The organism is Prevotella corporis DSM 18810 = JCM 8529 (assembly GCF_000430525.1).
Taxonomy (GTDB): Bacteria; Bacteroidota; Bacteroidia; order Bacteroidales; family Bacteroidaceae; genus Prevotella; species Prevotella corporis.
Genome location: NZ_AUME01000008.1, coordinates 1 through 57,671 on the forward strand (window position 1 = coordinate 1; position 57,671 = coordinate 57,671).

Annotated in this window: 46 protein-coding genes and 1 pseudogene; 16 read left to right on the top strand and 31 right to left on the bottom strand. The window is 49.2% G+C overall.

Going from position 1 to position 57,671, the window contains the following annotated elements:
- Positions 1–53 precede the first annotated feature (53 nt).
- The 7 genes from H515_RS0102310 to H515_RS14980 form a co-directional block, all read right to left on the bottom strand.
- Positions 54–470: a hypothetical protein gene (locus H515_RS0102310; protein ID WP_028901527.1), complete on the bottom strand. Its 417-nt coding sequence runs from the start codon at positions 468–470 to the stop codon at positions 54–56.
- 276 nt (positions 471–746) lie between these two features.
- On the bottom strand, positions 747–977 hold the full coding sequence (locus H515_RS0102315; RefSeq protein WP_028901528.1) for a hypothetical protein: 231 nt from the start codon (positions 975–977) through the stop codon (positions 747–749).
- Entirely contained in the window at positions 949–1,185 is a 237-nt protein-coding gene (locus tag H515_RS0102320) for a hypothetical protein (RefSeq protein ID WP_025877982.1), read from the bottom strand. The genes H515_RS0102315 and H515_RS0102320 overlap by 29 nt, the downstream gene beginning before the upstream one ends.
- Complete coding sequence (locus H515_RS0102325; RefSeq protein WP_025877983.1) at positions 1,182–4,403, bottom strand: UvrD-helicase domain-containing protein; 3,222 nt, start codon at positions 4,401–4,403, stop codon at positions 1,182–1,184. Before H515_RS0102325 ends, H515_RS0102320 begins: the two co-directional genes overlap by 4 nt.
- 12 nt (positions 4,404–4,415) lie before the next feature.
- A complete protein-coding gene (locus H515_RS0102330) occupies positions 4,416–7,175 on the bottom strand; it encodes a PD-(D/E)XK nuclease family protein (RefSeq protein WP_025877984.1) in 2,760 nt (919 codons plus the stop codon).
- Positions 7,176–7,252: 77 nt separating this feature from the next.
- A complete protein-coding gene (locus H515_RS12835) occupies positions 7,253–8,050 on the bottom strand; it encodes a helix-turn-helix transcriptional regulator (protein ID WP_051274624.1) in 798 nt (265 codons plus the stop codon).
- On the bottom strand, positions 7,980–8,207 hold the full coding sequence (locus tag H515_RS14980) for a hypothetical protein (RefSeq protein ID WP_238300186.1): 228 nt from the start codon (positions 8,205–8,207) through the stop codon (positions 7,980–7,982). Before H515_RS14980 ends, H515_RS12835 begins: the two co-directional genes overlap by 71 nt.
- Before the next feature lie 191 nt (positions 8,208–8,398).
- Between H515_RS14980 and H515_RS0102340 the strand changes: the two genes are divergently transcribed.
- Positions 8,399–9,136 carry a hypothetical protein gene (locus H515_RS0102340; protein WP_028901529.1) on the top strand — a complete coding sequence of 246 codons (738 nt, stop codon included), beginning with the start codon at positions 8,399–8,401 and terminating at the stop codon, positions 9,134–9,136.
- Between the two features lie 12 nt (positions 9,137–9,148).
- A pseudogene (locus tag H515_RS14985) lies at positions 9,149–9,334 on the top strand (hypothetical protein).
- Positions 9,335–9,884: 550 nt separating this feature from the next.
- Here the strand turns inward: H515_RS14985 and H515_RS0102350 are convergent.
- From H515_RS0102350 to H515_RS0102375, 7 genes are all read right to left on the bottom strand, one after another.
- Positions 9,885–12,032 (bottom strand): M3 family metallopeptidase, encoded by a 2,148-nt coding sequence (locus tag H515_RS0102350; RefSeq protein WP_028901530.1) that lies wholly within the window; start codon positions 12,030–12,032, stop codon positions 9,885–9,887.
- A gap of 327 nt (positions 12,033–12,359) precedes the next feature.
- Positions 12,360–13,040 (bottom strand): hypothetical protein, encoded by a 681-nt coding sequence (locus H515_RS13690; RefSeq protein ID WP_025875355.1) that lies wholly within the window; start codon positions 13,038–13,040, stop codon positions 12,360–12,362.
- Positions 13,041–13,149: 109 nt separating this feature from the next.
- On the bottom strand, positions 13,150–13,575 hold the full coding sequence (locus tag H515_RS0102360; protein ID WP_025875353.1) for a hypothetical protein: 426 nt from the start codon (positions 13,573–13,575) through the stop codon (positions 13,150–13,152).
- A gap of 1 nt (position 13,576) precedes the next feature.
- On the bottom strand, positions 13,577–13,837 hold the full coding sequence (locus H515_RS14715) for a hypothetical protein (protein WP_025875351.1): 261 nt from the start codon (positions 13,835–13,837) through the stop codon (positions 13,577–13,579).
- A gap of 396 nt (positions 13,838–14,233) precedes the next feature.
- Entirely contained in the window at positions 14,234–14,527 is a 294-nt protein-coding gene (locus H515_RS0102365) for a hypothetical protein (protein WP_025875349.1), read from the bottom strand.
- Between the two features lie 91 nt (positions 14,528–14,618).
- The gene (locus H515_RS0102370) at positions 14,619–15,569 is read right to left on the bottom strand and encodes a DMT family transporter (protein ID WP_028901532.1); all 951 of its coding nucleotides are present in this window, start codon (positions 15,567–15,569) and stop codon (positions 14,619–14,621) included.
- Positions 15,570–16,063: 494 nt separating this feature from the next.
- Positions 16,064–16,498 carry a GatB/YqeY domain-containing protein gene (locus H515_RS0102375; RefSeq protein ID WP_025875348.1) on the bottom strand — a complete coding sequence of 145 codons (435 nt, stop codon included), beginning with the start codon at positions 16,496–16,498 and terminating at the stop codon, positions 16,064–16,066.
- Between the two features lie 284 nt (positions 16,499–16,782).
- Here H515_RS0102375 and H515_RS0102385 point away from each other — a divergent pair, with 284 nt between their 5' ends.
- Positions 16,783–17,562, top strand: a complete 780-nt coding sequence (locus tag H515_RS0102385; RefSeq protein ID WP_028901533.1) for a ZIP family metal transporter — start codon at positions 16,783–16,785, stop codon at positions 17,560–17,562.
- 168 nt (positions 17,563–17,730) lie between these two features.
- Here H515_RS0102385 and glmM read toward each other — a convergent pair whose 3' ends face one another.
- From glmM to H515_RS0102415, 5 genes are all read right to left on the bottom strand, one after another.
- Complete coding sequence (gene glmM / locus H515_RS0102390) at positions 17,731–19,122, bottom strand: phosphoglucosamine mutase (RefSeq protein ID WP_028901534.1); 1,392 nt, start codon at positions 19,120–19,122, stop codon at positions 17,731–17,733.
- 257 nt (positions 19,123–19,379) lie between these two features.
- Entirely contained in the window at positions 19,380–20,018 is a 639-nt protein-coding gene (locus H515_RS0102395; RefSeq protein ID WP_025875346.1) for a DUF4827 domain-containing protein, read from the bottom strand.
- Between the two features lie 152 nt (positions 20,019–20,170).
- Positions 20,171–21,208, bottom strand: a complete 1,038-nt coding sequence (locus H515_RS0102400) for a DHH family phosphoesterase (RefSeq protein WP_028901535.1) — start codon at positions 21,206–21,208, stop codon at positions 20,171–20,173.
- A 141-nt stretch (positions 21,209–21,349) separates the two neighbouring features.
- On the bottom strand, positions 21,350–22,261 hold the full coding sequence (locus H515_RS0102405) for a glycosyltransferase family protein (protein ID WP_025875344.1): 912 nt from the start codon (positions 22,259–22,261) through the stop codon (positions 21,350–21,352).
- Between the two features lie 406 nt (positions 22,262–22,667).
- Positions 22,668–24,029: a dipeptidase gene (locus tag H515_RS0102415; protein WP_028901537.1), complete on the bottom strand. Its 1,362-nt coding sequence runs from the start codon at positions 24,027–24,029 to the stop codon at positions 22,668–22,670.
- A gap of 403 nt (positions 24,030–24,432) precedes the next feature.
- Between H515_RS0102415 and H515_RS12850 the strand changes: the two genes are divergently transcribed.
- Positions 24,433–26,229: a choice-of-anchor J domain-containing protein gene (locus tag H515_RS12850; RefSeq protein WP_154653620.1), complete on the top strand. Its 1,797-nt coding sequence runs from the start codon at positions 24,433–24,435 to the stop codon at positions 26,227–26,229.
- A gap of 362 nt (positions 26,230–26,591) precedes the next feature.
- On the opposite strand, the gene aat is transcribed toward H515_RS12850, so the two are convergent.
- The 6 genes from aat to H515_RS0102455 form a co-directional block, all read right to left on the bottom strand.
- Complete coding sequence (gene aat / locus H515_RS0102430) at positions 26,592–27,236, bottom strand: leucyl/phenylalanyl-tRNA--protein transferase (RefSeq protein WP_028901538.1); 645 nt, start codon at positions 27,234–27,236, stop codon at positions 26,592–26,594.
- A 72-nt stretch (positions 27,237–27,308) separates the two neighbouring features.
- A complete protein-coding gene (locus H515_RS0102435; protein ID WP_407635960.1) occupies positions 27,309–29,573 on the bottom strand; it encodes an AAA family ATPase in 2,265 nt (754 codons plus the stop codon).
- Between the two features lie 66 nt (positions 29,574–29,639).
- Entirely contained in the window at positions 29,640–29,942 is a 303-nt protein-coding gene (locus H515_RS0102440) for an ATP-dependent Clp protease adaptor ClpS (protein ID WP_025875332.1), read from the bottom strand.
- Between the two features lie 440 nt (positions 29,943–30,382).
- Positions 30,383–31,696: a pyridoxal phosphate-dependent aminotransferase gene (locus H515_RS0102445; RefSeq protein WP_028901539.1), complete on the bottom strand. Its 1,314-nt coding sequence runs from the start codon at positions 31,694–31,696 to the stop codon at positions 30,383–30,385.
- A complete protein-coding gene (locus H515_RS0102450; protein ID WP_025875331.1) occupies positions 31,693–32,265 on the bottom strand; it encodes an indolepyruvate oxidoreductase subunit beta in 573 nt (190 codons plus the stop codon). The genes H515_RS0102445 and H515_RS0102450 overlap by 4 nt, the downstream gene beginning before the upstream one ends.
- A complete protein-coding gene (locus tag H515_RS0102455) occupies positions 32,262–33,881 on the bottom strand; it encodes a thiamine pyrophosphate-dependent enzyme (RefSeq protein ID WP_025875329.1) in 1,620 nt (539 codons plus the stop codon). The genes H515_RS0102450 and H515_RS0102455 overlap by 4 nt, the downstream gene beginning before the upstream one ends.
- A 233-nt stretch (positions 33,882–34,114) precedes the next feature.
- Here H515_RS0102455 and H515_RS0102460 point away from each other — a divergent pair, with 233 nt between their 5' ends.
- Complete coding sequence (locus tag H515_RS0102460) at positions 34,115–36,175, top strand: acetate--CoA ligase family protein (RefSeq protein WP_025875327.1); 2,061 nt, start codon at positions 34,115–34,117, stop codon at positions 36,173–36,175.
- Positions 36,176–36,405: 230 nt separating this feature from the next.
- Here H515_RS0102460 and H515_RS0102465 read toward each other — a convergent pair whose 3' ends face one another.
- Complete coding sequence (locus H515_RS0102465; RefSeq protein ID WP_028901540.1) at positions 36,406–37,305, bottom strand: helix-turn-helix domain-containing protein; 900 nt, start codon at positions 37,303–37,305, stop codon at positions 36,406–36,408.
- 159 nt (positions 37,306–37,464) lie between these two features.
- On the opposite strand from H515_RS0102465, the gene H515_RS0102470 reads away from it, so the two are divergent.
- The 5 genes from H515_RS0102470 to H515_RS0102490 all read left to right on the top strand — a co-directional run bounded on the left by H515_RS0102470 (position 37,465) and on the right by H515_RS0102490 (position 43,918).
- A complete protein-coding gene (locus H515_RS0102470) occupies positions 37,465–38,739 on the top strand; it encodes a TolC family protein (protein WP_051274628.1) in 1,275 nt (424 codons plus the stop codon).
- A 57-nt stretch (positions 38,740–38,796) separates the two neighbouring features.
- Positions 38,797–39,840, top strand: coding sequence for an HlyD family secretion protein (locus tag H515_RS0102475; RefSeq protein WP_025875323.1), 1,044 nt, complete (start codon positions 38,797–38,799; stop codon positions 39,838–39,840).
- Between the two features lie 175 nt (positions 39,841–40,015).
- Complete coding sequence (locus tag H515_RS0102480; RefSeq protein WP_238300089.1) at positions 40,016–41,458, top strand: ATP-binding cassette domain-containing protein; 1,443 nt, start codon at positions 40,016–40,018, stop codon at positions 41,456–41,458.
- An 80-nt stretch (positions 41,459–41,538) separates the two neighbouring features.
- Positions 41,539–42,693, top strand: a complete 1,155-nt coding sequence (locus H515_RS0102485) for an ABC transporter permease (RefSeq protein WP_081410108.1) — start codon at positions 41,539–41,541, stop codon at positions 42,691–42,693.
- 61 nt (positions 42,694–42,754) lie between these two features.
- Positions 42,755–43,918 (top strand): ABC transporter permease, encoded by a 1,164-nt coding sequence (locus H515_RS0102490; RefSeq protein WP_025875319.1) that lies wholly within the window; start codon positions 42,755–42,757, stop codon positions 43,916–43,918.
- Positions 43,919–44,096: 178 nt separating this feature from the next.
- Here the strand turns inward: H515_RS0102490 and H515_RS0102495 are convergent, their stop codons facing one another.
- From H515_RS0102495 to H515_RS0102510, 4 genes are all read right to left on the bottom strand, one after another.
- Positions 44,097–44,330, bottom strand: coding sequence for a YecH family metal-binding protein (locus tag H515_RS0102495; RefSeq protein WP_025875317.1), 234 nt, complete (start codon positions 44,328–44,330; stop codon positions 44,097–44,099).
- 272 nt (positions 44,331–44,602) lie between these two features.
- Positions 44,603–46,138 carry an MBOAT family O-acyltransferase gene (locus tag H515_RS0102500; protein ID WP_025875315.1) on the bottom strand — a complete coding sequence of 512 codons (1,536 nt, stop codon included), beginning with the start codon at positions 46,136–46,138 and terminating at the stop codon, positions 44,603–44,605.
- Positions 46,139–46,158: 20 nt separating this feature from the next.
- Positions 46,159–47,550, bottom strand: coding sequence for an SGNH/GDSL hydrolase family protein (locus H515_RS0102505; RefSeq protein ID WP_028901544.1), 1,392 nt, complete (start codon positions 47,548–47,550; stop codon positions 46,159–46,161).
- A gap of 82 nt (positions 47,551–47,632) precedes the next feature.
- Positions 47,633–48,250 (bottom strand): TetR/AcrR family transcriptional regulator, encoded by a 618-nt coding sequence (locus tag H515_RS0102510; RefSeq protein WP_025875313.1) that lies wholly within the window; start codon positions 48,248–48,250, stop codon positions 47,633–47,635.
- A 145-nt stretch (positions 48,251–48,395) separates the two neighbouring features.
- Here H515_RS0102510 and H515_RS0102515 point away from each other — a divergent pair, with 145 nt between their 5' ends.
- Entirely contained in the window at positions 48,396–50,684 is a 2,289-nt protein-coding gene (locus H515_RS0102515; protein ID WP_028901545.1) for an NADP-dependent malic enzyme, read from the top strand.
- 618 nt (positions 50,685–51,302) lie between these two features.
- A complete protein-coding gene (locus tag H515_RS0102520) occupies positions 51,303–51,794 on the top strand; it encodes an Lrp/AsnC family transcriptional regulator (RefSeq protein ID WP_025875311.1) in 492 nt (163 codons plus the stop codon).
- 9 nt (positions 51,795–51,803) lie between these two features.
- Here the strand turns inward: H515_RS0102520 and lipA are convergent, their stop codons facing one another.
- Positions 51,804–53,630, bottom strand: a complete 1,827-nt coding sequence (lipA, locus tag H515_RS13870; protein WP_081410109.1) for a lipoyl synthase — start codon at positions 53,628–53,630, stop codon at positions 51,804–51,806.
- Positions 53,631–53,978: 348 nt separating this feature from the next.
- On the opposite strand from lipA, the gene H515_RS0102530 reads away from it, so the two are divergent.
- From H515_RS0102530 to H515_RS0102545, 4 genes are read left to right on the top strand one after another with little or no spacing between them, the layout of a single operon-like run.
- Complete coding sequence (locus H515_RS0102530; protein ID WP_025875309.1) at positions 53,979–54,662, top strand: DUF4230 domain-containing protein; 684 nt, start codon at positions 53,979–53,981, stop codon at positions 54,660–54,662.
- Positions 54,646–55,302, top strand: a complete 657-nt coding sequence (locus H515_RS0102535; RefSeq protein ID WP_028901547.1) for a DUF4230 domain-containing protein — start codon at positions 54,646–54,648, stop codon at positions 55,300–55,302. The genes H515_RS0102530 and H515_RS0102535 overlap by 17 nt, the downstream gene beginning before the upstream one ends.
- A gap of 16 nt (positions 55,303–55,318) precedes the next feature.
- Complete coding sequence (locus tag H515_RS0102540) at positions 55,319–56,674, top strand: MATE family efflux transporter (RefSeq protein ID WP_025875305.1); 1,356 nt, start codon at positions 55,319–55,321, stop codon at positions 56,672–56,674.
- Positions 56,675–56,701: 27 nt separating this feature from the next.
- Positions 56,702–57,214, top strand: coding sequence for a nitroreductase family protein (locus H515_RS0102545; protein WP_025875303.1), 513 nt, complete (start codon positions 56,702–56,704; stop codon positions 57,212–57,214).
- Positions 57,215–57,671: the final 457 nt, after the last annotated feature.

The following is a 57,671-nucleotide window of genomic DNA, read 5'->3' on the forward strand; positions in this document are numbered from 1 at the left end:
CGGTGTTTTCAGGCATAGATTATTAAGCTACACCCGTACTTGGGATTGCAGTTCTATGTTGAACTTGCGGGTACGGCTTTTTCAAGCTCTTCAATACCTATGGGAGATTGCTCATCTCCCGGCACACAGTCATAGCAGTCCATGTCCATGTAATACCTTTGTTTCCCATTCCCAGCCCAGTCTTCACCTGGATATGGGTCACTGGTGAATACGCCACGGAATACAATGCCAGCCTTATCATCACCTGTCCTGAGCATATAATAGTGGTCGCCCTTATGGGCTTCCTCCCACTCATAGACGCTCCAGTTCATGCCACTGAATCCGCCAGGGTATTTTGATAGGACATCACGGTAGTCATACAGCTTGAAGCTAGTGATGGTGGGATTCCAACGTAAAAGATACGTTTTGGGTGAGCGTATAGGCTCTACATCAAATGAATCATAGAAATTTTGCCACACCTTATCCGGCATCTTGTCGATAACGAACTGGGCATAGTCCAGACGTTTGATGTACTTATCGTCCTTTGTGGCGGCAAAGAAATCGCCTATCGGGACTATCTTTGTTTCCTTCTCATTATAGAGAATAACTTTCTGGCATACACACGCAAAGCCCTTGTTGTTTCACAATATGCGGGCAACGAATTCTCCCCCATCCAGGCTACCTACTGTCGCTCGACTGAAGTTCTCATAGTCTTCGTAATTCCACTGAATGTCGATGAAGTCATCAAATGCCTTGTATGTCCATTCTTATGGACTTTCATCTGGCATTTGTGCCTTGATGTATTCTGGGAAGATATGGAACTCATGTACAAGGCCATTTACTCCGATATGGGCATCCTGCTTCTCAATGATATTGGCCATATTATCAAGACGATAATAATAAGTTTCCAATTCGTTTTCTTCTGAAAGGTCTGCAAAAGTCTTATCATCGCCGTCGTAGATGACCAGTTCAGGCCGCAGCTTCCGGGCTTCTCGCATCAAGGTGAAAGCCACATGCAACATTAGTTCTGGAGGCAAGGTATGGAAGGTTGATTATAAACAACCCCGTCTTCAAGAGAATAGTTTCTATACCCTGTGTAGAACCGCCTTTGATATACATAGTCGTTCGCTGTATTTCTTCATCATCGGGATCTATCTCAGCACACATGATAGCCGCATCAATCACTTTGGCGGCATTCTCTATCATCTTTTGATGTCGAAGCTGTCACTGGCATCAAAGCAATAGACATTGGCATACATCGTCATCTCTAGCACTTTCAAAGCCCTGCCGATCTCGCACATCATACCGCTGACGGGATAATAGATGAAGCGTTTAAGCACTTTCTCCCCAGCTTCCTCCAATGCCTCGGTATATGCGTCAAGTTGTCCAGCATACCAACCGGCATAATGGTCTGAGTCTCTATCAAGGATACACTTCTGCCCCAACGGACAAGTCTTGAAATCGATCAGGATGTCACCGTCTGAAGTCTGCCAAACAAGGTCGATGTTGCCAGAATAGACGTTGCCATCCTTTAACAGTGTGAACGGACGTTCATGATAGATATTAATGGCAGCACCAAATTGCTCCGTCAGCCATTTGACAAGCATTTCCCATGATTTTCTAATAGCAGCATAGTCAGTCAAATAGGTCTTCAGACCATAGCTCTCGATAAGATTGGTATAATAGCTCTCAATGTTTATATGCTGTTCAATGCCACAGAAAATCTGGTGGATGCAGTTACCCACATCGGCCATTGTCTTTCCGACAAGCGTTCCCTGTTGCATATGCTCACATATCTGATAGTACGCATCTACCATACCTTTCACATGCAATTTACTTGGTGAGAGACATCTTACACCTTCATCGCATGATTCTTGATGATACGGAATACGCATTGTCTTCATATCCTTATTTTCTGCCAGATAGCGATAGCCCGACAGACTATCAAACTGATCTTGTGTAATGGTGTCATCTTCGAAACGGCAACCCACACCAAAGATATCATGCTGCGCATCAGGCTGGACACAATCCAAACCGACATCTTCCAGCCATTGCAGAGTATGAACATCCTTTTTATGAGGTTCCAAAGCAACTATCAGCACATCTCGTGGGCGGGTCATACCAACATACAGCAGGCGGTTGGCTTCAGCCAATGAATCCTTGATGACCTCCTTATACAGGGAACTTTCTTCTATCTGTTGCTGGATGTCTGCAGGTACTTTGGTATTTCCTGCTCCATATATGAACGGAATGACACGTATGAAGACTTCTGGGTATGGTGTCGATGCAGAAGGCTGTTCCGAATAATTGAAATGGATGCCGTAGATGTCCTGCTTGACACATTTCTTCGGGTCATTCTTCTTCTCATAGAGATGAGTGAGGATGACATATTTCCATTCCAGACCTTTGCTGGAATGATAAGTATGCAGTTGTATGCCATTTGCATTACCTTTGCCGACAGGATCCATCACCGCAAGGTAGTCCACAAATCCCTTCACAGTGGCTGGGAGGCTCATTTGCAAGCAATGCTGCTCATAAGCATATCCAGACTGAACGATGGTGTCGAGGCAGGAAACGGACTCATCGACCTGACCTATTTTCTTTATTTCGTTATACAAGTCAAGTTCAATAACCATCGTCTCAATGAGAGCGCCCACTGACTGCTGTTTTAACATCGGTCGGAGTTCCAATAGCCTCCTAACCAAAGGAACATCATTCAAATAAGACGACTCCTTGATTTCTTCATTAGCATCAACGAGTAGTTTCTCCTCAATGATTTTGTTGGTGCCATAACCTTCCTCAGTCAACACGGCTATTTGGGCCTTGGCCAAAGAATCTTTCTCACTTTCTACAAGAGCAAGTAAGGCTAACACCAATGGCATACATTTTATTTCAGACACTCTGACTTCTTGCCTGTTAGCGGGTATTCCGTATGTTCCCGTTAAAATGCCTGCCAAAGCATCTAACGGAGCATTTGTCCTCCCCAAGACAGCGATATCCGACGGCTTCACTCCTTGCTTCAGCAGATAAGCGATGTGATCGGCAATTCCGACACTCTCTGGGTCTTCCATATCCCAAAGTCGTACAGAACGTATCTTTTCGTCGTTGGTGCGATGCGTCTTCAATACAATGGATCCTTCATCCAATATGCCCTTAAAGGTACGTTTAAAGGTCTCATTACAGACCTCTACTATACCTGGGAGCGAACGGTAAGATGTATCAAGAGTATCGGTATCACAGCCATTCTCCCCCGTCGCAATCCTGTCAACCACCGCCTTTGTCAAGGTAATGTCACTGCCACGGAAACCATAGATGGCTTGCTTATAGTCTCCTACCCAGTAACTGTGCTCCATCAATTCTGAAAGTCGGTCGAATATCTTCACTTGTAAGGGCGAGCAGTCCTGGTATTCGTCAACGAAAAGATAACGATAGCCCATCCGAATCTCCTCTGCCAATTCTTTATTGGCCAAAAGGTCACGAAGATATTTCTCCATGTCATTATAGTCCAGGAGATTCCTCTCTTTCTTGAATGTGCGGAAGCGTTCTTTCCAACGTTCTGCAAGCTGGAACAACAATAGAATGTATCGTTCCTGCTCTTTATACACCAATTCAGAATGCCACAACTCAGCAAGTTCTTCGCGCATCTGGGTACCCCGTGCGCCACATTTCGTCCATGAGTTAAGCACCGATGACAAGCGCTTGTACCATGAGATAGTTGGTGCATTGACACCACGCTTTAATCTGCGGACTTCAGTTAAAACATCTTGTTTCTTCTTGCTCTCACGTTGGGTTGCAGTAAACGACACATACTCATCGAGTATGGCCATAAGTGTTTCCGGAGAATAGTCAAGCTTGACGGAAGGATGCACAAAACCGCGGATAAAATCCAAAGATTCCATCACACTCCTGTCATAACTCTCTATTTCATAGTTGGTGGTAAGAGCGATAACCTTTTCTATGTCGCTTTTCCAGAAATCATAGTTCAGACCATTCTTCCCAGAGAAATATCCATACTGGATTCCAACACTCTCACAGAAAGCATGAAGCTGGTTCAACTCCTCATGTGTTGGAAGTTCTGATAAAGACTGTGAGATGTAGAACTGTGTATCTTCCTCAGCCATTACACCTATATCTGGAGAGAGGCCGAGAAAAAACCAGTATTTCTTGATGAGCGAGTTCGCAACGCTATGGATAGTACCAATCATAGCCTGATCAAGCTGATTGGCAGCCTCGAAGAGACCGTTCTCATAAAGAACTTTCTTGGCCTCTTCCTTCATTTCGTTGGCAGCCTTCACGGTGAACGTGGTCATAATCACCTGTTCTGACCTTACATGACCAGACTTGATAAGTTCTGCCAGTTTATGGGTAAGTGTATAGGTCTTTCCACTACCGGCACTGGCGTTGATATATGTTACATTCTCCATCTTATGCCCTCTTTATTGTTTGAAAAGTTTGTAGTTGCTGAAAATATTCTCCTTTTCGATTCCTTGATCATCTGTAATCAAAGGGAAGAGGTTCCTCTCTTCAGTGTCATTGTAGTAATCGAGCATCTTCACGGGGAAGGCTTCGCCTACCTCCACTCTGCCCTCATCCAGCTGTTTTTTCCGATAGAAGAATGATTGCCTGAGCTGTTCAACTATATTGGCATTGTTCTCTGCCTGAAGCTGTGTACAATGGATTCCATCAAAATGCTCCTTACTATAAAGATGTCCTTCGGGCATCAGGAAATATGCAGTGCGTTCAACACTATCCCGTTTCTCTGCACTGAGCATGGTGCGGTAGAGCTCCAGTTGAATCGAACGATTGGCAGTTAGCAAGTCACGGTAATAGGACTTTGAGGATGTCCACTTGAAGTCAAAGACTACAGGATGATGATTTGCATCTTCAAGTGTCATATCAATATATCCCACCATATCCCAGTCCTTGTCATTCTTCAACAGTCCCATATCTTTCTTGACCATTTGTTCACAGCCGGTAACGGTAAGGTGGTTGTCGCGTATTATTTCCAGGAGTATGCCAAGGCATCTGCGTAACTGCTCTTTCAGCAGTTCGGCATCCAATCTGTTCTCTGGCAGATACAGTATCGCGCCGCAGGATTCTATCTGCTTACGTACCTGCTCTTCAAACTCGTTATTGATACGCTGCTCTATTTCTTCTACCCCGCTGCATGATTTGCCATCACGAGGTGCAAAGAGACTTTCAATCACAGCATGTGCAACGATACCCATCGTAGTTTTTACACCCTTGATGCTGCTGGGACCTGTGCTGACGATGTTGAGCATTCGTTCCATCAGGTAATCAAATGGGTATTCTACAAGCGTACTGATAGTAGTAGGGCTAAGATGCTGTGGCCATTTGAGCAAGTCGGCATGATCGAATGGAATCAGCGACTGGATACTATTGTTCCTTACGAGATTTACCTTTTCTGTTTCTTCTTGGTACAGGTTCGGTTCTGCAACAAATTCGTTCAGGTTTTCAACCTGACTCTCCAGTCTTACCATGATGGGATGCTTGGGAGCAGGTTCACCGCCCACATAATCTGTCACAACTAATATCAGCTGTTCTTCCGTCATAAAGAATGGCAACAGTTGCATCTGATGATGATAGTCCAATTCCTTTCGTTCGTCCCAAAGCATAAGGGAGTCCTTGACCTTGGCTCTCTCTGTAGGATAGAGGAAGGCACAATCGAGCGTTGGCACGTCACCGCCTACAAAATTCATCCAAACTGTACGTCTGCTATCCGCAGCCATTTTAGAAGGGCTGTCGATGAGTTCCCTGCAACCTCTCTGTGCAGCATATTGCATGAAGGACTCTCCTTTATACAACGTGCAGATCCATGATTCCACCTGCTTAAAATCAACATATTCGCCCATGTCTGATGATTCAAGCAGGAGGACAAAGGTGTCGCACATTTGCGCAAGGCTTTCCAGTTGGCTACACCAACCTTCGTTTCCTGGCTTCTCACTCAGGAAGTGTGACCGACTCCTCGCCCAACCAGAAATACTGTTTAGGTATGTTAGCAGTCGAGTACAATCAATCTTATTGCCTGAAGGAACATCGAATGAAGGGAGATAAGTATTGACCAAGAGTTGGCGTTCTTTCTTCTCATTCTCATCCCGTTTGGCTTTCGCTTCTTCTGAGAGTTTCTCCTCCTCTTCCTTGTCATGATAGGTGTATTTACCAGAGATATAGTCTTCTACCACTTTGTGGCATTTTTCATTCCTATAGCCGCCTTCGCCAATAATAGTTTCGGCAAGTATGCCTCCAAAGAATGTGCCAAAGGGCTGCATGGGTGAATAGAGCCAGCTGATTAAGCTTTGGATATTCACCGGTTCTTTCAACATATCAATGCCAAGGACAAAGAGCTGTATCAGCTGTGGGGCAGCTTCGGTCATGCTGCTTCCCATGGTAGGCTTCCCCATCATGCGGAGCCAGTTGTCCATGGTCTTGTTTGAATTGTTAATCCATACATCTGCATTTATCTCATCACCTTTCAAGGCGAGGTATTCAATGGCTGTCTTCTCATCCGCAAACTTGTAAATCTGGAATGAATGGTCATCCTTATTCAAAGTAAGCTTGACATCTGATGAAGAGTTAAGCAGATGGGCAATATGGGAAAGATTATTTCCACGGAAGCCTTGGAAATCTTTGGATGAAATCCTTGCACCGTGGCTTTGCAAGGCAGTAAGCAATTCCTGTATAGCCGGATGGAGCATGGCTAATTCACAAGGCAGCTCAATATCAAATTCATTGAAGAAGCCGTCCTCTACCCTATTTATATATAATAGGACATCCTTCAATCTGTCAGGCATCCCTAGAGAGTTGAAAAACTCTTCCGTACCAGCAAGGACATTAAGACGACCACTGGCATTGTCGTCCTTATTGGCCTGCCACTTGTCAAGCACAAGGTTATCACGCCATCTAAGTGCTTGCTCAGCTGTACCCAAAGAGGACAACCTGAAGGATGCTGCCAAAGCGTTGTCAAGATTCCGTTTCATGTATTCCGACAATGCCTTGTAATAAAGTACTGTGCGGTTGTTACCAGATATGTCATCCACATGGATTCCAAGTCTTAGTTCCAACAGGGCAACCAGTCCCATGGTGTCACAAACCATTGTGTCCATCAGCTCTGGATGCTGCTCGTTCAGACCGATAAAAACATGCCCGCTATACTCAGGCGAAAATAGTATCTTCATATTGATATAATTACATATTCGGATGCAAAACTATCATGACGTTGTCTCATTTCGTGGGACAAGCTTGAAATAAGTACTTATTGAGGGACATTTTCTTCTTCCTCAGGCTCATACATAAACGCAGCCTCCATGTGCATGTCATGGAGTTCATCTGCCAGCCATTGTGGTGACAAGACCTTGATCTGATTACCACGGCTTAAAAGATGGCCACTCAAATCAACTGTCGGGCGCATGAACAGTTCAAAATCGGCGAAGTTCTCACCTTGTCCAATTTCCCGTTGTGTTTTGTGGATGGGTAAATCCCTAATATAATATCTCTCGTAACCGTAGGCTCTGATAACTATTCTCTCTGGCTTTGTACCGTCGCCGACTAGAACACCGTAGCATTCATCAAAGTAGGTCTGAGCATCAAAGTCTGGGTCTATCTGGAACTTAATATCCGTCATAGACATTTTCAGAATCCTGTCGAAAGAAAAGACCCCAAAGTAATTGGACTCCGGCTTCCCATCGCTAGCATCGCGGTGGAAATGGCCGAGAACATACCAGCATTGCTTAAACATCTTGATACAGTATGGTTCAAAATCAAGATGATTGGGCCTGTCAGTTCCATATTTTCTATAATCAACAGCAACACGAACACCTTTCTTCATGGCATCAATGGCCATCTTCAAATATTCGCCCCCGTATGGAACTTCTTGCAAGAGAATCCTGTCTTGAAGAGAAAGGCTTTCACCGATAACATTGTTCACTGAGAGTGTTGACAACATCCAGTTCTGGATGCTATCCTCTCTCAAAACATAGTCATTACCTATATAATACTGGTAAGCATTTTGGCGGTCGCAGTCTATATATGCCGAAGATGTCCTCAATGGCATCTTTGTGGCGATTGAATGTAGAACGAGTAAGTTCCACACCTCCACTCATATCCGTTTCAACCCAGCGTTCGTTGATTTCGGCGAACGTAATCCTTCTTGCTCCGCGAATGGTGTTAACAAGCCAGATATACTCTTTGAATTTTGCCGGTATAGTCATTGAATCTTTTATAATTTATATCATTAGTGTCCCGTTAAACTCGGGACCAGTTAAATATTAACCTTAATTCCGCAACACTATTATAAATTAAACTTTTTAAGTACCTGAGCAACAAAAGTTGCTCAGGATTTTGCCATGTCAGAATTTTCACTTATCTTAGTGCTGCAAAAAAAGAGAATCCGACGATAGACATGGCGAAGATACAAATTAAATCTGATAGACTCACTCCTTTTGGGGGATTATTTTCAATCATGGAGCAATTTGACTCCACATTATCATCTGTAATCGACTCAACCCTCGGTCTAAGGTGTGGATCGTTCGGTTATCAGTACAGCGAAATCATCCGTTCTCTCATGAGTATCTACTTCTGTGGCGGTTCATGTACCCCAGATGTCACTACTCATTTGATGAACCACCTCTCGCTTCATCCGACACTTCGCACTTGTAGCTCTGATACTATCCTCAGAGCGATAAAGGAGCTGACGCAAGAAAACATTTCATACACATCAGATATGGGCAAGACCTACGATTTCAATACGGCTGACACTCTCAATGCTTTATTGCTCAATTGTATATTTGCATCTGGCCAACTGAAAGAGGGTGAGATATATGATGTTGATTTCGACCACCAGTTCATAGAGACAGAGAAGTACGATGCAAAGCCTACATACAAGAAGTTCCTTGGTTATCGTCCTGGCGTGGCGGTTATTGGCGATTTGATAGTCGGTATAATCCGTAACTTTTACAAGGCCATTATTCAAAGATTTGACGTAAAGAAGTACGGACTCAATACAACAAGTCGCATAAAAGCGTTTGTCTTCAGGTTTATCTCTGTACCAGCCAAGTGGATCAGGACATCTAGGTATGTGCTGAATATCTATACCTGTAATAATGCTTACGCAGATGTTTTCCAGACTGATTTTGGATAATGCCTACAACTTATGGGAATGATGTTGTGTATTGCCTCAAGTCACATTGTGGGGTAAGGGGATATTGTAGGCAGAGGTGGGTGCTTCAAGTTCAACTTATCTGCAAATTCAGTAATGAGAGGACGTGTAAACGCAATAAGGACGTTCAAGGGCTTAGTAGCGGATTTGAGGTATAAAAATTGTTTCCAACATTTGTAGTTGTGTATGCCAAATATTTTATCTTGCTACCATGTGATTAATACAAAGATCATAATGGATTTAGACACTTTTATAGGATAGAACCCGCACCGGTCACAAAAATGGTTCTGAAAGGTGACCTTTTGCACTGCGAAAGATGACCTATTGTGCGACAATAGGTGACCTTTCAAACAAGCATTATTACGATGCTGATTACCAAGTGGTTATAGAAACAGGATCGGAATGAGATAATGTGGATAGTGGCGGTGATGTACCGCAGCCGTGGAGTGTGAAAAAGAATCGTCCTCTCTTATCAGAACGGATAAGGAGGACGATTGTTTATTGAACCATAATAGGGCATTAGCCCGAAAGTCCATCATTCAATATTTTGTGACAGTGCTGCTTGTCAGCTCTCATTCGTTTGCCGACGGCTTGTCAGATTTCCCGCTTTGAAGTAGCTCGCTACACACTCGACGGAGCGACTGGCCATATTCCTGACAATCAAACATGATACGTACAGGCGCTGTTGATTGAGATGGACTTTATCCCCGTAAAGGGAAACTGTCGGCAATTACAAGCCTCTTGCCTTGAGCAAGCCAGCTGCGTCAGGGGCTTTCAGACCGGTGAAGTCAGAGAAGATGTCGAGCAAGTCCTTGGTGTTGCCCTTGCTCAGAACCTTTGCACGGAAAGCATCGCCTACACCGCGTGTCAACGCACCGTGTGCTGCGAAGTAATCGGCAATGTTGACTGCGAGAACTTCTGACCAAAGGTAGCTGTAGTAACCTGCTGCATAGCCACCGCCCCATACGTGGTTGAAGTAAGAGGTTGAGTAGCGTGGTGGAATCTGATTGTTGAGCAATCCGATTTCCTTCAGGGCCTTAGTCTCGAAGTCCTTGGCCTTGTCGGCTGTTGGCACCTTGTCAGCTGGAAGCATGTGCCATGCCATATCGAGGCAGGTTGCAGCGAGGTTCTCACCGAGTGCGTATGCTGCCTGGAAGTTGACGGACTTGAGCATCTTGTCGCGCAATTCCGCTGGCATCGGTTGGTTGGTCTTATAGTGCTTTGCGTAGTTGTTGAACACTTCAGGTATGCTTGCGAACGATTCGTTGAACTGAGACGGCATTTCCACGAAGTCGCGTGCCACTGATGTTCCGCTGAGGGTGTTGTAGTAGCAGTTTGAGAGCATTCCATGGAGAGCGTGTCCGAACTCATGGAACATGGTGGTCACCTCATCCCATGTAACGAGAGTTGGCTGTCCTTCCGGAGCTTTCGCATAATTGCAGACATTGTAGATGACTGGCAACTGGTTGCGCATCTTGCTTTGCTTTGCAAATGGGCTCATCCACGCACCGCCACGCTTTGACGGACGGCGGAAGTAGTCGCAGTAGAAGAGTGCGAGTGGCTTGCCGTTGACGTCGAAAACTTCGAACACCTTCATGTCAGGATGATAGGTAGGGATGTCCTTGCGCTCCTTGAATGTGAGGCCGTAAACCTTGTTGGCAGCGTAGAACACACCGTTAACGAGGACGGAGTCAATGTTAAAATAGGGCTTTACCTCATCGTCGGAGAAGTTGTACTGGTCTTTCTTCATCTTTGCGGAATAGTAGAAGCGATCGTAAGGCTGGAGTTTGAAGTCGGCACCTTGAGTTTTGCGTGCATATTCCTCAATAGCCTTTGTCTCTGCCTCTGCCTTTGGCTTATATTCCTTGATGAGCTGCTTGAGGAAGGCATAGGTATTGTCGGTGTTCTTTGCCATTGCGTTGTCGAGCGAGTAGGAAGCGTAGTTCTTATAGCCCATGAGCTCTGCCTTTTCGGCACGCAATTTCGCAATTTCGGCTACGAATGGGAAAGTGTTGAACTCGCCAGTGCCGTCGGTGCGGTGAATGGATGCGTTGAAAACACGTTCGCGCAGCTGACGGTTGTCGAGACTTGCGAGAATGGGTTGTTGTGTTGTATTGGTGATAACAATGCAATAGGGTGCTTTTCCGCCACGACTCTCAGCGTCTTTCTTGCACTGAGCGATGTCAGCGTTGCTGAGTCCTGCGAGTTCCTTGACGTCATTGACCCACACTGTTGCGGCAGCAGCGGCCTTTGGTAACATATTGCCGAAATCTTGCTGAAGCACCGCCAGACGTTTGTTGATTTGCACCATGCGGTCCATCTTGTCTTTCGGCAGCAAAGCTCCTGAACGGACGAAGCCTTTGTACATCTCTTCAAGCAATTTCTTATCCTCGCCCTTGAGAGAGTTAAGCTCATGGTCGTAAACATATTTGACACGGTCGAAGAATTTCTTATTAAAGTTGACCTCATTGTCAAAGTCTGTCAACAATGGGATAGCTTCCTTCTCGGCAGCCTCTATCTCTGGCGACTTGTTGGCTTCGGTCACGCCGAAGAACACGTTGGTAACACGATTGAGCAGCTGACCGCTCTTCTCGTAAGCCAATATGGTATTCTCGAATGTTGGTTTCTGTTTGTTCTCAACGATTCGCTTAATTTCGGCGCGTTGCTCAGCTATTCCGGCCTTGATGGCTGGCAAATAGTGCGAGTCCTTGATCTTACTGAAATCGGGAGCTCCGTATGGCAATGGGCTTTTCTGCATGAGCGGATTGGAATACATTGATTTTCCTTTCTTTTTAGGGCTTCCTATAGCAGCGCTTGCCACCGTTACGGCACACGCAAGACCTACCATGAGAAACGTTCTCTTGAAATTAGTTTTCATAAGTTGTCTGTTTTATTTTGATTAGATATATTCTGTGGAATTCAGGTAGATGACCTCAGATATTAGATTTATTCTGGCTATTGTTGCCAATGTGTTAGCAAAAATAAGCATAAAATCTGTGAACAACTAAGTTTCGATGATTTTTAATTAAAAATGAAGGCACATAATTGACAATCTTACTTGTCGCACTCGATGTCCGAATATCGCCCCGTGTCCCTCCGAGTTGACGGAACGGGTTGACGGGCGACAAAGGTCTGTTGTGCGGTTGATGCCCCACGATGGTGTCGTGAGGCAAGGTTCTAATGAAGTTTGTCGGCTTATTGCCACTTACTTGCGAGCCTTACAGCAGCGTTTGCCCTTTCCGCATGATTCAACCTTGTACTTCTCAAACTGTTGGGCATCAAGAATCTGTTTCAGTTCATTCTCGTAAGCCTCGTGCTGAGCTTTGCAAATTTCCATCTGTTTCTTGCAAACTTCCATGTCTTTCTTGCAAGTATTCATGTCTTTCTTACAAGTATTCATATCTTTCTTGCAAGCATTCATATCTTTCTTGCAAGCATTCATCGACTTGCAAGTTGCTTTCTTGCATTCCTTTTTTTTGCAGTCATTGGCGCATTTACCACCTTTCTTGCAACAGTTCTTGGAACATTTCTGGCCCGCCTTGCAGCATTTCTCTTCGCCTTTGCCGCACTTTTCTTCACATGCCTTGTCCTTCGTCTGTGTCATTGTTGGACGACAATGGCCAAAAGACTGTGGGCTGCATGCCACTTCTTCGTATTTTTTGTTGAGATTGAGTACCTTTTCTTCCTGTTGATCACTTAGGTTGAGCACTTCTTTCATGTGCTTTGTCAGGTCTGCCGGAGTCGTTTTCTTGACTTGTCCGTGAACACATTGCTTTGTAGTACATGTGTTTTGCCTGTCTTTACCTGTGTTACCGTTTTGAGCTGATGCAGTTCCAACTGCCATCAAGCCAGCTGCCATGAGGCAGAGTGTAAATTTTTTCATCATTATACTTGTCTATTTAATTTTTATAAATATGCTATTTTGATGCAATTCGGTGGCAAAAGTTTAATTCACCAATCATCCGTTCTTCGATTTTTCTCATCGAGCGAGTGGCTCATTTATCGGCATCGTCACCTTTATATATAAGGGCTGTTCTGATCCTGTTGCGCCAAACCCACAGTTGCAGCCCCAAATTGTCGAAGTCGTAAACATGCTGATTCTGTCCCTTTCCGTTGTTTTGCGGCACATAGACTGTGTCCTCGTCGTTCGGACTCTCACCAACCATTGTCACAAAGTCATCAAAGCTCATCTTCAAGAGATCTTTCCCCTCGTAGAGGCATTCCTTCCATGGGAAGATGGTGTTCACAATGCCTTTCTCGCACCAGAGTTCGACACCTTCTTGCTCAAATACGTAGCACTCGTAGCTGAAGGATTCTTCCTCGTAGATATCCATGTGGTGGGGCATTTGTTTATATTCGTCAATGCTTGCGCCCAGTTTGAATTCGCCGTATCTTGTGTTAAGTATCAATTCTCTTTTCATGTCATCCTCCTTTTGCCAATAATTTCTTTAGTGCAAATATAGCTTTTTCCTGACAACTCGCCGAAAGATTAATAGCTTTTAACGCATGAAAGTGAACGGATGTGAATGCAATGAGTCCATACCAGAGTGCGATTGCCGGCCTGAATGGCGACCGCCAACAATACAAAAGCGCACACCCTGAGGTCTGCGCTTTGTAGATGATTGAGCCGAAGCTCGTTCTCTCTTGCTTGATTGCTGGGTTGCGCCTCACGGCGTTTCCCATAATCTTGCATCATTTGTTATCCTTTATCAATCTTTCACTTACCTTGACTTATACTTTTCCTGAAAAAATCTTTACCTAAACCTTAAAAACTAAAAACTGAATTTATTACTATTAAACTATAAAATCAACTATTAATTTAAACTATCTATTATCCATTCTGTCTTTGCGACGTTGCAAATGTACAACGCTTTGGCATCGGCACAATGAAAATTGATGTTTTTTGCTCAAAAGAGGTTCTTTTCTTGATGCAAATCAAGTGAGCAACGGCTGCAGCTAAATGGAGTTCGCAATATGACAAATAAATCCTCCCAATCGGATAAAGACATTGTTTCGTCTTCCGACACCAATGATGTCAGATTGCAGTTTCGGACGATTCCGCCACCAGCCGCTTCACCATCAGCAGCCCGTTCCGTCCAAATTGCACGATGCACCTTCAGGAGTATCCTCTAAAACCACATCGTCTATCGAAAAACTGACCGTTCCATCGTCAAGCACAAAACAGGGAATGCCCACGTAGCCATGAGCTCTTGCGTCGTCAAAGGCAGGGTTGCTGTCGCGCAAGGTCAGAAACTGCTTGAGGTTTCTCACGTGTTCGCCGATGTCTATCAACTCATAATTCGGATTTCCAGCCAACTGAGCCTTCACCTGCGTACAATCGGGACAGGTGGACATTACAAATACTTTTGTCATAGTCTTGATGATTTAAAATTATTCTTTTCCGTCGTAGCTGATTTCTGATAACATCGAACCAGTCATTGACAGAGAACGCACCTACTGCACATCAGAGCAGGAAGAACAGCGACACACCGATGACCGAAATAACGGCACCGACTACACCCTTGAGCGTAATCTTCTCGTGGAACAGATAGTAGGATGGCAACAGAATCATGATAGGACTCGTGGCCATCAGCGTACTTGCTATGCCGGCATCGGTATAGTGACCCGCCATCAGCGAGAAGCTCACACCGAGGAACGGTCCTGAGAACACGGCTATGAGCAAAGCCCACATGCCTTTTTTGTTGTGCACACTCTGCGCCCAACGTTTGCCGTCGCCCTTGAGTATCAGCCAAATGCCATAGCAGACCAGACCGGCGATGCAGCGAATGAGGTTGGCACTGAACGACATATAGTTCTCCATGCCCTTCCATGCCTCAGCCGACACTGCTGCTTGCACATCGGCGCGATAATACTCCTGACCGATGAGGCTCAACACGTAGCCCAATCCTTGTCCCAAACCTGCGCCAATGCCGAACAAGACGCCTTTCAACGGCAGTTGCAACGACACTTTGTGCTTGCCGTCGCCCTTGCTGAGCACCGAAATGGCTATACCTGACATGGTGACAACCATCGCTATGACACTGTTGAGACTCATCACCTGTCCCATCATCGCCCATGCCGAGATGGCCGTGAACATAGGGGCGAGCGTCATGAAGAGCTGCCCGTAGCGAGAACCGATGCTGATGTAGCTATTGAACAGGCACCAGTCGCCGAAAAAATAGCCCACCACGCCAGACAATAGCAACCACACCCAACTCTCAAAATGGGCGTGAACGGGGAATGCCTCGCCAGTAAACCACCACATCATCAACAGCGACAGCAACAACGCAAGGCCCATTCGCCAGACGTTTGTTACAACAATGCCAAGCCGTTTACTTGCCACTTCGCACGACATGGCTGCAATCGTCCACGAAAAAGCTACTCCCAACGATATTATCTCACCTAAATACTGCATTTCCTTACAATAAAAACAACGTCATGTCGGAACATTTCCGGCAATGATACTAAAAATACGGTGCAAAATTATAATAATTATTTGAAACTCATCGCAAATCGTTGAATTTTTATTGCCAACTGGCGCTCTTTCATAATCTTGCCCCCGCTTTTGACAAGGCGGTGGGTAGGATGAAGGGCAGGCTACTCCTATGGTGCATATAGGGTGAGAAAGGAACCCGATGGGCAAATAAAAAATCATTACAAGTAAAGATTTTTCAACCTTGTTGGTAACTTATTGATAATCTACGCATTAGGTAATGCACGACAAAAGATGAGCAATGGCAATGCAAAAGCTCACCAATGGCCGTGCAAAAGCTCACCTTTTACCGACTGAAAGGTGCGGTTTGGGAGTGTGGTTGCGAAAACTTTTGACAAAAATGGGTGACCATACTTGTCGGAGAGCCTTAACGCCGACGGGCGGACACTTGACGGAGGGCCGCCCTTCAGCACCACTTAGAGCAGTCCGCGCACAATGCCGGCCAGCGCCTTGCCATCGGCCATCGGCAGGCGGGTCTTCACTTCCTTGATGACCATGCCCATGTTGGCTGCCGGATTGGCTGCGATAATCTCACGTGCGCAAGCCGTCATCTCCTCATCGGTGGGCACAGCGGGCAGATACTGGCTGATGATGTCGAGTTCTTTCTGCTCCTTCTCAGCCAGTTCGGTGCGGTTGGCCTTGGTGTATTGCTCGATGGCGTCATGCCGTTGGGCCACCATCTTCTTGAGAATCGACATTTCCTTTTCCTCGTCCATTTCCTTTCCCGCACCTTCTTTTGAGGTTCTGTATTTCAGGAACTCGGTCTTTATCAGGCGCAGCACGTCTCTTTTCTCTGTCTCGTGAGCTTTCATCGCCTCGCGGATCAGCTCGTCAATGTTAGAATTAATCATTTTGCAGTGCTTTTAATTTGATGTTGAATGGTTTCCGTCTCATATCGACGGCTTATTTTCTATGCAAAGATAGCGATTTTCTGTGAGGAATCGACATGAATGGCTGACGGAATTGCCTACAAAATGAAAATCATGCGGGGCAGTGGCATTGTTTTCTGCATGGAAATAATGATTGGAAACAGAAAAATATATGTATCTTTGCAACCGATAACTGATGTTTTGGATTTCGATAACTGATGGTTCGGACGGTGTCCGAATCATGATTTGATAAGAGTTTTTCTACAATGAACGGAACTATCATAGGACTTCTCATCCCCCTTATGGGGACGGTACTCGGCTCTGCCTTCGTGTTTTTCATGCGGAAGGAAATGCCTGAGCAACTGCAAAAGGCACTTCTGGGATTCGCCTCCGGAGTGATGGTGGCGGCATCGGTATGGTCGTTGCTCATCCCGTCGATGGATATGTGGAACGATGCTGGCAGACTGCGCATCATACCAGCCCTTGTGGGCTTCCTTGCCGGAATAGCCTTCTTGCTTTTCATCGACTTCATCACACCGCACCTTCACCTTGGGAGCAACACTCCGGAAGGACCGAAGACTCATTTGAGCCGAACGGCCATGCTTACCTTCGCCGTGACGATACACAATCTGCCCGAAGGAATGGCTGTGGGAGTGGTGCTGGCTGGCGCCATGCAGACGGGGAGCACCATTACCACTGCCGCCGCACTGGCAATGGCGGTCGGTATCGCCATACAGAACATACCTGAGGGCGCCATCATATCGATGCCAATGTGCGAAGCCGGCAACTCGAAGCTGAAATCGTTTATCATCGGCTCGCTCAGTGGTGTGGTTGAGCCCATCGGGGGCATACTCGTCATCCTCCTGGCGGGCATCATCAATCCGGCCCTACCCTATCTGTTGAGCTTCGCTGCCGGTGCCATGTTCTACGTAGTGGTCGAGGAACTCATCCCCGAAGCCTCGGAAGGAAACCACTCCAACTTATCAACCATCGGGTTTGCACTGGGCTTCGCCCTCATGATGACGCTCGATGTCGTGACGGGATAGGAGCAACGGTGACGGACTGGCTGGCACGACGGTGGCAAACTGATAGGCTGTTGATGGCAAACCATTAAACAACAAAGGTCGCATGACAACCGTCATGCGACCTTATTATAATTAAATGTAAGGGCTTCAGCTGGCCAAACCAGTGGGGTTTGGCCATTCTGCACTATCTTATTGCATATCATAAACCACCTGCATGAGCTTCTTGCCCAATGCGTCGGCCTCCTTCATCGACCCCGCCTCACTGTAAATGCGGATGATAGGCTCGGTGTTCGACTTGCGGAGGTGTACCCACGACGTCGGGAAATCAAGCTTTACGCCGTCGATGTCGGTCACCTGAACATCGCTTTCCTGTCCGTAGAGTTCCTTAACCTTCGCCAATATCGCATCAACGTTGGTCTCTGGCGTCAGATCGATGCGGTTTTTGGCAATGAAATAGGACGGATAGGTCTTTCGCAGTTCACTGGCCTTGAGTCCTTTCTGAGCCAACGAGCTGAGGAAGAGGACAATTCCGACGAGCGCATCACGCCCGTAGTGACTCTCCGGATAGATAACTCCACCGTTTCCCTCGCCTCCGATGACGGCATTGACCTCCTTCATCTTCGTCGTCACATTGACTTCGCCCACCGCCGATGCATAGTATTTGCCTCCATGCTTCTCCGTCACGTCCCGCAGCGCACGGGTTGACGAAAGATTGCTCACGGTATTGCCCTTCACATGGTCGAGAATGTAATCAGCCACACTGACAAGAGTGTATTCTTCACCAAACATCACACCGTCCTCCTGAATGAACGCGAGGCGATCGACGTCTGGATCAACGACGATTCCAAGGTCGTAGCCGCCCTTTCGCATCTCTTCCATGATGCCGCTGAGGTTCTTTTCGATGGGTTCGGGGTTGTGGGCGAAATCGCCTGTTGGCTCACCGTAGAGTATTTTGTATTCTACGCCCAACTCGTCGAGCAACTTCGGCAGGATAACACCTCCCACTGAATTGATCGTATCGACGCAAACACGGAACTTCCGCTCTCTGATGGCAGTCAAATCTGCCAGTTTCAATGCCTTGACAGCCTCGATATGCTTCTGATTATATGTGTTGTCCTCGGTGTATTGACCAAGTTTATCGACGTCAGCGTAGTTGAAATCCTCGCGTTCGGCGATGTTCAGCACCTCCGCACCTTCGGAAGCGGTGAGAAATTCGCCCTCATGGTTGAGCAGTTTCAGCGCATTCCACTGGCGGGGGTTGTGCGATGCGGTGATGATGATTCCCCCATCAGCTCCCGACATGCGCACTGCGAGTTCCGTTGTAGGAGTGGTGGCGAGGCCGATGTTCACTACATCGGCGCCGATGCCCATCAACGTGCCGCAAACGATGTTCTTCACCATCTCGCCAGATATCCTTGCGTCGCGTCCTACCACAATTTTCAGCTTCTTATCTGGATGCTTGCTCGCGATGAAGGTGGCATAAGCCGACGTGAATTTTACAATGTCAAGCGGATTTAAGGTGTCTCCGGTGTGGCCTCCGATGGTCCCACGGATTCCTGAGATAGACTTAATTAGCGTCATAGTATTGTTTTCTTTATATCGTTTAATTGCTTCCACCCCGTCTTTCGTGGTCTGTCGTATTGCCGACGGTGAGCGAAAAGACCGTGATGTGTGAAGCGTTTGTTGTTCGTTGATAATGGATTATGCCTCTTTAGATTATCGAAAGGCAGCCCGTCAATAATTGATTATGCCTCTTTAGACTATCGAAAGGCAAACTGTCAATGATTGAAAAAAGGAATAAGAAACACTGATGATTTCCTATTCCTTCTTCAATTTTATTATAGTCCGCGCCCGTAGGTGATGTCATAGAAGCACGGATAGACGTTTTGGCTGGCATTCTGCTGCCCCTGAGTTGACGGAACGATGAGCCTTACATGAGCCAGTGAGTCGGCGGCGCTTTTTATTCTGCCTATGTTGATGTAGGGCAAGGGGGCCAACCAGCCTGCTGGAACAGATGCACTCTTGTAGGACTGGTACATCACACTTGAGCCCTTGTCGAACGAAGCTGTAAATGTCCCACTGGTATTGGTGACCGACATCTTGTCAACAACGCCACTCCAATAGAGCACTTTGTTACTGAGTTGGATGGAATCCTTGAAGATGCTGCGTTCGTCGAATCTGCAAAGCACTGTCGCTGTCTCACCTTTCTTTATTGTCTCGCCCACCCCTTTGTTCATGATTTGCATGTAAACGCCTGTGTTGGTGAACCTTACGAACTCGTTTTTGGACAGATTGGTGGTCTGTCCCTGCTTGTTGAATTGCTGTTCGGTGATGACTGTGATGCCGCGCTTTGTGATAAAGTCGTTGATGGCATTGCGTTCGCGTTCAAGCTGGTCAGCGTAGGTATCGTTTTTGTTGCATGAATACAGTGCCAGCACTCCGGCCAGAACCACGAGCAGTAAAGTGATCTTCTTCATTCTATAATGTGTTCGTTGTTGCTTACTTAATCGTTTCGTTGTCTATCATTGTGCAAAGATAAGAAAAGAAAATAAGACGGGGCAAGCAGAAGTCAGAAAATATATTAAAATACTTTATCCTTCCCCTTATCGGCGCTGTGCCTTTCGGGTTGCTATCGCAGCTCGTCCTTGAATGCCAGTATGGCTTTGAGTGCTATTTGCTCTGCCTCCTTGATAGAACAGTGCAGCTTTCCGCCCGACGCATCTGCGTGTCCGCCCCCGTTAAAGAAGCGAACGGCCATGGGCTGGCAGTGGAATCCGTTGCCTGAGCGAAGGCTGACGAGCACGAGGTTGGGCTTTTCGGTGTCTTCGCGCAGCGAAATGCTCAGTTTCAGTCCTTTAATTTGCTGTGGTATGTTGACGACGCCCTCCAGATCGCCCTTGATGAACTTGAAGCGTCTCATCTCTTCTTTTGTCACGGCAAAGTAAGCGGCATGGAGTTCCTCAACGACGTTGAGCTTGTTGTAGATGATATAGCCTCTCAGTTTGAGCGCATTGGTCGAATAGTTGTGATAAACTTTGTTGTAGATGTTGTCCTTGTCGATGCGCTTGGCGAGCAGTTGGCTAATAATGAAATAGATTTCGGGGCGTGTTGAGTTGTAGGTGAAGCCTCCTGTGTCGGTCATCATGCCACAATAGATGCATTGTGCGCAATCTTTTGCCATGTCATCGTAGCCTCCCAGCTGCCATATGAGCGAGAAAACGATTTCGGATGTGCTCGAAATCTCTGTGCGAGAGATGGTCAGCTCGTTGTTTCTGTCTGGGTCTATGTGATGGTCGATGAGCAGTCGCTTAGCCTTGCATTCCTCCAGCACAGGTCTCATGTCCTCGACTCTCATCATCTGGTTGAAGTCGAGGCAGCAGACGAGGTCGGCGGCATCGAAAGCGCGCTTCACTTCGGCAGGTCTCTTGTCGTAGCGCAGCACCTCATTGCTGCCCGGCATCCACCTAAGGAAGTCTGGGAAGGCATCGGGGAGGCAGATTCTCACATCGTCCTTTCCCAGTTGTCTGAGATATGATTTCCATGCGAGCGTGGAACCGAGTGCGTCACCGTCAGGCGACTTGTGGGCACAGATGACGATGTGCCGTGCCTCGGCAAGCAGCGTGCGTAGTTTCTCTAATTCCTTATCGTCTAAGAGATTGATGTTCATTCTTTTGTTGTTGGTTATTGGTCGTTCTTTTTGTGGATGAATTGTTCCTTGTTGAAAAACCAACCGGAAAGGGAGTGTCCGTTTGGGTGGTTCTCCCTCTCACGGTTGGACGCATGAAAAAATTAAAAATGTTAGATTGTTTCAGAACAGTCTTGATGGATAGACACCCTCGTCAACCAGTCGTTTGATGCGTTCCACGACCCCTTCGCGGTCCTCTGGATAGGTGACGCCGAACCATGTGCTGGTGGTGTCGAGCACTTTCACGGTGGCTGTGCCGTCTGTGATGAGCTTGTTGACCATCATCGGGATGAAATATTCCGACTTCTTGTTCTCCATATTGCGTGGATCGGACAGGAATTCCTTGAAGTATTCCTCGCTGTAGTCAAGATAGTCGGGGGTGAAGCCCCACACGTTCATCGACACGGGGGTGTTGTCATCAACGGTCACCCATGAGCCGTTGTCGTCGAGATACTGTACTTTGCCGTCGCGACGCTCTATCTTCGTGCGCTCTACGACAGTGGTGAGGTTGCCTTCCTTGTTGGTCGAGCAGACGCCACGCGACACTGTGCCGTTCTCGCTCAACGTATTGCCCACGCGGAAGCCCACCATGGCATAGTCGTTCTTGGCCCCTTCGGGCAGGTCGGCCAGGTATTTGCCGATGACCTTGAAGCAATCGCGGTTGTAGAAGTCGTCGCAGTTGATGACGCAGAAAGGTTCGTTGATGACATCCTTGGCCATCAGCACGGCATGGTTGGTTCCCCAGGGCTTCTCACGGCCCTCTGGCACTGTGAACCCTTCGGGAAGGGCGTCGATGCCTTGGAAGACGAGTTCTGCCGGGATATGGCCTTCGTATTTGGAGAGCACCTTCTCACGGAACTGCTCTTCGAAATCCTTGCGTATTACGAACACTATTTTTCCGAATCCGGCCTGAATAGCGTCGTAGATGGAATAGTCCATGATGGTCTCGCCGTGAGGTCCTAAGCCGTCAAGCTGCTTGAGTCCGCCGTAACGGCTGCCCATTCCCGCAGCGAGCAATAACAATGTAGGTTTCATATAGTGATGTTTTATACGTTTACCTCAGATAGATTATCTTCGTTTTCGTTGCAAAGGTAATAAAAAGATTTCAAAATTTATCGGCTATCGCCAACTTTATCCCAAATCGTTTTTCAACGATTGTCGCTCCCCCGTGGTGCGTCGATGTTACAGATGCTGGGCCGCCATTGTCAGGCATTTTCGCTTCCGCACGGCCGCAGCTTAGCTTTCGCATTGCAATAGGTGAGCTTTTGTCTTGTGATAGGTGAGCTTTTGCACGATGAAAGGTGAGCTTTTGCAAGGTGGTTTGCAACACACTGAAAAACAGATGTTTAGCTGATTGTTCCTCGATTCTCCACTTCTAACAACAATTTCGCCCCGTCCCACGCATGGGAAGGGGCGAAAACGTTGTACCGGCGACGGTCGGTTATTGCTTGTCGAACTCCAAATGGAAGTTGATGACCGCCTCGATGCCGTTCCAGAACATGTCGAGTGGCATGTTCTCGTTGGGCGAATGGATGCTGTTCGACTCAAGGCCGAAGCCCATGAGGATGGTCTTCACACCGAGAATCTTCTCGAAAGTGGCGATGATGGGGATGCTTCCGCCTCGGCGAACGGCCAGAGGGCGGCGTCCAAACACTTTCTCAAATCCCTTCTCGGCTGCTTTATAGGCTGGCAGGTCGATAGGACACACATAGCCTTGCCCACCGTGGAGAGACTCGATGTTCACCTTGACCGACTTGGGGGCCACCTTTCGGAAGTAGTCGGCCACGAGTTGGCCAATCTTCTCATGGTCCTGATGCGGCACAAGGCGGCACGACAGTTTGGCATAGGCCTTCGACGGGATGACGGTCTTTGAGCCCTCGCCCTGATATCCGCCCCAGATGCCACATACATCGAAGCTCGGACGGAAGCCGTTGCGTTCGATGGTGCTGTAGCCTTTCTCGCCGAAGAGTTCCTCGACGTCGAGCGACTTCTTGTAGGCCTCAAGGTTGAACGGTATCTCGGCTACCATCTTGCGCTCCTCTGCTGGCACTTCCTCCACGTCGTCATAGAAATGGGGAATCGTTATCTTGCCGTCTGCGTTCGTGACGTCAGCTATCATCCGGCAGAGCACATTAATGGGGTTCGCTACCGCACCACCGAAGTGGCCAGAGTGCAGGTCATGGTTCGGACCGGTCACCTCTATTTGCCAATAGGCCAGCCCACGCAGGCCGGTGGTCAGCGACGGCAAGTCCTTCGACAGCATACTCGTGTCGGAAACCAGTATCACGTCGCTCTTCAGCAACTCTTTGTGATCTGAACAGAATGCGCTCAGGCTGGGAGAGCCTACCTCCTCCTCGCCTTCGAGGATGAATTTGATGTTGTGTCTGAGCAAATCGTTCTTCGTCACATATTCAAAGGCCTTGGCCTGGATGAACGATTGTCCCTTGTCATCGTCGGCACCACGGGCCCAGATGTGACCGTCGCGCACCTCAGGCTCGAACGGCTCGCTCTTCCAAAGGTCGAATGGCTCGGCGGGCATTACGTCATAGTGTCCATATATGAGCACTGTCTTGGCTTTTGGGTCAACAATCTTCTCGCCATAGACCACCGGATTGCCATTGGTGGGCATCACCTCGGCCTTGTCAACACCAGCCATGAGCAGCAGTTCCTTCCACCGCTCGGCGCAACGGATCATGTCTGCGCCATGCTTCTCTGGTTGGGCGCTCACACTGGGAATACGAATCAGGCTGAAAAGCTCATCAAGTATTCGCTCCTGATTGTCTTTTATATACTCTTTAATCATAATGTTGGGTTTAAGGGTAAATCACTTATTGGTGCAAACTTACATAAATTTTGTATAAACCACGAATGAATCACGACAAACGAGTCTATAAAAATCTTAAAAATCATTATCAATCCCATGTCCATCGCACCGTCGTCATGATGCCGAAAAGCCGTAAGCATATATCATTTTGCTATCATAAAACGAACAAAAGCATCAAAAAGCGATTGTCTGAGTAAAAAAAAGATGACTTTCTTTTGTATTAAAGAAAAATACATTACATTTGCATCCAGATACTAAATTTACACGAATTTAATCAAACAGACAGAAATTAAAAACCAATAACGATTAATTGCATGTGCCGTGTGCCATGTTTAAACACTATTACTAATATTCTTTACTCACAAAAAAATATCAAAACTTTATGAAAAAACAATTTTTACACCTTTTCGTGTCGTGCCTGATGGGAACGACCGCTGTAGGAGGATTGTCTCTAATCCCACAAAACGTGATGGCACAGAGCACCGCTCCGTCGATGACCATTGAGAATGTGAGCTTCACACGTGCCGAAGGATACATCGGTGAGACCATCGAGATGAAGAAATTCCACATTCAAGTGGCCAACACCACCGTACCAGTGATTCTCGAAATCACAGGCTACGACAAGAAACAGTTCATGGTTACACCGACCACCATTCCGGCAGGAACAAGCGACACAGAGATTACCGTGACCTACAAGCCAACAACCGTGAAGGCGCACAAGGCCAACCTCACCATAGACTGTACGGAACTGCCCGAAAAATACTCAATGGTGAAACTCGAAGGAATCGCCATCGACAAGAACAACCCTCCGATGGCAACCGTCACTCCCAACACACTCGAACAGTTTAAGTGCGAGGCCGCACAGACGACAGTGCAGGCAATACGCGTCCAAACCAAGAACATGGCAGAGAATACAAACATCCGTTTCGCACAGAACAAGGTGTTCAGACTCAGCACAGCATCAGTATATAAGAACCTTTCGCAGAACGTCAACGTCACCTTCGCTCCGCTCACGGCAGGCGAATACAAGGACACCATCATCGTTTCGTCGTACGGAATGAAGACACAGCGCATCCCTATCAGCGGAATCGCTACACCAAAAACCACCGTCGAAAAGAAAGAGGGAGTGGAACTCAAGCTGAAAGAAGACAATCCGCTGAAGGTCCTCAACGAAATGTTTGACAATGTGGAACGCAACAAGCCTATCAACATCGAGGGATGGACCAACGTCGCAGTGACGGGAACACGCGCATGGTGGGGCTACCAGTACCCAAGCACCGACATTACACCAGGAGAGAAGGTGGCTAAGGTGACACCATACGACAGTAAGGTGGAGTATGGCGATGAGAAAGAATGCGAAATGCTGCTCGTCACCCCACCGCTCGACTTCAAAAACTCTGACTCTAAGATGCTCACCATTCGCCTCCGTGGCGACTATCTCATGGATAATCAGACCGATGAGTTCAAGGTTTATTACATGGATCTCAAGGACGGCGAAATCTTCAAGGGCGAAATGGGCGGATTTAAGATTCCTAACACGAAGGATGAGTCAGGAGACTGGAACGAATACCACGTCAACCTCGAAGGATTGGAGCTGAACGACGTGTTCTTTGTTGGCTTCGGGTTCAAGAGTATGAGAGGAATGTCGAACTCGGCGACCTACTACATCGACGACATCTCTTACGGAAGAACCGATCTTCCGATGATTCTCATCCCCAATAACAACATCGCCTTCGCAGCAAAGCAGAGCGTCAACAACGTGACCGAGGACATCACAATCAACGCTAAGAACACAACCGAGCCACTGCAGCTCAAGGTGAGCGGACCAAACGCAAGCAAGTTCAAGCTCTCCACCAAGACATTGCCAAAAGAAGGCGGAACTATCAAGGTGTCATTCAAGTCTGACAAGATTGGCGTTCACCAAGCCTACATCAAGGTTTCGTCACGTGGCGCAGCCGATCAGTACATCGCACTGTCGGCAAACAACATGACAGCAGCTGGCATCGATGAGGTGAATGCCGACAAGAGCTTAGGCAAGGTTGCCGAAATATTCGACATCAAGGGCCGGAAGGTGATGACTGGCTATGAGGTAAGCCTGTCTGACATCAGAACAAGACTCCAACCAGGCATCTATGTGGTAAGAACCAAAGACGAAACAAAGAAAATTACCGTAAAATAAGCTATGCTGAATAATTGCGGTAGGTGAACCTACTCATAGGTTTTCATGAAAAAAGAGTGGCTTGTTTATGTCGTAAAGCATGAACAAGCCATTACTTTGAGACACTAAATTACATCCATTATACTTATAAAAACTTGCGATTTATTGTTTGCTATTTCCCTAAAAACTGGCCGATTGGGTAACCATAAAAGACCTTTAGGTCAGGTGAGACAAGGCGACCGCTGGCGGAAAGACAATGAACCATTAGCAATTCTTACAACAACAGAATAGCTATCAAGCTCAGACTGAATAGCGCCATCTGCAACATTCGGGATGTTACGGATGGCGCTATTTTACGTTTCGATGTTGATAGGTAAGCGTATCTATATCAGATACTTCATGTATTCGTCGTAAGAGATGTGGCTTCCGCCCATAGACTTCAGGTGTGGCGTCTCGAACTGGCAGTCGATGAGCCCTCCACCGTTATCTTCCATGAACCTTGCCAAATGAATGAGCGCAAGTTTGGAGGCCGAAGGCACCAGCGAGAACATGCTCTCACCGAAGAAATTGCGGCCAATCGTCACGCCATACAGACCTCCGACGAGCTTTCCGCTCTTGTCACGCACCTCGACACTTGCCGCAAAACCTTGCTCGTGCAGACACTTGTAGGCTTCAATCATGTCCTCTCCCAGCCAAGCGCCGACCTCATGGTAGCGCAATCGTGAGCAATTGGATATGACACCGTCGAAATCATCGTTGAATCCCACAGTATAGAGTTCCTTGTTCATCAGCGTTCGCATGCTGTGCGATACATGAATCTTGTCGGGGAAGATGACGAATCGGTCCATCGGACACCACCAGAGAATGTCATTCCATCGCCGAAAGTCGAACCAAGGGAAAATACCGTAGCTGTAAGCCAGCAGCAATCGGTCGATGCTCAGGTCGCCACCGATGGCGAAAAGTCCGTCATCCTCGCCCAAATGCGGGTCGGGGAATCCCAGAACGTCAGGATCGAGTTTGACAATCATGGCATTTTCCTCCATTCCATCGACGAAAGCGAGACCGTTCGGGCAGATGTCATCAAACGTTTTCTCTCCATTTCATCGGGTTTTGGTCAGCATGGCGGACTGGATTCTCAGCACCAGCGTCTTGCCCGTGCAGCCGATTTCAACCGTTCCGCCCCTCTTCAGTTTACCGAACAATATCTCACGCATCAGCAGCGGTTTGAGACGGCCGGCAATCACACGGTCCATCTCGCGCGCTCCGTATTCTTTCGTGAAACCGAGTCTCAGCAGATAGTCGGTGGCCTCAGCGGAAAGCGTCATCGTCACCTTGCGCACGGCGAGTTTTTCACTGAGCTTCGCGAGCTTCTTCCGCAAGATGAGCGTTGCCATTCCTTTGTCCATTTCGTTGAAAACGACCGTTCCCGACAGGCGATTGATAAACTCTGGCATGAAGGTACGTTTCACTTGCTTGAGCATGGCTTCACCACGGCCCGTCGTACCAGAGAAACCGATGTTCGCTTGACCAGCATACTGCGCCCCGGCATTAGAAGTCATGATGAGAACGACGTTCCTAAAGTCGGCCTTCTGTCCCTTATTGTCGGTCAGACGGGCATAATCCATCACTTGAAGCAGAATGTTGTAAATGTCTGAATGAGCTTTCTCTATCTCGTCAAGAAGCAACACACAGTTGGGAGTTTTGCGAATGGCGTCGGTAAGTAGTCCACCATCCTCGTAACCCACATAACCGGCGGGCGAACCGATGAGCTTTGCTACGGTATGCTTCTCGGTATATTCGCTCATATCGAAGCGAACGAGCTCGATACCTAACTCATGCGCCAGCACTCGTGCAACTTCAGTCTTTCCAACACCAGTAGGGCCGACGAAGAGCAGACTTGCCAGTGGCTTATCGTCGTCGAGCAGTCCGGCCTTAGCCATCTGAATGGCCTCCACTACCTGACCGACGGCCTCGTCTTGCCCGTAGATTTGCGCTGCGATGCGTGACCGAAGCGACTTCAAAGCCTCGTTTCCGTCCTCCTTCATGGCCACAGCGTTCACCTTGCACACACGTTGCAGAATCTCCTCGATGAGCGTTTTCGTGACGTACTGTGTCTTTCGGTCGTTGGGATGTAGCTCAAGGTAGGCCCCAGCCTCATCGATGAGGTCGATAGCCTTATCGGGGAGGAAGCGATCGGCTATGTATTTGGCACTGGCTTCTGCGGCAAAGCGGATGGCTTCTGGCCGATAGACGACATGGTGAAAGGTTTCGTATTTCCGTTGGAGTCCTTTCAGTATCTCGATGGTCTCCGCCGTCGATGGTTCCAGTATGTCAATTTGCTGAAAGCGCCGAACAATGCCGCGCGATCTTGAAATCTTCTGATTGTATTCTTCGTAAGTTGTTGAGCCTATGAATCTGACATCGTTCGACTCAAGATAAGGTTTCAGTATGTTTGAGGCATCAGGGCCGCCCTCATTGGTCGTTCCCGCCCCCATGATATTGTGCATTTCGTCGAGGTAGATGATGGCGTTCCCCTCACGAATAGCCCCAGTCATCACCTGTTTGAGGCGCTTTTCAAAATCGCCTCTGAACTGTGTGCCAGCCAACATCTGCCCCATGTCCATCTGATAGATGCGACAATTCTTCAGCCTTTCGGGCACTTCGCCCTTCCTTATCTTATCTGCCAGCCCGTAAACCAAAGAAGTCTTGCCCACTCCCGGCTCTCCCACGTGCAGCGGATTGTTCTTTTCCTTGCGACAAAGCACCTGTATGGTTCTGTCAAGCTCGCTCGTGCGTCCGATGAGCGGGTTATGGTGGTCTATATTGTCAGTGACGCACGTGACAAACTGTCGCCAATCGTTGGGCTCGGCTATCTCACCACCCAGGAAATCGGTGTCGTCCATTACCATATCCAGACTCTCGTCGTCATCTCCGAAAGTGTTTATAATGTCTTCATCTAACACTTCATCAGAACTATCATACTCTGCTGATTCATAGGTATCAATCAATTCTGCCATTAAATCGGCCTGATTAGCAACGGCACTTGACAGAAGATAGTTTGCCATCGAATCTTCCAAGAGGAAAATGGACTTAATCAGGTGCGGCACATCGAGTCCGTTGATCTGTGCCAACTGCGCCATCTGCATCGTGATGGTGACGAGTTGTTTCGTCTGGTAGGAAAATTCGGGTGCCTCATCACCGCCATCACTTGCCTCCACATGAGCCAAATATTCGTTGAGCTTACTTGCCAGCACACGTTGGGACACCCCCGTCCTCGCCATTGCCGCACGACAGGGAGACTGACGGAGTATAGCGGCGAGCAGATGTTCGGGGAGGATGAACTCGTGACCCATCTCCTGTGCCATGTTGGTCGCCTCCGACATGGCCTCGCCGAACCATTTCGTTATTTTTTGTTCTTCTTGCTTGCTCATTTATTCCACCTCATAAGTTAGTCTCAAAGGGAAATCATGCGCCCGTGCCTGCTCGGTGGCCTTGTCGATTTTCGACAAAGCGATGTCGTAGCTGTAGATGCCAGCCACGGCCTTTCCCTTACGGTGCACCTGCATCATAAGCGCCTCAGCCTCGTCGTAGGTCTTTTGGAACACATCGACGAGGATAAACGTGACGAAATCCATCGTCGTGAAGTCGTCGTTGTGCAGTATCACCTTGTATTTCCTTGGCTCGCGCAGGTGGGTGCGTTCCCGTTGTTTGACGGATGATTGTTCTTTTGCCATGATAATGCAAAGTTACGCATAAAATTTTGAAATTCAACACAACCTCGGTCATTATTCCAGTCCGGCAGTTGGGGCAGTTTTCATCATAGCGAAAGGGTGCGGAGGGGGTGCGCTCGCACTGCGACCGAAACGCATTTGGACGGCCTTCGGAAGCCTATTTACAACTCTCTGATAATCAACACAATAGGTTTCACTTAACAAAAGGTGAGCTTTTACACTTCAAAAGGTGAGCTATGACCGAGTGAAAGGTGAGCTATGACGAAGCGGTTCATGAGCCGAAGGACTGGAAGGGTTGCGCCAACTGGTTCGGAAGGGCACAAAAAGAATGCCGTCAGGCAAGCGCTCACCATGTAAGATGAGGATTGCCGGACGGCAAACGATGGGTCTGTCTCCGTCGTCGCAGCCCCGAAACAGGTCGGGAGCTGGCAGATGACGCCGTGTCAGACAGGGTTGTTCTCGGCAAAGATGGCCATGCGCTGGTCGAGCACTTCGTACTGGCTGTCCTTTATAAAAGATGTGCAGACACGAAGTCCCTCCTGATGGCTTCCGGTTGTCACAAGACAAATGGCACTGACACCATAGTACATCAGCTGATGCGCCAGCTCACCACTCGTCATGCCTTTGTAGCCTATCGTGAAATAGAAGCCGTCGGCTATCGACTCTCCCAAATCGTGGTCATAGACGATGTGGAAGTTGTGGCGGAGGAATATCTCCTTCAGCTTGTTGGCACGGCGTGCATACTCGCGTGTCTCCTCCCTGAAGCGGTAAGTGCCGTCAGACGCCGCCTTGAAGATGGCCGCCAGTGCATATTGCGCACTGTGACTCGTTCCCGACGACAAGGCATAGAGGATGCGAGCTGAGTAAATCATGCCAAAAGGCAGTCCTTGGTAACGCTCGTCGAGGGCCTCGAAATGGCGGTCGAACAGCTTATCGGAGATGCAAACCACGGCAATGCGCTCGCCTGCGTAACTGAAGGCCTTGCTGCCGCTGACGAACAGCATATAGTTGTCGGTGTATCGTCCGACGCTGCTCTGATAAGGCGGCTCAAACGGTTGACCAAGGTCTTTGCGAAAGTCCATGGCGAAGTAGGCAAGGTCTTCCAATACGATGGTGTCATACTGGGTAGCGAGCCTTCCTATGGCCCTCAACTCGTCCTCATCGAGGCACACCCACGAGGGGTTGTTGGGGTTGCTATAGACGATGGCACTGATATTGCCCTTCTTCAGGTAGCTCTCAATCTTGGGAGCGAGCTTGTCGCCACGGAAATCATAGACATCGAAAGTCTCATACTTCACACCCTGCACCTGAAGTTGCATCTTCTGCACGGGGAAACCTGGATCGATGAAGAGAATCGTATCCTTTTTGTCGTCAAGTTGTGAGCAAAGGCGGAATGCTGCGTAAGTACCCTGCATCGAACCCACCGTCGGAATGCAACCAACGGCATTGATGTCGAGGCCGATGAATGCCTTGACGAAGCGCGAAGCCTCGTTTTTCAGCACCTCAGCGCCCTGAATATCGGGGTACATATTGGCTATTCCGTCCTGCAAAGCCTTGATTTGGGCATCCACTCCCACCTTGGAGGCAGGGAGTCCGGGGATTCCCATTTCCATCTTTATAAACTCAACGCCCGATTTTTTCTCGGCATACTCGGCAATGCGCTTCACCTCTCGGATGGTCGCCTTCGAGAAATCCTGAATGCCATAGTCGGCAATGGCATCGTCGATGATTTGTTTTTTTATCGGAGTTTCTTTCATTTCTGCGCTGACTTACCTATTTCCAATGCTTTTAAGTTATCATTCACCACGGCTTCGCCCTTCCTTTCGAACACCCTTCTGATGGCCTCTTCGAGCTTTTCGTACTCTATTCCCAACGCTTTCTGAGCCGCGCCAAGAAGAATGACGTTGGCCGAGCGTGGAATACCGTTGCTCTGGGCCAGCTCTTCGATGTCAATCGAGATGACGTTGCTCACCTTGGCGAGGTCTTTCTCAATGACTTCCATCTCCGGATAGTTGGGAATGTTGACAAAAGGCTTGTTGGCGGTGATGATCCAGCCGTCCTTTTTCAGGTAGTTGACATAGCGAAGGGCCTCCATCGGCTCCATCGAGATAATCACATCGGCGCTTCCCTCGGCAATCAAATCACTCAGAATGGGGTCCGACGATATGCGAAGGTTGCTCTGTACGTCGCCGCCACGCTGCGACATGCCATGTACCTCAGCCTGCTTGATGTATAGATTCTCCTTCATGGCAGCTTCGCCGATGACCGTTGCGATAGAGAGGATGCCTTGTCCTCCCACTCCACATAATATAATGTCTGTTTTCATTGTTTTGCCTCCTTTTGCTTTTGTGCTCTTTTCATTTTAAGATGACGTTGGAAAGTCTGCAGGCACTCCCTGCGGGGGATGATGACACTCACGCCCTTGTATTCTATTTCCTCCTTGAGGATTCTGGTAATCTCAGGCAAGCTCTTCGGAACGGGAACCACAACCTTCAGGTGCTCGTTGTTCAAACCAAGGCCACGGCAGATCGCTTCGAACTTGTTTGTACCGGCAGAGTCCTGTCCTCCGGTCATGGCTGTGGTCAGATTGTCGCTGATGATGACCGTAATGTTGGCATTTTCGTTAATGGCGTCGAGCAGACCGGTCATTCCCGAATGGGTGAAAGTTGAGTCGCCGATGATGGCTACTGCAGGCCAGAGTCCCGCATCGGCAGCTCCCTTGGCCATAGTGATGCTCGCTCCCATGTCAACACATGAGTGGATGCCATTGAAAGGTGGGAGGAAACCCAGCGTATAACAACCGATGTCACCAAAGATTCGGGCATTCGGGTATTCCTTCATAATCTCATTGAGGGCCTTATATACGTCACGGTGGCCACAACCCTTACACAATGCGGGCGGACGGGGCACCACATTCTCGCTCGGAGCATAATTCTCGCTGACTGGTATGCCCAGTGCGAGCGCCACGAGGTTGGGGTTCAGCTCACCCGTCCGTGGCAACTCACCACTCAGACGGCCTTTGATTACGGTGTTTCCGGGCATCACTCCCCTTACCATCTCTTCGATGAAAGGCTGCCCTTCCTCAACGATGAGCACGCTGTCGCACTCCGCTGTCATGCGCCTTACCAACTCTTTGGGGAGTGGGTACTGACTGATTTTCAGCACTGGGTAAGGACTGCCGTCGGGAAAGTTCTCCATCACGTAGTTGAAACCTATGCCGCTGGCGATGATTCCCAAGCTGTGGTCCTTGCCTTCTATGTATTGGTTGTGCCGGCTCTCTACTGCCATCTGCTCAAGCTTTGCCTGCTGCCCTGTGACAATGATGTTTCTCTTGCGCGAAACGGCAGGAAGCAACACCCAGTTGCTGGCCTTTGCATTGTAGTTCAATTCGTTTTCCTTACGCGGTTCGTCACTGATTGTCACCACGGCCCTACTGTGCGCCATGCGGGTGGTCACCCTCATTAGGACGGGAAGGCACATTTGCTCCGACAGGTCATAAGCCTCTGCCATCATGTCGTAAGCTTCCTGCTGCGAACTGGGCTCGAATGTGGGTATCATGGCGAACTTTCCATAGAACCTACTGTCTTGTTCGTCCTGCGATGAGTGCATGGACGGGTCGTCAGCCACCAGCACCACGATTCCTCCGTTGACCCCTGTCATGGCCGAATTGACGAAAGGATCAGCACAAACGTTCAGTCCGACGTGCTTCATGCACACCAATGCGCGCTTGCCCATGTAGGACATGCCCAACGCCTGCTCCATGGCGGTCTTCTCGTTGGTGCTCCACTGTCTGTGGATGTTACGCTCTTTTGCCAACTTGGAGTTCTGAATGTACTCCGTAATCTCGGTAGAAGGTGTTCCTGGGTAAGCATAGACGCCGCTTAAGCCTGCGTCCATTGCACCTTGGGCGATCGCTTCGTCACCTAAAAGTAATTTCTTCATAACGCTTATATAGTTTTAAGATCTGGTTGATTGACCATTTGAATGTTTCAAATTTAGCAAAAAAATTTGATTATGGGCAAATAATCAGTAAAAAAACGTTCATTTTTTTTATAATCTGTAAGAGATTACGATTTTTTTTGTAGATTTGCAATAGAGAAATGCCATGATATTGGGCAACCAGTGTGCGTGGTTCAATGATATTTTTTTAAGATTTACTTTAAAACTTATTATCTATGATTAATCGGCAATTGCTAAACCCAGAGAGTATCGTCGTGATAGGCGGCTCCAACGATGTCCACAAGCCTGGTGGGGCTATAGTAAGAAACCTTATTCAAGGTGGTTTCAAGGGGGCATTGCACATTGTCAATCCCAAAGAGGACGAGATTCAGGGAATCAAAGTATTCCACAATGCCGAAGAGTTGCCAGCCACCGACTTGGCAATCATGGTGGTAGCGGCAAAATTCTGCCCAGATTATGTTGACTATTTAGCCGAGCACAAGCAGGTGAGAGCTTTCATTATCATCTCCGCTGGCTTTGGTGAGGAGACGAAAGAGGGCGCCGAACTGGAACAGCACATCCTCGACACATGCGAGAAGTATGGCTGTGCGCTGATTGGTCCGAACTGTATCGGCTTGCTCAACAACAACCATCACAGTGTGTTCACGAAGCCAATCCCCAAGCTTCATCCGCAAGGAGTTGACTTCTTGAGTGGTTCGGGAGCCACAGCGGTGTTCATTCTTGAGTCGGCGGTCATCAAAGGCTTGCAGTTCAACTCGGTTTGGTCAACCGGCAATGGCAAACAGAACGGCATCGAGGACGTTTTGCAATACATGGATGAGCATTTCGACCCCGAACACGACTCGAAGGTGAAGCTACTATATATCGAGAACATCAACGATCCAGACAAGATGCTGCTCCATGCCAGCTCGCTCATCAGGAAAGGATGCCGCATTGCCGCCATCAAGGCTGGTTCAAGTGAGAGCGGAAGCCGTGCCGCCTCGTCGCACACCGGTGCCATCGCATCGAGCGACACCGCCGTAGAGGCTTTGTTCCGTAAGGCTGGAATCGTCCGTTGCTTCTCGCGCGAAGAGCTGACGACCGTCGGTTGCATCTTCACGCTGCCGAAAATCACAGGCAAGAACTTTGCCATCGTCACCCATGCGGGCGGCCCTGGCGTGATGCTCACTGACGCTTTGTCGAAGGGAGGACTGAATGTGCCCAAACTCGACGGACGTTTGGCAGACGAACTCAAAGCGCAGCTGTTTCCGGGCTCATCGGTGGCCAACCCCATCGACATCCTTGCCACGGGAACACCGGAGCATCTCGGAATCGCCATCGACTATTGTGAGAAGAAATTCGACAATATCGACGCCATGATGGTCATCTTCGGCACACCGGGGCTCGTCCAACTCTATGAGGCCTATGACGTTCTGCACAAGAAGATTTTGGAATGCAAGAAGCCCATCTTCCCCATCCTGCCCTGTCTGAACACCGCCGGACCAGAGGTGGCGGAGTTCCTGAGCAAGGGACATGTGAATTTCAGCGACGAGGTGACACTGGGCACGGCACTTTCGCAAATCATGCGCACTCCGCAGCCTGTGCCACAGGAAATCAATCTCATGGGAGTGGACATTCCCAAGATACGCAAAATCATCGACGGCATTGACGAAAACGGATATGTGGCGCCCGACATCGTGCGACAACTGCTCACCTGTGCCAAGATTCCCGTTGTGCCAGAGATGGTCGCTGGGACAAAGGAGGAGCTGACAGCCTTCGCCGAAAAGATTGGCTATCCTGTGGTTGCCAAAGTCGTTGGGCCAGTACACAAGAGCGATGTCGGAGGTGTGGCGCTCAATGTGCGCAGCTCCGAGCAACTGGGAATGGAGTTCGACCGAATGATGAAGATCCAAGACGCAAGCGCAGTAATGATTCAGAAGATGATTTCGGGACGCGAGCTCTTCGTTGGCGCGAAGTATGAGCCACGCTTCGGTCATGTGGTGCTATGCGGTCTGGGGGGCATCTTCGTCGAGGCACTGAAGGATGTGGCCAGCGGACTGGCTCCCCTGTCGGCCGATGAGGTCAGAACGATGATTCGATCGCTGCGGGGCTACAAGATTCTGCAGGGCATCCGCGGGCAGAAGGGCATCAACGAGGAGAAATTCATCGAGATTATCCAGCGCCTGTCCGTACTGTTGCGCTACGCTATCGAAATCAAGGAGATGGACATCAATCCGCTACTGGCAGACGGCGATGACATTGTGGCTGTCGATGCACGCATCAGGATTGAGAAATAATCGATCGTCTCAGACACCTTATTATATATATAGCCGAAGGGCTGAACTGGTCTCACTTGTCATCGGTTCAGCCAACGGTTTGTGAAAGGTGAGCTTTTGGCATGCAAAAGCTCACCTTTCATCGTCTCATACCTCACCTTTTACAATGCGAAAGCTTTCTTACTGTATTTCAGCGGATTAGCAAGGGAGATTCCGTCCTTCGGCGCTTGCCTCACAAATGGGCTGCGGCATCATTTCCGACGGTATTCGAGTGGTGTCAGTCCCGTGAGCCGCTTGAAATACTTTGAGAAGAAACTGGCATTCGGAAAATGGAGTCTGTCGGCAATTTCTACAGCCGTCAGGTTGTCGTGGCGCAACATGAGCTTGGCAGTGGTGACGATGGCACGGTCGATCCACTCCTTCGCCGTCACACCACTGGCCTTTTTCACCACCGTTCCCAAGTAACGCTCCGTCAGACACATACGGTCGGCATAGAATTTCATCTGATGTTCGCTCTTACAATGGTTGTTGACGAGATAGATAAACCGGTCGAAGATGTTGCGGTCGTTGGATTTCTCACGGCTCTGGGCCGACAAGTGGGGAGCGAAAAATCCATCAAAGAGATTCAGAATCGCCGCCACGAGGTTGAGCGTTGACGGGTGGTAAGGTTGCTGACGGGCCGCCACGTCTTTCAGAACCCCCAGCAGGCGCAGCAGGATGTCGGCCTCGGTGGTGCTGATGGGCAACTGTCCGTCGAGGGTCTGCTCGTTGAAGAGCGACGGAAGGCGATTGTTGAATGCAAAATGCACCAGCTCCGACGACACGGCCATGCCACAAAAGGCGAAGTCATCGCTCGCCGATTGGGGCTGAACGAAGGAGCCCGGTGTGAGGAACAAAGGCATTCCGGCCCGCAACTCACGCTCCAACAGATTGATTCTGACACGCAAACGGCCAGAGACGACATAGCCACAACGATAATCTTGCAACTGAATGAGCAGGTTTTTGCCCAGCATCACCCTCGCCATGAGCAGACTTTCGGTCACCACAGACAGGTCTTTGCTCAGGTAGATACTGGGGCTGTTGTCTCGGCTCGCTCCCGTAATGAGCTCCGAGAAGCGTTCAAATGTGAGCGATTCGGGTTTCTTTTGCATGGCTTTTTATCTGTTTATCCGATGCAAATATAATAAATTTCGGATCAAACATAGTCTTTTCGTTTATAAATCGTACGAAAAGAACATGATTACCATGAAATAGATAACCGCCATCAGGTGGTTTTTTCGTATCTTTGCATCAAGATAAAACGACGAATCATGAGAAAACTCCTTGTCACATTGCTTTGCACGCTGCCCATCGGCTTGATGGCGCAGACACGAACGCTCGACGAGTGCCAGCAGATGGCCATGCAGAACTATCCGCTCATCAAGCGACACGACCTCATTGCACGCACAGCCAATATCGACATCGACAACATCGGCAAACAGTGGCTGCCCCAAGTGACGGTCTATGCCCAGGCCACGTTGCAGAGCGATGTGGTAAAGTTGCCCGATGCCATGACGGACATGCTCCGACAGACGGGTGTTCAATGCGACGGACTGAAGCGCGAACAATATAAAATAGGTGTAGATGTCAGCCAAATCATCTACGACGGCGGCGCAATCGGCAGGAATAAAGAGGTGGCGGCTCGACAAAAAGAGGTGATGACGGCAGAGAACGAGGTCAGTCTCCATGCCGTCCGCAAACGAATCAACGAACTTTATTTCGGTGTTCTGCTCGTCAACGACTTGCTGCGGCTGAATGCCGACAGGCAGTCGCTGCTCAACGTCAACGAGAAACAGCTCGAAGCGATGCTCAAAGGAGGTACGGCGATGGAGTGTGACTACAACTCTGTCAGGGCCGAACGACTTAATGCAACGCAAGAGGCTACCAATCTCAACATTCAGAAAGAGAGTTTGTTGCAACTTCTGTCAGCATTCATTGGCGAAAAGGTATCGGAGGTGCAGAAACCAGTCATGATCGACTCACCGAACGACCGCAACAACCGCCCCGAAGTAAGGCTTGCCGAGACTCAACTGCAACTTATCAGAGCACAGGAGAAGGCCCTCCACGCCGGACTGATGCCCAAAGTGAGCGCCTTCGCAAGCGGATTCTACGGCTATCCGGGATATAACATGTACGAAGACATGATGCGTCGCAGGATGAGTCTTAACGGAATAATCGGCCTTCGCGTGACATGGAACATCGGATCGCTCTACACCAACAAGAACGACAAGGCCCGATTGGAACTGCAACGCAAAGAAGCGAGCAATCGTTTGGAGACTTTCTTGTTCAACAATCACCTTGATAATATGCAGCAAGATGCTGAAATAGAACGCTATCGCAAACTAATGGCAACCGATAACGAAATCATCGCACTGCGAGAGAAGGTGCGTCGCGCCTACGAATCTAAGCTCCGCCACGGCATCATTGAGGTAACGTCTCTACTTCAGGAGCTCAACAAAGAGAATGGGGCGCGGATTGCCCTTTCCACCCATGAGATAGAACTACTCAAACACTTGTACGACCAGAAATGGTTGCTCGGTCAATGAAGGGCAAAGCTCACGAAACAAAGCATTTTCACCAACTGATAAAGCATAATTACTACAATGAAGAAGAAACCATACCTCTACTTTCTGGCGCTGACGGCACTCTGCAGCTGCGGAAACAATGAGCCGGAGTTCGATGCAACCGGCACTTTTGAGGCCACAGAGGTGACCGTCTCGGCCCAGATTACAGGCAAAATCGAGGCTTTTAACATAGTTGAGGGACAACAGGTGACGGCCAACGCCGTACTGGGGACTATCGACGCCACGCAGTTGAGGCTCAAAAAGCAACAGCTTGCTACCCAACAGAGCCAGCTCAACGCAGCAAAGCGACAGACTTCGGCCACACAGGAGCAGTTGAACGCCAACCGAATGGCCATCGACAGCAGAGTTTTGAACCTCGAAACACAGATTGCCTCCATACAGCAACAGATTGATAATCAAAAGAAAGAAAAGCAACGGTTCAGTGAACTCTTGAAGGATGGAGCAGCAACCCGCAAGCAAGTTGAGGAAATAGGTTATCAGATAAGCGTACTACAAAAGCAATTGGCTGCCACTCGTGAACAACTCGCCAGCACAAACGCTAGTCTCGCCGAGCAAAGCAAGGGCCTTGGAGCGCAGATAGAAGGCCTTGGGGCGCAGAATGAGGGAGTGGACGCACAGTCGCAGAACATCAATGTCCAGCAATCGCAGCTCGACGAGCAGATTTCCAATACACAAATCATCTCTCCTATCACAGGAACGATATTGGAAAAGTACATGGAACGGGGCGAATTTGCCATCACTGGCAAACCGTTGTTCAAGGTTGCCGATACCAAACACATGATTATGCGGGCCTATATCACATCGGAGCAACTGCAGAAAGTGAGGGTCGGCCAACGGGTGAAGGTCTTTGCCAACTACGGAAATGGCGAAAGGAAGGAATATCCTGGAACTATCACGTGGATAAGCAGCAGAAGCGAGTTCACGCCCAAGACCATATTGACCGATGATGAGCGGGCCGACTTGGTGTATGCGGTCAAGATTGCCGTCAACAACGATGGCTATATCAAAATCGGTATGTATGGTGAGGTGAAGCTGTTGACCAGCAGCGCCCAGTCAAAGTAAAGCGACCGCAGCCCCGCTGACGGGCCATCGCTGCCCATGACTAATCCTTTCGCACCGCATTGGGCAAGACAAGGCAAGCCCTTTGCGGAGAATCAACAAAACAATCGTCCACAAATTGCAATACAACAGTACATCAGCAAACGAGACACATCTCACCCATGAAAATGAAATAGAGGTGAGTCTGTCGCATGTTTCCAAGTCCTACGGCGACATTGGGGCACTGAAAGACGTGTCGTTCACAGTGAACAAAGGCGAGATTTTCGGTCTAATAGGACCCGATGGTTCAGGAAAGACCACGCTGTTCCGCATCATGACCACGCTGTTGCTGCCCGACGGGGGCTCGGCGATGGTCGGCGGCTTCGACACCGTTGAACAAATGACAGACGTTCGCCGACGTGTGGGCCACATGCCGGGGAGGTTTTCGCTCTACCAAGACCTGACTGTGGAGGAAAATCTCGCATTCTTCGCCACGCTGTTCGGCACCACTATCAGCGAGGGATATGACCTCATTGCACCCATCTACTCACAAATCGAAAAGTTCAAGGACAGGAAAGCAGGCGACTTGTCGGGCGGAATGAAGCAAAAACTGGCACTGTCGTGTGCGTTGATTCATAAGCCTGACGTGCTTTTTCTTGACGAACCGACGACAGGCGTTGACCCAGTGAGCCGCAAGGAGTTATGGGATATGCTTCGATCGCTGCGCGAAGTTAACATCACCATTGTGGTATCGACTCCCTATCTCGACGAGGTGAGGCGGTGCGACCGTATCGCTTTCATCCACGAAGGTGAGATAAAGGGAATCGACACACCCGACAAGACACTCGAAAAGTTCAGGAACATCTTCAATCCGCCGCCCATTGAGCGAGCCAACGCTGACAAGACAGCGAGCGAAAACGTTATCGAGGTGGAGCATTTGGTCAAGGCCTTCGGTACGTTCCGTGCCGTCAACGACATCAGTTTCACAGTGAAGAAGGGTGAGATATTCGGCTTTCTTGGCGTCAACGGTGCGGGAAAATCCACCGCCATGCACATGCTGACAGGCCTGAGCCAGCCAACGAGTGGCAAAGGCTCTGTAGGCGGCTACGACATCTCAACGGAGTACGAGCAAATCAAGCGCAATATCGGTTACATGAGTCAGAAATTCTCGCTCTACGAGGACCTAACGGTGAGCGAAAACATACGTTTGTTCGCCAGTATCTACGGTATGGGCAAACGGGAGATAGCCCAAAAGACAGAGGAGATGCTCACTCGCATCAACTTCGCTGACCACAAGGACGACATTGTCGCATCGCTCCCGCTCGGTTGGAAACAAAAGCTGGCCTTTTCGGTGAGCATCTTCCACGAGCCCGACGTGGTATTTCTCGACGAACCCACAGGAGGCATCGACCCAGCGACGCGCCGCCAGTTCTGGGAGCTCATCTACGAGGCGGCGGAGCGTGGCATCACCGTGTTCGTGACGACCCATTACATGGACGAAGCTGAATACTGCGACCGCATTAGCATAATGGTGGATGGCAGAATCAGTGCCATGGGAACACCAGACGAGTTGAAAGCAAGGTTCGGAAAGAAGAGTATGGCCGAAGTATTCGTAGAGTTGGCCAGCCGAAGCAAAATATAGCGATTCCATCGGGTGAGCCATCGCCGACGGGAGCTGAGCGAAAACGATATCATGACAAAGAACTGAACAAACGAAAGGCAATGAACGGCAACACGAAACAGGACAATCCAAAAGACAGCACGGGCTTCTCACAAGCCCGAAAGGGAGCAGACACGAAGCTATTCCTCTCCTTTATTCTCAAGGAGTCGCGCCACATACTGCGCGACAAGCGCACTATGCTGGTTCTTTTCGGAATGCCCGTCGTGCTGATGCTGCTCTTCGGCTTCGCCATCTCCACGGAAGTGAAGAACGTAAGGACAGTTATCGTGACGGCCTCGATGGACAACCAGACACAGAAACTTGTGAACGCACTCGACGCAAGCGAGTATTTCATTGTCACAAGTCAGGTGGGTACGCCCTCGGAAGCTGAACGACTGATACGCAATCAGGAAGCCGACATCGCCGTTGTCTTTGCCCCCGACTTCGCCAGCAGACAATCCGGACTGCAAATCATCACCGACGGAGCCGATCCCAATATGGCTCAGCAATACAGCAACTACGCAGCGATGACGATGGCCCAGCACATCGGCCGCGAAACGGACACTCTGGCAAGTCCGTCGGTCGTCAACACAAAGCTGCTCTACAACCCACAGATGAAGAGTGCCTACAATTTCGTGCCCGGTATCATGGGAATCCTGCTCATGCTCATCTGCGCTATGATGACGTCTATTAGCATAGTGAAGGAGAAGGAACGAGGAACGATGGAGGTACTGCTCGTCAGTCCCGTGCGACCACTCATGATCATCATCGCCAAGGCTATCCCCTACATGGCGCTGGCCTTTGCCATCCTCGTGACAATCCTCATCATGGCCCGCTTCGCCCTGCACGTTCCTATCACGGGAAGTTTATTTTGGATTATCATTGTGTCAACCATTTATATCGTTATGGCACTGTCACTTGGGCTTCTTATCTCAACCATTGCTAAAACACAGCTGACCGCTCTTTTGGTCTCAGCTATGGTTCTGATGATGCCGAGTCTGCTTCTGAGCGGAATGATTTATCCAATAGAAAGCATGCCACCGCTTCTGCAGTGGGTTTCGGCAGCGATGCCACCGCGTTACTACATCTCCGCCATGCGCAAGCTGATGATCATGGGTGTCGATATTGGCAGTGTGCTGCAAGAACTCGCCGTGCTCACCGCCATGACCGTGGTTTTTCTTACCGTGGCACTGAAGAAATTCAAGGTAAGACTTTAACGCCATTCACGCATTAGAAAAGGAACAACGACAGAACCAACCACCATTCACGCATTAGAAAATGAGCAACGACAAACAATACAACACCAACGGGCAGCAAAGGGCCTTGCAATCGCCTGCCAAGAAAGCGAGAGGACTGAAACTTCTGTTAGCACTGCTGACCAAGGAGTTCATCCAAATACGCCGCAACCCTTTCCTACCCCGTCTCATCATGATCTTTCCCATCACCTCCATGTGCGTGATGCCGTGGGTTCTGAACATGGAAATCAAGAACATCAAGGTGGATGTGATAGACAACGACCGGTCGGTCATGTCGCAACAGCTCGTCCACAAGATTGAGGCGAGCAAATATTTCATATTCAACGGTCAGGAAACGAGTTACGAGGAGGCGATGAAAGACATCAAGAGCTCAGATGCCGACATGCTGATGGAGATTCCTCCCCACTTCGAACGTGACCGTATGGCCAACGGCAACCCACAGATTCTGATTGCAGCCAATGCCGTCAATGGTACAAAAGGCGCACTGGGAACCACCTATCTGAGCAGCATCATCAGCCAGCACGTCACCCCCGAACTGTCGGCCATCAACGCAAAGATCTCCACGCTCTACCTCTACAACAAGAACCTGAACTACAAACTCTTCATGATTCCTGCCCTCATGGCCATGCTCATTATGACCCTCTGCGGGTTTCTGCCCACACTCAACATCGTCGGCGAAAAGGAAAGCGGCACCATTGAGGCCATGAACGTCACCCCAGTGAGCAAGAGTGTGTTCATTCTTGCTAAGCTCATTCCCTACTGGATCATGGGACTGGTGGTCATCTCCTTGTGTTTCATCCTCTCGTGGCTCCTCTACGACATCACGTCGGCAGGCAATCTCGCCCTGATCTATCTGCTCGTGGCCCTGCTCTCCTTTGTTTTCAGCGGTCTCGGCCTTGTTATCTCCAACTATAGCCACAACATGCAGCAGGCTACCTTCATGATGTGGTTCGTCATTATGATAATGATGCTCATGAGTGGACTGTTCACCCCCGTGCGGTCGATGCCCGACTGGGCCTTCAAGACGACCTATCTCAACCCGATGCACTACTTCATCGATGCCATCCGCACCGTTTTCGTCCGTGGAGGCGACTTCAACAGCATTGCCAATCAGGTGCTTGGCCTCGGCATTTTCGCCGTAGTGCTTGATCTTTGGGCCGTGTTCAGCTACAAGAAGAACCACTGATTCCACCAACTATCGTCATTATCCACACACGGACGACGTGCGGAGCCATCACGACAAGGGCATAAAACAAAAATGCCAAGCCACAGTTTTGCGGCTTGGCATTCTCTTTTGTTGATGCAAAAAGGGCGGATTCATCGCAGCGAGAAGGGCTGACGCTCACCCGAAGCGGAGAAAAGACTCAATGATTGCAAATCTTGCTGGAATCGACAGTGAAGGCATCTTGCTGCGAGGGCATGAATTTCCCGCGCTCTTCGAGGAAGTCAACAAGCTCGGCGGCTGTGAGTCCCTCCACCGAACAGGTGTAGAAACGCTCATTGGGGCCAAACTTCTCGATGATTGCCTTCACCAGACTCTCCTTTGTCGTGTAACTGTTGCCCTCCATCATGTGGAGAACGTCGTGTCCATGTGTCATATTTTTTCCTTTCTTTTTATGATGATTGATTATCTAATGAGATTGAAAATCCTTTACATTTCTATTCTTTCTATCTACCTATGTAAACCGCTGAAATTCAATAGGATAAATTTTTGCCTTACAAAAGTCAGCTTTCATTGTGCGATGGCTGACCTTTCACCGTGCAAAAGATGACCTTTCGCAATGCCAAAGCTCATTAATCGCCAGCCAATGGTGAAAAAATCTTGACACGACAGGGTGCTTTTCAGCGGATTTTTTCGCCCATTCCATCGTTAAAACTGGAAGTAAATGAATGGCTGAATTTCGGAGCTTTTCACCTGCATGATGATGAACACCACCACGGTGATGGCGATTGCCGAGCCGACAACACCACCTTTTTGCAGCAGACGCACAAAACGGTCCTGCCAACTGTCGGGCAACCAGTGTCCAATCATGGCCAACAGCATGAGAATGAACACATAACGGTAGCTGAAAAGCACGTCGGGCATGACATGGAGGTTGAACTTTCCGACCATCTGCCGCACCATCAGCCACACGCTTTCAAAGTCCTTGCAGCGGAAAAACAGCCATGAGAAACATAGAACGTGGAAGGTGACGAACACGGAGACGAACCGTCGGATGCCCGTGGGATGGTAGTGGCGGTCGTGACCGAGCACTGTCTGCGACCAGAACTTATGGATGCAGACCAAAAGACCATGCAACATGCCCCAAACGACGAAGTTGAGCGATGCGCCATGCCAGAGTCCGCATGCCGTCATGGCCAGCATCTGATTGAGATACATGCGCCAACGTCCATGGCGGTTGCCCCCTAACGAGATATAAACATAGTCGCGAATCCACGTTGACAAGGATATGTGCCATCGACGCCAAAAGTCGCTCATTGAGTCGGCTTTGAACGGAGCGTTAAAGTTCATCTTTAACTTGAATCCCAGTAAGAGGGAAATTCCGATTGCCATATCCGAGTAGCCAGAGAAGTCGCTGTAAATCTGAATGCAATAGCCATAGATGCCCAGCAAAATCTCACCCCCTGAGAACAAAGTCGGGTTGTCGTAGATTCGATCGACGAAGTTTTGCGAGATATAGTCGGATATTACGGCCTTTTTGAGTAGTCCTACCATGACGAAATAGACACCAAGGGCAAACATTTCCGACGTTATCTGCAAGGGCTTGCGAGTCTGCGGATGGAAGTCGGCTGCCCTTTCGATTGGTCCTGCCAGCAGTGTCGGGAAGTAACTCACATAGAAGGCATAGTCTAGCAGACTGTCCATGGGCTTCATCTTGCCCCGATACACGTCGATGACGTAGGAAATGCTCTTGAAAGTGTAGAAACTGATGCCCACTGGCAAGAAGATGTCCCACGGTTGGAAATTGTTGCCAATCATTTGGCTCACCATTCCCACAAAGAAGTTGGTGTATTTGAAGTATGCCAGCAGTCCAAGATCGATGAAAAGGCTCACCGCCACCCACAGCTTTGCTTTATTGCTACGTGGTATCACTCTGGCAATGAGATAGTCGGATATGGTAACGAGGGCCAAAAGTGCGAAATAGAATCCGCTACTCTTGTAGAAGAAGTAATAGGAGAAGAGCGTCACGAAGAGAAGCCGTGAGCTGAACTGTTTCCGAAGCAGAAAATAGACGAGCATAAAGCCCGCGAAGATAAAGAGGAATGCGCCCGACGAGAAGAGCAACGGTTCCTGAGGATTGTATTGAAGGATGTCGGTTATTCTCGAAAAGTCCAACGAGCCGAAATAAGCTGACAGCTTGCTGAGGACGAAACTGAAGAAATCAAAAATTGTATCTGTATCCATCGGTATTTTAAATTTCAACATTAATTACCCATTCGGCGACCGTAATTCTTCTGTCCAGCCACTATCGACTTGAATATTCGTCCGCTCACGTATTTTCCTCCCTTGTGATTGATGTGCACATAGTCTTTCGAACCCATGTCGTAGGAATCGACTATGCGCTTCATTGTGCCTGGTCCGCCCATGGCATTGAGGAGGTTGTAGAAACCCACCTTGCACTCGGCGGCGAGGTTTTCCTGATAGCTGACGAGCATTTCGACCTGATGCATGGTACCGTCGGGAGACGATTTCGAGCCTCTGTCGGGCGCACTCACGATGAGAATACTGGTTTGGGGGAAGGCTTTGCGGAAGTTGTTTACCACGACTCGCATCTCTTCGATGTACTTTTTCAGACGTGGGGCGTCCGATTGCTCGTTGACGGCATTGACACCATACTGCAAAACAATCAGGTCGTAGGGCCGAACACGGGCGAACTCTGAGAGCATAGCAACGGGCAGCTTGCCCAACGAATGGCCATTGGTGCCGCGCATGCTGAAATTATCGATGATTATACCCTCTTTTGCCTCCTGCGACGTACCGAAAAGCACCGCTCCGCCACCTCTGACACTGAGCTGCGCATGGCTCGTGGGTGATGCGCCCTGCACCACTTGCAGACGAGGCGAGGGCGAAAGTTGGAAGGCGCGCTGCACGTTGCCGTCGAATTTCATCGTAATATCGGCCCCACGGGGAGCACGGAGATAGAGTTGGGTGATACGCCACTTACCCGTATGGGGAAATTCGGGCAGTATGAAGGGAGCAAGGCTTATCTGAGCAGGGCCCGAACACGTGTAATAACGCTCCGCAAGGCCAGCCAGCGCAACATCGTAGCTTTTGCGCTTCATGACCATATGTTCGACAAGACCAGTGAATTTGTGGGTGACGGTGTGCTTGTACTGGTTCAGCTCGTTGCCGGCATCGAGCCATCCTACACCCCATCCTCCGTACTTTTTCTGCAATTCCTCACGAAGGTGTTCCAACAGGACATCGCCCTCGATGAAAGAGTCGCCGTAATAGGCGATGCGCACTGGGCATCCGTTGGTGATTCCTTTGGCAAGATTGTTTATTTTCTCGTAGAATGCGTCCATTCCACCAGCCTTTCCGCCCGAAAAGTCAACAATGGGCTCCGTTCCCTTTGGCCACGACTCCTTGAAGCTGACCAACCGCCCATCCTTGTCTTTGAGCTGGGTCGCCTTTGGCTGAGCGGGCCTTGGCAACACGTCCTGCAACGTGGTCTGTTGTGGCGACAAGTCGCTGAGAATGTTAATCTCACGCAACTCCGTTCCAGCGATCTTTATCTTCGGAAGAAAATGGAGTAAAATTAAAAACACAATGACCAACACCGTCAGTAACAGCGTTTTATAAGTCTTGTCATTCATCTTTTAATGTTGAATTAGCAACAACAAATATTTAAATAATGTATTCCCGTCTTGTCAGTGGTTAGTCCAGAGCCCCAAGTCCTTAGATTTCCTTCAGCGACTTGTCAAGCAAATCCACTCCTCTTGATGTGCATATACCTCTTATATAAAAGAGCATGAATGTTCGGAGCAGCTCCTTGAAATTATATTTTTTATAGAGATAATTGCTCATAATGAACTGTACGGATGCGTCTGCCACCATTACCACCAAATCGAAGTTGATGTCTGTTAGGAAGTAACCTTCATCAATACCACGTCGTATGAAATCCTGCGTCTCCGCTCCCTGACATTTGCGGCGCTTTCTGAAGAACTCTAACAGCTTGGGATATCGCTGCATGTCCTCAAAGAACACAGGATAGATTCTGCTAATCTCCTCTGCTTTCTGCTTGAAAAACAGGATAATGATGTCGATTACGTTCGTTCCCGGCACGTCCAGTCTCTTCATTTTCTGCCTGTTTGCCTCATCACTGTGTTGCAAAACCTCCAGCAACAGGTCTTCCTTGTCCGCGTAAATCTCATAGACGGTGCGCTTCGAAATCCTCAAGCGTTTGGCAATATCATCCATTTTCACCTTTCTGATTCCGTGTTGGTAGAACATAGGCGTCGCTGCCTCTAAGATTTTTTCCTTCAGATCTGACCTGTAACTGTTTCCTGTCTGCATACTAGCTGCGGAGATGATGAATATTTAGACGCAAAATTATAAAAAATCTTTTATATTCTCCTACTTTTTAAAGTATTATTTATTAACTTTGCACATACTATATATATCTGTGCAGATAATAATTGTAGATTTGTTTAAATAAATTATGGTAAAGATAACGAAAGAGGCGGCGCTGGAATATCACCAGAACGGCCGTCCGGGTAAGATTGAAGTGACACCAACAAAGCCCCACAGCACGCAGACCGACTTGAGTTTGGCCTACTCACCAGGGGTAGCTTACCCATGTCTTGAGATTCAACAGAATCCCGATGAGGTATATAAATATACAGACAAAGGAAACCTTGTGGCCGTCATCACCAACGGAACGGCAGTTCTGGGCCTTGGTGACATAGGAGCCATGAGCGGAAAGCCAGTGATGGAAGGCAAAGGCTTATTGTTCAAAATCTATGGAGGTGTCGATGTGTTCGATATCGAGGTCAACGAGACCGACCCTGACAAGTTTTGCGAGGCGGTGGAGAAGATTGCGCCCACGTTCGGTGGCATAAACCTTGAGGATATCAAAGCTCCTGAGTGCTTTGCCATAGAGGAGCGGCTTAAACGCACACTCGACATTCCTGTAATGCACGACGACCAGCACGGAACGGCCATCATTTCGGCCGCCGGACTGAAGAATGCGCTTGAGGTTGCTGGCAAGAAGATTGATGATGTGAGACTGGTTGTCAACGGTGCCGGAGCCGCTGCCATCTCTTGCACGAAGCTCTACATGGCGCTTGGCCTGAAAAAGGAGAACATTCTGATGCTCGACTCGAAAGGAGTGATTACCTCCGACCGCGAGAAGCTCACCCCACAGAAGGCGTTCTTTGCCACCGACCGGCGAGACGCTAAGACACTGGAGGAGGCTATGCGTGGAGCAGACGTGTTTGTTGGGCTTTCGAAGGGCAACATCCTGTCGCAGGATATGATTCGGTCAATGAACGACAATCCCATTGTTTTCGCTTTGGCCAACCCCGTTCCCGAAATATCTTACGAGGACGCACTTTCCGCACGCCCCGACGTACTGATGGCGACTGGACGCTCAGATTATCCGAACCAAATCAACAATGTCATCGGATTTCCGTACATCTTCCGCGGAGCGCTCGACGTACATGCCAAGGCCATCAATGAGGAAATGAAGCTCGCAGCTGTACATGCCATCGCCGATCTTGCCAAACAGGCCGTTCCCGACATAGTGAACGAGGTCTATCACGTGAACGAATTGACTTTCGGACCTAAGTACTTCATTCCCAAACCTGTCGATCCACGGCTGATTACCGAGGTGAGCATGGCCGTGGCGAAAGCTGCCATCGACAGTGGCGTGGCCAGAACTGCCATCACTGATTTCGAAGCCTATCGCAATAACTTAAGGCAGATGCTCGGACAGGAAACCAAACTGACACGACACCTCCATGCCACCGCAGCACGACACCCCCAACGCGTAGTGTTTGCTGAGGGAGCACACCCGAATATGCTGAAGGCCGCTGTTCAGGCCAAACAAGAGGGAATCTGCCAACCCATCCTTCTGGGCAACCCCGACCGTCTTCGCCGTGTCGCCAACCGAATGAAGCTCGACCTTTCGGACATTAGAATCATCGACATGCGGGCCGATAACGAACAGAAACACCGCGCAACCTATGCCAAACACTTGGCGGAGAAAAGAGCACGGCAAGGTTTCACCTTCGAAGAGGCCTACGACAAAATGTACGAGCGCAACTATTTCGGCATGTGCATGGTGGAAAACGGCGACGCTGACGCATTCATCACAGGCCTGTACACAAGGTACAGCAACACCATACGTGTGGCAAAGGAGGTCATCGGCATACGCCCTGAGTACGAGCATTTCGGAACGATGCACATTCTCAACACCAAACGCGGAGTTTACTACATCGCCGACACGCTCATCAACCGACATCCAGATGCCGGAGTGCTCACCGACATAGCGAAATTGGCCGCCAGCTCGGTGAAGTTCTTCAACGACAAACCGAACATCGCCATGGTTTCCTACTCCAATTTCGGAACCGACACCACTGGATCGCCACAACGCGTCCATGAAGCCGTGGAAACCATGCAACGAGAGTTCCCCGACCTGGCCATCGACGGTGAGATGCAAGTGAACTTTGCACTCAACAGGAAGCTGCGTGACGAGAAGTATCCGTTCTCAAGACTAAAGGGAAAGAACGTGAACACACTGGTGTTCCCCGATCTGTCGTCGGCCAACAGCGGCTACAAACTGCTGCAGGCGCTCAGTCCTGACACAGAGGTGATTGGACCGATACAGATGGGACTCAACAAGCCTATTCACTTTACCGACTTCGAATGCTCGGTGCGCGACATCGTGAACATCACCGCCGTGGCGGTCATCGATGCCTATGTAGAGAAGATTAAGAACAGAAAATAGCCACCAAGACGCATCTACCGAAAGGGATTCGTGGGACACCCGTCCTATGAATCCTTTTCTTTTTCAGCACCATCACGGCGGAGTCTGCGTCGGACGGAAAGGGAGAACGCACGACAATCCCGCATCCAAGCATCAATACATGAGCCACCGCCTGGCAAAAGGTAAGCTATCACACTGCAAAAGGTAAGGAATGACAACGCCAAAGGTGAGCTTTTGAGAGCCAAAACCTATCACATTGAAAACCAGACAGTTATAAAAAGTACTAAATATGCTTCTCCGACAATGCCATTTTGCTGCCTCAACCACATGCCACGCAGTAGCACCGATAAGTCCGAAGAGCAGCCAAACAAGAAAAATCCCAGTCAGACATCGCGTCTAACTGGGAATGTTAGTAATGCTAATTTTTAATGAATTTACGTATATCCTAAATTCACAATCTGATTGTACAGGACCCTTTACCAATAAATTATTTAACCGTATAACCTTAATTGCACTGCAAAGGTAAGCAAAAGAATGATTACAGGCAAATGTTTTGCTTAATTAAGTAAATTATACTACCTTTGCCTTCTGAAATGATAATTCACAGAATAATATTCTGCAATAATAAATTATGGAAGAATGGGAACAGTTGAAGATCTCGATGCTACCGATTTGAAGATTCTGCGCATATTGCAAGAGGACTCACGCCTGACGGTCAAGGAGCTGGCCGAAAAGATAAACCTGTCTCCCTCGCCCACCTTCGAGCGCCAGAAGCGGCTTGAGCGCGAGGGATACATAGAAAGATACATGGCAGTGGTCAATGCTGACAAGGTGGGTAACCATATAACGGTGCTCTGCAACGTGCGACTGGCGCGCCACACGTTGTCGAACATCAAGAAATTCAGTGATGCCGTGATGAAAATCGACCAGATTACGGAGTGTTATGAGACCAGTGGCGAGTTCGATTTCCAAATAAAGGTGTTGGCCAAAGACATGAAAGACTATCAGCAATTCATGCTCAACACGCTCGGAAATATAGAAGGCATCGGAAACTTGCACAGCTACATCGTAGTGGCCGAGCTGAAAAACACCCACGGTGTCCCCATCAACAGCCCCCAACGCTCACTGTAAGAGTTGCCCTTACAGGCTTTCCTCGGCAGAATGGTACGACGAACGCACCAGCGGACCGCTGACTACGCTCTTGAATCCCTTGGCAAGGGCTATCTGCTTGTATTCCTCGAACTGCTCAGGTGTGACGTACTCGACCACGGGCAGATGCTTCGCTGTGGGCTGAAGGTACTGTCCGAGCGTTAGCCGCTTGCAGCCGGTGGCCAGAATGTCGTCCATCGTCGCCAGTATCTCCTCGCGCGTCTCGCCAAGTCCGAGCATGAAGCCCGTCTTGGCCTGAATACCGCAACGCGAAATCTTTGCCAGCACTTCCAGACTGCGGTCGTACTGGGCCACGCTGCGCACCGACGGGGTGAGCCTTCGCACGGTCTCCATGTTGTGTCCGCAGACATGAGGCTTCGTTGCGAGTACCTTCCTGATGAGGTCGGCCCTGCCCATGAAGTCAGGGATGAGCAATTCGATTTTCGTACCAGGGTTCATGGCCTGCACAGCCTCAACGGTCTTCACCCAGTGGTCAGCGCCGAAGTCGGGAAGGTCGTCCCTGTCAACCGAGGTGATCACCGCATAGCGCAAGTTAAGTGCCTTGACGGTCTCCGCAACACGCTGCGGTTCGTTGTCGTCGAGCAGCTCCGGGCGTCCGCTCATGGTGTTGCAGAAGCGGCATTTGCGCGTGCATATCTCGCCCCCGATCATCAACGTGGCAGTGCGGGCTATCCAACATTCGGTCCGGTTGGGGCAAAGTCCGCTCATACAGATGGTGTTCATCTTGTGACGGGCCAGTATTCCCGCCGTCTCGCCCGACGATTTCTTCGACGTGAGGTCTATCTTGAGCCACGCTGGCTTCATGATGTGTGGCGGACGGCCAAAGAGTAGGCGTAGGAACTGGTCGATCGTCAGGCCACGGATGACCGCACTGATGTCAACATCCACGAGTTTGGTACGCACAGCCTCACGGGTGAAGTCAACACCACGGAGCAAGTCGAGCAGCTCACGGTCGAGGTCGCCCAGCAAAAAGTAGTCGCCCATGAGGTTCATGTTGACGATCACGTTGTTCTTCAGTTCGATATGGGCCTCCAACGTGCCAACGTCGGCGAAGCGCTTGCGGCGCTCTTCGGTGTATTTGGGATTCTTTCCGTAGGTAAATTCATCGGAGGCCAGTTCCTTTTCAATCCCCTCAATCACTTTCATGTCGTCGGGTGTGAGCACTCTCACCTCATCGCCGCACATGTATTTCCTGACGTAAGCCATGAAGTCCTCTATGCTCAGGTCGGTGTGTTGACCAATGTTGGTGACACGCTGGCTCACCGAGGCCACGCCCTTGCTCCGCAGTTTCTCCTTCGAGGGTGTGAGTGCCTTCGACAGATGGTCGAGCATCGTTCCGAAAAGCAGCGAGTTGTGGAGCACGCTGCGGCCCTTCAGCCTGTAGAAAGCACTTCCGGCGACCTTCTTTCCGTCAACGAGAATGTCGTTTCGGCCCGACAGTCGTGCGTCGATGTTCAGACTTCTGAGCATATCTGCCACACCTTTCATATAGTCAACAAAGGCCCTGTTGACGTTCTCTGCAAAGGAAATGTAGGAAAATTGCATACAGCCGTGGTCGGCATAGATGCAGCCTCCGCCACTCTTGCGTCGGTAGATGTGCACGCCATTAGACTTGCAGTATTCTACATCCACCTCATTGTCGATGAGTTGGTTGCGCCCCAACATGACGGTGGGTTCGACACGCCACACCATAAAGTAATCGTCGTCGGTGTAGGTACGTGCCACATACTCTTCTACAGCAAAGTAGAAAGGCAGCTGATTCTCTTGTTCGCGTTCAGGAATAATAATGTATTTCATCGCTTGGATTTACGTTTCATTTTCTTTTGTATGAGAGGGGAAATGCCCCCTGCTTAATTTTTCGGATACAAATGTACAAAAAAAATCCGCAACCAGCACACCATTTGAACTATCTTTGTCGATACAGTCCTTATTCATTTCACAGCTGTCCGTCGCCGTACGTTACACCACATCGCACCGTCGCTGGGGCGAAAGGTCTCCAACGACTGGCAAGGACTATCTTTTTCGTGACAAACTGCACGGAATACTTGCAAAACCGCTCAAGAGTTAGTACCTTTGCATACTTGGAAAATTGAAGTATTCAGAGGATTTCGATAAACGAATGCCCATGAATAGACCCCGAAGATTATGAAAAGAATCGCTATTTACTTGCTGATTGTCTTGCCGATGATGGCCGCTTGCTCAAAGCATAAGACCGTCACCGACGAACCATCGCCCATCGACACCATACCGATGCTGGTCACAAAGGTGCAGAAGTGCTCACGGCTCTACACCACCGAGTATCACGTCCATAAGATATTAACCCACAACGACAAGATGAAGGTGACGGGATCGATACTCCACAAGGAGTTCACCGTTAACATTCCAGCGGGCGACAGGCGAATAGCCATCCCCATTGACGCAGTTTTGAAGGCCTATGTTGACTTCGACGGCTTCAGCGAGAAGAACATCCGCCGTAAGAATGGTCACCTGACAGTTATCCTTCCTGACCCAAAGATTGTTCTTACCGGAACAAAGGTCAACCACAAGGAAGTCAAACAATTCGTTGCGCTGACCCGACGCAACTTCACCGATGCCGAGCTGACCAGCTATGAGCAGCAAGGACGACAGCAAATCATTGCCTCGATACCGCAAATGGGCATCATCGAACAGGCAAGGGTGAGCGCTGCCAGACAACTCGTGCCCCTTTTCAAGGCAATGGGCTACAAAGAAGAAAACATTACGATAAGTTTCAGAAAGAAATTCGACATCGGCGACTTGCCGTCAATCCTCGACAACTCAACAGTAGAGAAGAATGGAAAAGATATTTGACAGCCTCCTGCAGTTCATCAAGGGCATCAGCAAAGTAGTTTGGTTCAGTCTGCTGGGCATTGTCGCACTGCTCATAGCAGGAATGGGCACCTTCGGCTGGCTGAACAAGGACAACACGCTCGCCTTCACTGTCGATCAGCGCATCGACATCACACCGCAGCAGATTCAGAGCATAGAGGAAATCGGACAATGGGAGTTCCTCGCCATCAACGATGAGGAGATTGTGGACTCAATCAAAAAGCACTTTTTCATCGATGCCGAACTGGTACGCATCTACTACGGCACCTTACGGCTCGGAATCGACCTGAAAAAGGCAAAGCCTCATTGGCTACGCGTGGAAAATGACTCAGTGGTCGTGGCCACTCTCCCACCCATCGAACTGCTTGACAGCACCTTTATCGACGAGACACGGTCGCAATCGTTCTTCCAAGATGGCACATGGAAGCCCGAAGAGCGCCAAGGACTCTACCAAACCGCATACAAGAAAATGCTGAGCAGATGTATGACAAACGAAAACAAAGCTATTGCGGAGCAAAACGCCCGCCAACAGTTCACGCAACTTCTCAAATCGATGGGATTCAGCAACATAAGGATTGAATTTGAGCAAGAGAACGGAAAGAAACAGACCAACTCTCACTAACGGAAAGAACAGAGAAATGCAACTCCAACTAAAGCCATACCAGCCCCACTACAAAGCTCTCGCACAACTTGGCATACCTATTATAATAGGACAGATAGGCTCCATCGTGCTGGGATTTGCAGACACGCTCATGATTGGTCGCCACAGCACCGCCGAACTCGGAGCCGCCGCCTTCGTGAACAACATGTTTGTGCTGGTGCTTATATTCGCAATGGGATTCGCTTACGGACTAACGCCCATCGTCGGCTCACTGTACGGACGCGAGGAATGCGGAAAGATTGGCGCAATACTCAAGAACTCACTCGTGGCAAACACGCTTCTGGCGATGGTACTTATGGGAATAATGACCGTTCTGTACCTGAATTTGGGCAATCTCGGACAACCCGAAGAGCTATTGCCACTGATGCGTCCCTACTTCATCGTCAATCTGATTTCAGTGCCTTTCGTAACGTGGTTCAATACCTTCAAACAGCTCTCTGACGGCACAACCGACACGAAGACTCCGATGTGGATTCTGCTGGGCGGCAACCTGCTAAACATCGTCGGAAACTATGTGCTCATCTACGGAAAGTTTGGCTTCCCAGAATTAGGCCTCTACGGCGCCGGACTATCGACCATGTTCTCGCGCATCGTCATGGCCGTTGCGTTCTGCGTTGTGTTCTTCGGCACACGCCGATACCGGGTCTATCGACAGGGATTCCACAGCGAGCCCATCAACAGTGCCGACATATCGCACCTTTGCAAGATAGGTTTCCCGTTGAGTCTGCAGATGGGAATGGAGGCGGCGGCTTTCAGTCTGAGTTCCATCATGGTGGGATGGATCGGCACTACCGCACTGGCGGCTCACCAAGTGATGCTCACTATCTCGCAATTCTTCTACATGGTGTACTACGGAATGGGATCGGCGGTGGCTGTGCGCGCCAGTTATTTCACTGGGCAACATGACTATACGGCTGTCAGAAGAACAGCCTCGGCGGGCTTTCATCTCATCCTTGCCATCGCCGTGGCAGTGTCGGTGCCTGTCGTTATTTGGCGCAACAGTCTTGGATTCATCTTCACCGACAGTCCACAGGTGTGCACGCTGGTGGCGCAGGTCATCATTCCTCTCATCATTTATCAGTTCGGCGACGGGATGCAATGCACTTATGGCAATGCACTCAGAGGTATCGCCTACGTCAAGCCACTCATGTACACCGCCTTCCTTGCTTATTTTGTCATCAGTCTTCCGCTGGGCTATCTCTTCGGCATAAAGATGGGACTGGGACTGCTCGGAATCTGGTTTGCATTTCCTTTCGGACTCACGACCGCGGGTCTGCTCTACTATTATTATTTCCACAAAAGGCTCAAGGAGGTCTGGCCGGACAACCGCTGACCGACATGGGACTGAAAATCGACTGTTATGAAAAATTTTCTTGAATTGTGTGAGGCGAGATTCGCCGCACGAAAATTCACCGACGAACCTGTCAGCGACGACGACATCGAATTTCTGAAAACTGCCGTCCGACTTGCTCCGTCGGCAGCCAACTGCCAGCCTTGGCGGTTTCTCATCGTGAGGTCCGACGAGGGCAGAGCCAAACTACGGCAATGCTACTCACGAGCTTGGTTCAAGACTGCGCCCATGTATCTCGTGGCTTTCAAGAGCATCGCCGAGTGCTGGGTGCGCCACGACGACGGGAAACTCTATGCCGATTTCGACCTTGGCATAGCTGTGGAACATTTCTGCCTTGCCGCCGCCGAGCGTGGACTGGGCAGTTGCTGCGTGGCCCATTACGACACGAGAAAGTTGCGCGACCTCTTTCCTGAGGATGGACTGGAGGCCGTGGCCATAGTGCCGTTCGGACATGTCGCCGCCGACTGCGAGCGAACTCCTAAGGTGAGAAAGAGCATGGCCGATATCTTCAGGGAAGTGTAGGCCGTGGCGGAAGAACGCGCTATCGGAGTCTGCCTGTTTGAGGCTAAATTAACCACATTGCAAACGATGTTTGCAAACGACTGACAATCAGAAAGATACATATCCACATTCAAAAGGTCAGCTTTTAGGATGCGAAAGATGAGGTATGAGCATGCCAAAGGTCAGCTTTCAATGTGTGAAAGCTGACCTTCGACCACAGGACTATACTTTTCCATCGCTTCAACGGGCTGTTTTTTCCAAATGTTGCCACAACCGCCACTTGTGTTTATGGCACTATTCCATCAATCCCCAACGACCCTTTATTTGGAAAGATTACAGCGATTAACCGTTTTGTAACGACCTGTAACACATTAGTAACAAACTCGTAAAGACTTCTTCATGACTTAGCAATTTATCTGTAATAACTCATCAGTAATTTTGCACCGTAAAATTATCATAGAAGTTATCAGTAAGAAGA

Excerpts from the sequence above, each read along its gene's own strand:
- H515_RS0102535 (WP_028901547.1), top strand. The coding sequence starts at position 54,646 with ATGGAAAAGATATTTGACAGCCTCCTGCAGTTCATCAAGGGCATCAGC.
- H515_RS0102510 (WP_025875313.1), bottom strand. The coding sequence starts at position 48,250 with ATGCAGACAGGAAACAGTTACAGGTCAGATCTGAAGGAAAAAATCTTA.
- H515_RS0102440 (WP_025875332.1), bottom strand. The coding sequence starts at position 29,942 with ATGGCAAAAGAACAATCATCCGTCAAACAACGGGAACGCACCCACCTG.
- H515_RS0102475 (WP_025875323.1), top strand. The coding sequence starts at position 38,797 with ATGAAGAAGAAACCATACCTCTACTTTCTGGCGCTGACGGCACTCTGC.
- H515_RS0102460 (WP_025875327.1), top strand. The coding sequence starts at position 34,115 with ATGATTAATCGGCAATTGCTAAACCCAGAGAGTATCGTCGTGATAGGC.
- H515_RS0102490 (WP_025875319.1), top strand. The coding sequence starts at position 42,755 with ATGAGCAACGACAAACAATACAACACCAACGGGCAGCAAAGGGCCTTG.
- H515_RS0102505 (WP_028901544.1), bottom strand. The coding sequence starts at position 47,550 with ATGAATGACAAGACTTATAAAACGCTGTTACTGACGGTGTTGGTCATT.
- H515_RS0102405 (WP_025875344.1), bottom strand. The coding sequence starts at position 22,261 with ATGAAACCTACATTGTTATTGCTCGCTGCGGGAATGGGCAGCCGTTAC.
- H515_RS0102450 (WP_025875331.1), bottom strand. The coding sequence starts at position 32,265 with ATGAAAACAGACATTATATTATGTGGAGTGGGAGGACAAGGCATCCTC.
- H515_RS0102395 (WP_025875346.1), bottom strand. The coding sequence starts at position 20,018 with ATGAAGAAGATCACTTTACTGCTCGTGGTTCTGGCCGGAGTGCTGGCA.
- H515_RS0102375 (WP_025875348.1), bottom strand. The coding sequence starts at position 16,498 with ATGATTAATTCTAACATTGACGAGCTGATCCGCGAGGCGATGAAAGCT.
- H515_RS0102515 (WP_028901545.1), top strand. The coding sequence starts at position 48,396 with ATGGTAAAGATAACGAAAGAGGCGGCGCTGGAATATCACCAGAACGGC.
- glmM (WP_028901534.1), bottom strand. The coding sequence starts at position 19,122 with ATGACGCTAATTAAGTCTATCTCAGGAATCCGTGGGACCATCGGAGGC.
- H515_RS0102470 (WP_051274628.1), top strand. The coding sequence starts at position 37,465 with ATGAGAAAACTCCTTGTCACATTGCTTTGCACGCTGCCCATCGGCTTG.
- H515_RS0102455 (WP_025875329.1), bottom strand. The coding sequence starts at position 33,881 with ATGAAGAAATTACTTTTAGGTGACGAAGCGATCGCCCAAGGTGCAATG.
- H515_RS12850 (WP_154653620.1), top strand. The coding sequence starts at position 24,433 with ATGAAAAAACAATTTTTACACCTTTTCGTGTCGTGCCTGATGGGAACG.
- H515_RS0102500 (WP_025875315.1), bottom strand. The coding sequence starts at position 46,138 with ATGGATACAGATACAATTTTTGATTTCTTCAGTTTCGTCCTCAGCAAG.
- H515_RS0102465 (WP_028901540.1), bottom strand. The coding sequence starts at position 37,305 with ATGCAAAAGAAACCCGAATCGCTCACATTTGAACGCTTCTCGGAGCTC.
- H515_RS0102315 (WP_028901528.1), bottom strand. The coding sequence starts at position 977 with ATGCGAGAAGCCCGGAAGCTGCGGCCTGAACTGGTCATCTACGACGGC.
- lipA (WP_081410109.1), bottom strand. The coding sequence starts at position 53,630 with ATGAAATACATTATTATTCCTGAACGCGAACAAGAGAATCAGCTGCCT.
- H515_RS0102495 (WP_025875317.1), bottom strand. The coding sequence starts at position 44,330 with ATGACACATGGACACGACGTTCTCCACATGATGGAGGGCAACAGTTAC.
- H515_RS0102320 (WP_025877982.1), bottom strand. The coding sequence starts at position 1,185 with ATGATAGAGAATGCCGCCAAAGTGATTGATGCGGCTATCATGTGTGCT.
- H515_RS12835 (WP_051274624.1), bottom strand. The coding sequence starts at position 8,050 with ATGCCATTGAGGACATCTTCGGCATATATAGACTGCGACCGCCAAAAT.
- H515_RS0102545 (WP_025875303.1), top strand. The coding sequence starts at position 56,702 with ATGAAAAATTTTCTTGAATTGTGTGAGGCGAGATTCGCCGCACGAAAA.
- H515_RS0102520 (WP_025875311.1), top strand. The coding sequence starts at position 51,303 with ATGGGAACAGTTGAAGATCTCGATGCTACCGATTTGAAGATTCTGCGC.
- H515_RS0102530 (WP_025875309.1), top strand. The coding sequence starts at position 53,979 with ATGAAAAGAATCGCTATTTACTTGCTGATTGTCTTGCCGATGATGGCC.
- H515_RS0102400 (WP_028901535.1), bottom strand. The coding sequence starts at position 21,208 with ATGAACATCAATCTCTTAGACGATAAGGAATTAGAGAAACTACGCACG.
- H515_RS0102485 (WP_081410108.1), top strand. The coding sequence starts at position 41,539 with ATGAACGGCAACACGAAACAGGACAATCCAAAAGACAGCACGGGCTTC.
- H515_RS14980 (WP_238300186.1), bottom strand. The coding sequence starts at position 8,207 with ATGACTATACCGGCAAAATTCAAAGAGTATATCTGGCTTGTTAACACC.
- H515_RS0102350 (WP_028901530.1), bottom strand. The coding sequence starts at position 12,032 with ATGAAAACTAATTTCAAGAGAACGTTTCTCATGGTAGGTCTTGCGTGT.
- H515_RS0102360 (WP_025875353.1), bottom strand. The coding sequence starts at position 13,575 with ATGAAAAGAGAATTGATACTTAACACAAGATACGGCGAATTCAAACTG.
- H515_RS13690 (WP_025875355.1), bottom strand. The coding sequence starts at position 13,040 with ATGATGAAAAAATTTACACTCTGCCTCATGGCAGCTGGCTTGATGGCA.
- H515_RS0102330 (WP_025877984.1), bottom strand. The coding sequence starts at position 7,175 with ATGAAGATACTATTTTCGCCTGAGTATAGCGGGCATGTTTTTATCGGT.
- H515_RS0102540 (WP_025875305.1), top strand. The coding sequence starts at position 55,319 with ATGCAACTCCAACTAAAGCCATACCAGCCCCACTACAAAGCTCTCGCA.
- H515_RS0102435 (WP_407635960.1), bottom strand. The coding sequence starts at position 29,573 with ATGGCACAGGAGATGGGTCACGAGTTCATCCTCCCCGAACATCTGCTC.
- H515_RS0102415 (WP_028901537.1), bottom strand. The coding sequence starts at position 24,029 with ATGATTAAAGAGTATATAAAAGACAATCAGGAGCGAATACTTGATGAG.
- H515_RS0102385 (WP_028901533.1), top strand. The coding sequence starts at position 16,783 with ATGAACGGAACTATCATAGGACTTCTCATCCCCCTTATGGGGACGGTA.
- H515_RS0102445 (WP_028901539.1), bottom strand. The coding sequence starts at position 31,696 with ATGAAAGAAACTCCGATAAAAAAACAAATCATCGACGATGCCATTGCC.
- H515_RS14715 (WP_025875351.1), bottom strand. The coding sequence starts at position 13,837 with ATGGGAAACGCCGTGAGGCGCAACCCAGCAATCAAGCAAGAGAGAACG.
- H515_RS0102340 (WP_028901529.1), top strand. The coding sequence starts at position 8,399 with ATGGCGAAGATACAAATTAAATCTGATAGACTCACTCCTTTTGGGGGA.
- H515_RS0102370 (WP_028901532.1), bottom strand. The coding sequence starts at position 15,569 with ATGCAGTATTTAGGTGAGATAATATCGTTGGGAGTAGCTTTTTCGTGG.
- H515_RS0102365 (WP_025875349.1), bottom strand. The coding sequence starts at position 14,527 with ATGACAAAAGTATTTGTAATGTCCACCTGTCCCGATTGTACGCAGGTG.
- H515_RS0102325 (WP_025877983.1), bottom strand. The coding sequence starts at position 4,403 with ATGGAGAATGTAACATATATCAACGCCAGTGCCGGTAGTGGAAAGACC.
- H515_RS0102310 (WP_028901527.1), bottom strand. The coding sequence starts at position 470 with ATGCCGGATAAGGTGTGGCAAAATTTCTATGATTCATTTGATGTAGAG.
- aat (WP_028901538.1), bottom strand. The coding sequence starts at position 27,236 with ATGATTGTCAAACTCGATCCTGACGTTCTGGGATTCCCCGACCCGCAT.